Genomic DNA, 56335 nt, shown 5'->3' on the forward strand with positions numbered 1-56335 from the left:
CGACGGCCGCGGCGAACCCGCTGGCCACCATTCCGCCGGGCCTGCCCTCGGAGCTGCTGCAGCGCCGGCCCGACATCCTGCAGGCCGAGCGCGACCTCAGGGCGGCCAACGCCTACATCGGCGCGGCGCGCGCGGCCTTCTATCCGCGCATCAGCCTCACCGCGTCGGCGGGCACATCGAGCAACGAACTCTCGGGACTCTTCAAGAGCGGCTCGGGTGCGTGGAGCTTCGCGCCGCAGATCTCGCTGCCGATCTTCGACGGCGGCGCCAACCGCGCCAACCTGAAGATCGCCACCGTGAGCCGCGACATCTCGGTGGCGCAGTACGAGAAGGCGATACAGACGGCCTTCCGCGAAGTCTCGGACGCCCTGGCCCAGCGCGGCACGCTCGGGCGCCAGCTCGACGCTCAGCAGTCGCTGGTGAACGCCACGGCCGAGAGCTACCGGCTGTCGCAAGCGCGATTCCGGCGCGGCGTGGACAGCTACCTCAGCGTGCTCGACTCGCAGCGCTCGCTCTACACCGCGCAGCAGGACCTGATCGGCACGCGGCTGTCGCGCTTCACCAACCTCGTGACCTTCTACAAGACGCTGGGCGGCGGGTGGAACGAGAACACCGAGAAGCCGGTGGCGGGCGTTGCGCCGGACAGCTCGCAAGGCACTTGAGCAGCGACATGCAGGCATCCGTCGAATGCAAGCAGGCGCCCGGCATGAAGGTGGCCTGCACACCGAACGCCGATGCCTGCCGGGCCTGCGGCCTGTGCGTGCAGGCCAGCCCCGAGCACGCGATCAAGCTCGCCAGGCGCTGACCCCCGCGAATGGCAAGGCAGACGAAGCTCGAGGCGCAACTCACGCGCGCGCGGATCGTCGAAGCGGCGCTGACCGCGTTCGCCGGGCGCGGCGTGCGTGCGACCACGCTGGAGGACGTGGCCGCCTGCGCCGGCGTGACGCGCGGCGCCGTGTACTGGCACTTCGCGGACAAGCCGGCGCTGGTCTCGGAAGTGATCGCCGGGCTCGAATGGCCGCTGGACATCGGCGCTGACATCGAGAGCTATCGCGAGCATCCGCAGCCGCTTCGACTGCTGCGCCTGCAGCTGTGGCGGCAGATGGAGCGATGCGTGGGCGCGACCCGGCAATGGCAGCAGGTGCAGCTGGTGCTGGGCCACGGCGTGCGATCGGAACTCGGCGCGGCCTCCCTGGCGCAGCTGGAGCAGACGATGGCACGGACGGTGCAGCGCCTCGGCCGCGTGATGACGATCGCCCATCGGCGCGGCCAGCTGCGCGCGGGCCTGGCGCCGATGGCCGTTGCGCGCGGGCTGCATGCCGTGGGCAGGGCCATGCTGTCCGAGCATGCGAGCGAGCCGGGGCGGCCACCCCGGCTGGCTTCGCCGCTTTGCCTGGAGCTCTTCATGGCGGGAGCGGCGACAGCAGCTTCCTAGGCCACGTCGTCGGATGGGATTTTTCTTTGGGGGGATTGCTTCGATTCGATAATTCAAATATTCTCGAATCATGGAAGAATCAAAAGCCATCCAGTCGCTCGCCGCGCTTGCCCAGCCACTGCGCCTTCGCGTCTTTCGCGCCCTCGTCGTGGCCGGCCCCGAGGGCCTGACGCCCGGGGCTCTGGTCGAAGCGATGGGCGTGCCGGCCACCAGCCTGTCGTTCCACCTGAAGGAGCTGACCAACTCCGGCCTCATCACGCAGGAGCGCAGCGGCCGCAACCTGGTCTACCGCGCCGCCTTCGAGCAGATGGATGCACTGCTGGGCTTCCTCACCGAGAACTGCTGCGCGGGCGCCCCCTGCGCGGTGGAAGACAAAACCAGGTCCTGCAACAGCCAAGGAGCCACCCCATGAAGCGATTCCACGTTCACCTGCACGTCGACGACCTGCACAAGAGCATTGCGTTCTATTCCCGCCTGTTCGCCGCGGAGCCCGCGCGCGTCGAGGCCGACTACGCCAAGTGGATGCTCGAAGACCCGCGCGTGAACTTCGCCATCTCGACCTTCGGCAGCGGCAAGGGCATCGACCACCTGGGCATCCAGGCCGAAGACGAAGGCGAGCTGCTGGAGCTGCGCTCGCGCGCCGAGCTGGCCGATCGATCCTTGCTCGACGAAGGCGAGACCAGCTGCTGCTACGCCCGCAGCGACAAGCACTGGGTGACCGACCCGCAGGGCATCGCCTGGGAGCACTACCGCACGCTCGACACGGTGCCCGTGCACGGCATTCCGCGCGAGCAGGCCTCCGCCTGCTGCGTCACCCCCGGCAAGTCCAGCGCCTGCTGCTGAGCCACCAAGACCCCCCTCATGTCCGACACCACCACCGCCCCGCTCAACGTGCTCTTTCTCTGCACGCACAACTCCGCGCGCAGCATCCTCGCCGAAGCGGTGCTCAACGACATCGGCGCCGGGCGCTTCAGGGCCTACTCGGCCGGCAGCAGCCCGCGCGCCAACCAGCAGCCCAACCCGATGGCCATCGAGGTGCTGCAGAAGGCCGGCATCGATACATCGGGCCTGCGCAGCAAGAGCTGGGATGAGTTCGGAAAGCCGGATGCACCCCGCATGGACCTCGTCGTCACCGTGTGCGACAACGCAGCCGGCGAGACCTGTCCCTACTGGCCCGGCCAACCGGCGACTGCACATTGGGGCTATGCCGATCCGTCGGAGACGGTGGGCGACGACGACCGCAAGCGCGAAGCCTTCCGCCAGACCCTGCACGCCATCCGCCGTCGCCTCGAGCTGCTGGTGAACCTGCCGGCGGCCAGCCTCGACAGGATGGCGCTGCAGGCCACCGCGCGCGACCTGGCCAGGTCCTGAAGCGCGATGTCGTCCTCCATCGCACCGGCCCGCGCGGACCAGCCCGCCGCGCAGCCTTCTATCGGCGGCTTCGAGCGCTACCTCACCGTATGGGTAGCGCTGTGTATCGTCGCCGGCGTGGCATTGGGCCAGTGGTTTCCGGCCGCATTCCAGGCGGTGGCGCGCCTCGAAGTCGCCAAGGTCAACCTGCCGGTGGGCCTGCTCATCTGGGTGATGATCGTGCCGATGCTGCTGAAGATCGACTTCGCAGCGCTCGGGCAGGTCAAGGCGCATTGGCGCGGCATCGGCGTGACGCTGGCGATCAACTGGATCGTCAAGCCCTTTTCGATGGCGCTGCTGGGCTGGCTCTTCGTGCGCCATGCGTTCGCGACGCTGCTGCCGGCGGACCAGCTCGACAGCTACGTGGCCGGCCTGATCCTGCTCGCGGCGGCGCCCTGCACCGCGATGGTCTTCGTGTGGAGCCAGCTCTGCCGGGGCGATCCGTACTTCACGCTGTCACAGGTCGCGCTCAACGACGCCCTGATGGTCGTCGGCTTCGCGCCGCTGGTGGCGCTGCTGCTGGGGCTGTCGTCGATCACGGTGCCGTGGGCCACGCTGCTGATCTCGGTGGGCCTTTACATCGTGGTGCCGGTCGTCATCGCGCAGATGCTGCGCCGCCATCTCCTGAAGAAGGGCCAGGCACACCTGCAGGCCGTGGGCGCCCGCCTCGGCCGCTGGTCCATCGGCGCGCTGCTGCTGACGCTGGTGCTGCTCTTCGCGTTCCAGGGCGAGGCGATCATCGCGCAGCCGCTGGTGATCGCGCTACTGGCCGTTCCGATCCTCTGCCAGGTCGTGCTGAACTCGGGGCTGGCCTACCTGCTGAACCGGAAGCTCGGCGTGGCGCACTGCGTCGCGGGGCCATCGGCGCTCATCGGCGCAAGCAACTTCTTCGAGCTCGCCGTGGCGACAGCCATCAGCCTCTTCGGCTTCCAGTCGGGCGCGGCGCTGGCCACGGTCGTCGGGGTGCTGATCGAAGTGCCCGTCATGCTGGCCGTCGTGTCCATCGTGACCCGGTCCCGGGATTGGTACGAGCGGGGGCTGCCGCGCTGACGAACGCCTGTGGCACCATGCCCTGCCCCGGGGGCCATCGGCCTACAGGGGAAAGCGACAACCGGATACAAAACCGGACGCCCGAAAATCGGATGAGTCGATTCATCGCTGATAAAAATCGGCGCAATCAACCCCCTTTGGAGAATCACTTGCGCATACCACCTGTAATGTGCACTCAGTGATTTCTGGCTTTCTTTGAACTCCTTCGAGCAAGGCCAAAAAGCAAAAAATACCTTATAAAACAACAACTTATAAACATCTTGCAGCACAGTGCATCTTGGTGCACTTCCTTGGTAGCCAGCTTTTTTTTGGGTATGCTGACGGGTACAAAACCAGCCCCAGGTACCCAGTGGCCAGCGCCCCTCCAACTCATAAAAGCCTCCGGCAGCTCACCGAGACCCAGGTTAAGAACGCGAAGGCAGCCTTGGCTCCTTACAAGCTCACAGAACCCGGCGGCCTGTTTTTGCTTGTGCAGCCAAGCGGCACCAAACTCTGGCGCTACCGCTTCACACTGAATGGGGTCGAGGGCATGCTGGCCTTGGGCCACTACCCGGACATCACGCTGAAACGGGTACGCGAACTACACCAAGATGCTCGCAAGCTTGTCGCAAGCGGCATCAATCCTGTCCACCATCGCCGACAGGCAAAGCTCCAGGTCAATCTCTCGACGTTTGGCGCCCTCACCGCTTCCTGGCGCGCGGTAACTGACGGCCGACTACGGCCTGCGACGGTGACGCAACGCGAGCGCGAGCTGAAGAACGACTTGCTTCCGAAATTTCAGAATCGGCCAGTCGCCAGCATCACACGCGTGGAGCTGGCAACCCACCTAACCGCTGTAGAAAAGCGAGCTCCCGAAACAGCGAGGAACCTACGCACCCATCTGAACGCTATCTTTGAGCATGCCATCGACGTGGGCCTACTTACCGCGAACCCCACGCCACCTCGGCGAGTACTTCGATCGAGGCGCCCAAAGCACCATCTGTCGCTCCCTTCTGATCGCATGGGAAACTTCTTGCGCGCTCTCGATGCCTCCCGCACGAACTTTGAAACCCGGGCTGCAATGCTGCTGGTCCTATTGACCGCCTGCAGAAAGAACGAAGTCATTTCGGCCGAATGGAAGGAGTTCGACTTGGCAGGAAGGTCCTGGACCATTCCAGCTACGCGCATGAAAGCAAAACATGAGCATTGGGTTCCACTCTCGGACCAAGCGGTCAAATTGCTCAAGGAACTGCGCCAAAAAGCGAGCGACGATCGCGTGCATCTTTTCCCCAATCGCATGGACCCCAGCAGGCCCATGGCAAATCGGTCGCTCAACGCTTTGCTGGAGCGCCTTGGGTATGGCGGGGAAAGCACGCCACATGGCATGCGAGCTGCATTCAGCACGCACTTCAACAAACTAGGGGCCAATATCGATGTTATCGAACACTGCCTTGCTCATGTCCCACTGAATCGAGTTCGAGCCGCTTACAACCGACACGCCTACCATGACGAGCGCCGCGAAATGTTGCAGGCGTGGGCCGACCATTTGGATGAAGAACGAGCACGACAATAGCGCAACCGCCGCGTAGCCGGTTCACAGGCCCACGAAGCCAGTCGCTCTTCGGCTGCGGTCGGCCAGAACCGGACATTGACTAGATGGAATTCCTACAACGTTTCATGCCCCAAAATGACGAACCTTTTCGGGGAGTTCAAGAGCCTCTACTGACCTTTGACGAATCTAGGTATTGGCGCGTTTACACGCTGACTGGGGCACTCGAAGCCGACCCGAGGCAAATGGAACTTGCTCAGGCGCTCACGTTGAATCCGAGCAAGCCTCGGATGGGCCTCAAAGGAACCTTCGGCCTGTTTGGCTCGCCCCAGTGGTGGGATAGCATCAATCGGCGAAAGATGCCGCTACGCTTCATCTCCGGGACTATTGTCGAGGCCTATGAGGCAGGGCAAGACAGCAAGACCGGTTTAAACAACAGCATTCTGCTTGAGTTCGGGACCGGGAGTAGAGAGCACTTCGGAATCTATACGAACAACAAGAAGCAGGCAAAGCTATTTGTCCCCGGTGCCACTGTCTTGATGGTCGATGCGCTCGACGAGTACAAGCGACCTGAACATAACGGGCCTGAATCCGGGATCACGCTTGAAGTCGTCATAAGCAAGCCTGATTCGCAACGTCTCGGCTGATCTTCCGCTTCGGGCCGAGGCTGTGTGAAAACGCTTCTCCAAACGCCGACCCAAAAATAAAATAAGGCACCCGTTCCCAGTGAGGTAGCCCATGAAGCGATTCATCGAAGGCGCAGACCGACATCAGGTCACGTTGTTGCCGGACTGCCTTGACGACTACATCGGCGAAGACAACCCGGTGCGCATCGTCGATGCGTTCGTCAACGAACTGAATCTGGGTGTTCTCGGCTTCGAAGGCGCCGATCCTGCAATAACTGGTCGCCCTGGGTACCATCCGTCGGTTCTGCTCAAGCTCTACATCTATGGCTACCTCAATCGCATCCAGTCGAGTCGCCGACTGGAACGCGAGGGCCAACGCAACGTTGAACTCATGTGGCTTACCGGCCGCTTGACCCCCGACTTCAAGACCATTGCTGACTTCCGCCGCGACAACGGCAAGGGCATCCGCAACGCGTGCCGCAGCTTCATTGCGCTGTGCCGGCACATGAAGCTCTTCTCGCAAGCCGTCGTGGCCGTCGACGGCAGCAAGTTCAAGGCCGTCAACAGCCGCGACCGCAACTTCTCGCCGGGCAAGATCGATGCACGCAAGGAGCAGATCGAGCAGAGCATCCAGCGTTACCTCGATGCATTGGAGACAGCTGATCGTATCCAGTCGGCCGACTTCGAAGCCAAGACGGATCGCCTGCAGGAGAAGCTCGCCAAGCTACGCGAACAGATGCGGCAGCTCGACGAGACAAAGGAACAACTCAAGAGCGAGCCAGGGCAGCAGCGCTCATTGACGGATCCCGACGCACGCTCGATGCTTCAGTCCGGCAAGAGCACAGGCATCGTTGGCTACAACGTCCAGACGGCGGTCGATACCAAGCATCACCTGATCGTCGCCCACGAGGTCACAAACATCGGCAATGACCGAACTCAGTTGACCAAAATGGCAGTGGCCGCACGCGAGGCGATGGGCAAGTCCAAGCTACAGGCCTTTGCCGACCGCGGCTACTTCAACAGCCTGGAGATCAAGGCTTGCGAGGATGCGGGAATCACGGCCTTCGTACCCAAGCCGATGACTTCCAACGCGAAGGCGCACGGGCGCTTCGGCAAGGCTGACTTCGTCTACATCGCGAAAGACGATGAATACCGCTGCCCCGCCGGTCAGCGAGCCATCTTCCGGTTCAGCAGGTTGGAGGACAATCTGGAATTGCGTCTCTACTGGAGTAGTTCCTGTCCAAACTGTGCCCTGAGAGATCAGTGCACCACCTCATCTGTTCGACGCATCCGGCGCTGGGAGCACGAAGCCGTAATCGACCGAATGCAGCAGCGCTTGGACCGCAAGCCCGATGCGATGACATTGAGACGATCGACCATCGAACATGTGTTCGGAACGCTGAAACACTGGATGGGATCGACGCACTTCCTGATGAAGACGATGGCCCACGTTGGGACGGAGATGAGTCTTCACGTGCTTGCGTACAACCTCAAGCGGGTGATGAGCGTGTTGGGGATCGCGAAAATGATGAAGGGGATGCGGCTGGCGGGGGCGTAAGTCTCCTCAGACTCTCGTTCACGCTTCGATGAGGCGCCGTGAGAGCTTCATAGTCGGTCTCGGACGCATATCGGCACCGATGAAGTCCGCTGATCTCAGCACGTCTTCGTTCACATGACGGCGTCGCGCGTTTCTACACAGCCTCGGCCCGATGCTGCAGCACAATCAACCGAACCGTGAGGCCGGACCCGGCCAGAACCGGCCGGTCAACCCCGACGCGAAATTCGCTTGATAGCGGACGCTCGCGGCGTGCACATGCCGGTGAGTGCAGCCTCGTGCAGAATTCAACCCCGAATGAGATGGAGTGGGCATGACGGTATCCCCCGAACAACTAAGCGCACTGGTCACTTACTGCACCGGCTTCGCTCGAACCATGCTGGAGGACGCCGGCGACTTCTATCCGTTCGGCGCGACGCTCGCGAAGGACGGAACGCTCGGTGCCGTCGGCGGCCATAACGGACAAGAGCGGCCAAATCCGCAGGAGATTTATGCGCTACTTGGCAGCAGCTTCGCTGCCGGCGCAGCCGCCAGGGAACTGTCTGCGGCGGCGCTGGCAGCGAACGTCAACATTCCGGCCGAGTATTCACCAATGTTCCCCGACGGACTACGTGTGCACCTGGAGGCAGAAGGGTTCTCGCGCTTCGTCTATCTGCCATACCGAATCACTTCGCAGGGCTTTCTGAAGAAGAAAAAGATCGTGGAGTTCGGCGAATTGTTCGAGGTCGAAATCACGCCGCAGTTCTTTCGGGCCAGTCCAGGCTAGACCGTTGCAGACATTCATGCAGAGAGTTTTACAGGGATACTGGCCATGTCGATGTTCTGGGAGGAGCTGAAGCGATCCACCGAGAGGGCGTGGGAGCACGCAAAAGTAAATCCAAACAGCTGGGGCTACCAGATCGTTGCTGGGACCAGGTGGAATCCTCGGCTGAGCGGGGATGAAATTGCGCAACTTCAGCACCGATTCGGTTTCGCATTTCCATCGGACTACATTCAGATGCTGCGGACTTTCAATGGTTTCGACAGGGACTGTATCGACGTCCAAGGTGGGGAGGGGCCAAGTCGCCATCGACGCTCCTTTTACAAATACCCGGACGACCTGTTGAGTCAAACGCGGCTGCTTGAAGACCTGGAGACGCATCGCAAGGTCGTAAATGCGGTCCTTGAAGAGGAAGGGTTCGATTCGGCCGATGTGGTCGGCTTTGTTCCGATCTACGGGCATCGCGCCTTGGTTGCGTTTACTGATCCCACGCTCTCACCTGTTCTATCCGTCGTCGGTTCCGATGTCATCATCTATGGGCACGACCTTCAGAGCTACTTGCGGCACGAGTTCGACAAGGAGCTTCGCCCCACAGAATCAGTCGACGCAAGAGGTGACAAACGCCGCTGACGGCCAGAACCGGCCACTCGTCGCATTGACGTAAGTGCAGCCAGCACCGGTCGTTCAGCACATTAAAAGGATCGGCCACGAGACGACTCTAAACTTGCACGCATGAAGCTAACCTTCTCGTGGATCGATGCCCCTGTGGGCCGAAGCTATCCAGTTTGCATGACGGATCGAGAAAACTCCGAGGGAGAAGATTTGGTCGCTCGCGTACTCGACGACGATGGAGGCTTAGGGGTCGAGATGGCGATCCAATGGATCGAAGAGGGGAAGCGACTCGCGAACGAGGCACTGGCCGGGGCATCTGGTCCCTTGTATTGGACCCGCGAGTACTTTGGAGTAGAGATTCTTGGCAACCAGACTATCGCGTCTGATCATCATGATCCCGTCAACAAAGTTTGCTTGCCGACCGAAGCGTTCGCTTCGGCGCTGCAGCGCTGGCAGGAGTTCCTTATCGCCGGGCCTTCAGCCGAATCTCACACGGTTGAGATCAATGTTTGCTGAGGCGCATTCAGTTCGCGGTCACAACCCATCGGTCGCACCGCGGGCAAGGTTCGGCCAGGACCGGACTTTCGCGGGCTCTCCGCAGCTTCTCCCCAAAGCGGCTTGCAGCATGCAATCACCACACATTGAACAACTTTCACGGTCCCTTGTTGCTCTGGGCGAAAGGAGCAAGGCCTCGTTCTGCATCTGGATCGCAGGTCAAGTGCGAGATGCGCTCACGCCTGAAGAAGCCCAGCGAGTTGGGATCAGCCATGTTGTCGCGACGCTTCAGGCTTGGGAGGCAGGCAGTCAAGCTACGGGCGATCAGCTGAACGAACTGCTCATGAATGCCAGTGATGAAGGGCTGTACGCTTATCTTCGTCGCGGGCCGAATGAAACTGACACTGCGATCGAGGCCGTCGGCGGCTCGGTTTGCTACATTGCTTGGATAGCCTATACAAGAGCCGGGGAGCACCTCCCGGATGGCATCGATCAGGTAAATGACGATTTCATCACATGGATAGTTCAGCAGGCTGTTGAATGTCGGGCTGTTACGCACGAGGCCTGCTTGGCAGTCGTACACGAATTGGCATCTTCTAAATGAAGGTCGAGGCTTGAGGCATTCGAGTGACGGGCAGAATCCGGCCAGTTCCAGACATTCATCTCTGCGTCCCAATTGCCCTCAACGCCTGATGCAGAACGCCCTACAGCTTCTTGTCTACGCGGTTTTCGCGTTGGGGGCGACCGTGTGCGCTGGAACGGTCATCATGGCGACCATCCTTCGCAGAAGATTTCCGGAAGTCTGGGCCAGCTGGGGGCAGCCCGAAGCTTGGATATGGCTTGCCAGAACGCCCCCAAGCAGAAGCTTCTTCGAGTTCTTGGACCGACGCGCATACCTCATGACGCATGACCGAACGTTCATCGCCTATTGCTCGGTCCTCCGGGCAGGCTGGTACTCATTCTTTGGGCTGTTTGTGGTGGCACTCATCGTGCTTGTCGCCGCACTGATTTGGCAAAGCAGAACCTGAAGCCGGGGAAGGCAGAATGCGGCCAGATGCAGTCTTTCGCGAGCGTCCCCTTTCGGCCAGCCAGCCGGCTGCCCGCGCGTCCTAAGTTGCGTTCATGTCCTACTATTCCGTCACTGTGCTCACGCCCTCGCCATTCCTCGCTCCCGACCGAGCGCGGGTCGCCGATCTAATTGGTCATTGGGCATTCCAACTCGACGAACACAAGTTCTCGATGGGCGGTCAGCCCTTCGATTTCGAGTTTCCGGATCTGGAAGAGGATGAGCGCCGTGTGTCACTCATGGGCTGGTCGCCCTTGGGAGCGCTACGCCTCACCACTTACACCGGCGCCAAAGTCAGCCACATTCTCTTGGGCGCACTTGCCTGCAAGCTGGCACAGACGTATGAGGGATGGATCGCGCTTGACGGCCACCTTGAGTCAGTCACCAGCGTCCCCGCGGTACTGACCTTCGAGGGCGTCGAGGGTCGAATCCGAACCTCTTACGGAGTGGATGTCATCAGCCCGAGCGTCATGACTTACTGGCTCGGCTATGAGGATTTCCGCCTGGTCTGATTGCTGAGGAGCGGTGGCACGCGGGGCGGTTCTGCTCGGAGGTCGGCTTTGGAGCTACAGGTCTTCAGGCGTCGATGACCGCAAGGGGTCGATGGCGTTACGATCGGTACGACGGCTTCCCCGCCGCATGCGGCCAGAACCAGACGTTCATGGTCGCCCGCCATTTCTCTCAGTGACGCAAGAACATGAGCACAGAAGCTGACCTGAACATCGCCGAGATCCCCTATGACTCCGGGGCCATCAAGTTTCGCTATGCAAGGGTGATGTCGCCGGATGGAACTCGGTGGGTGCTTCATGGTTTCTTTTTGGCGTATCACGTGAACGGTAACGTGGCCTCCGAAGGTCATTTCACTGATGGCAAGGAGGAGGGTTTGTGGCGCGACTTTCACTCAAACGGGGTGCTTGCATCGGAAGGACAGTACCGCTCGGGAAAAGAGGTTAGGGTTTGGCGCTTCTGGATGTCTGACGGGGTGGAAGACCCAGTAAGAGACTACGGCGACTAGCGGTGGCGGATTCAACCGGTCAGTCACCACAATCAAGACAAGTCGACTCTCTATGGAACGCTCAAAAATTGACACTGCTTGGCCAAACGCGCTTCGTTGGTTCCTTTCTCTCGATCTGACTCACTTCACGCCGTGGCATTTCATTCAAGATGCGGATGAGATGGCATTCGCTGCCAATGCATTTCGCCGCGAAGACGTCCAACGTGGCGAAGTTTTTGTGTTCGCGCGACGTCAAGATCGCGAGGATTTTGCGGGATTGGAGCTTGAGAACGGGCTGCCTACCGACAAGGTTGTGTACTTTCACCCTGTGTTTGGCAACGGCTCAACGGACTCCCCGAGAACGTGGAACATCGTTGTCGCGACGTATCCTGATGTGTTCGACTTTGTGGCCCAGTGCGTTGTCCCGGACATGAAGGACTGGGCGGTCGAAGAGGATGCAGGAGACTTGTAATCGCGCTGGCCGGCTACCGTCAGCTACAAGCGGACTTTGCCCCTTTGCCTTTTTCACCTTCGACCATGGCATTCAATCTGACTCACCGTTACGGCAGCATGGACCCAGGCGGCCCCAACTCGGACTTCCTGGCGCTGCTGCGCGAGCTCGAAGATCGGCCGGAAGATACCGAGCATGGTTCAGTGGCGGTCACCCATGAATCCGAATGGAGCTTGGCTGTATCGCGGAGCGGCTACATCACCTTCGAGAATCTCGAAGCCGAGGGCAGGGGCGAACGGCACATGGATGAGGTGCCCGTAAGCAAGATTGTCGAGCTGTTCCGACATCTTGCTGAGGGAAATCTTGCGGCTATCGAACAGGAGCCTTGGCTACCCGGCTACTAGCCAGCACAGACAGAAACCGGCCAGAACCAGACCTTCGCCATGACGCCAGAAAATTGCCCATTACCTTCGACAGTGGACTACGTCAAAGTCGAGCGTGAGTCGCACGAACTAGAGCTTCGCCACGGGCGGGATGCACACAGGTATGCACTGCGCCTGTTTGAGCGAGCCAGGGACGCGGGCGATGCCGAGGCAGCCGCTTTCTGGCATGAAGTCCATATGGCGCTGGTGCCGAGGGCATAGGGGACGCTTGCAAGACACGCTCTCGGGCCCTTCCGGACGGCAGTGCGACCAACTACAGTCGGCCAAGAGCGGAAGTCCGCCACAATCCTTCGGCGTGTTCTGCGGTACCGATTCGAAGCGTGTGGGCACTACCGTCTAGCCCAGCAAAGATCAGCAGATATTCAAGGGAAGTAGCGTGCTCGCCATGAAGACCAAGATTCCAAGCTCATTCCTTGCGTTGATTTCTCTGTTGGTTCTAGCTACTCTGGTTCGCGGGGCATTGGGCTCCATCGGAGCAGCCCTTCTCATCGCTTTGGTTGTGGTGGGAACGGCCTTCGCGGCACTTTCGAAGTCAAGAAAGTTCATGAATGGCTTCGCTATCGGCCTCGGAATCTACGGTGCAGCGTTCTTCCTTCAAGCACTACTCCTTCCCAGCTACGTGGGATCGAAGACTGTCGATGCAGTTTGGGGGGCAATTGTTGTTGTTGTCGGCGTCCTGCTGTTCCTGAGCAAGGGCTTGGACCGCTACTACGCGATACAAAATGCCGCCCCGAAGAACTCAGTTGAGCTGACAACTGGTGATTCCTAGAATTCGGCAGTTGACGGCCAGAACCGGACCTTCAGTCTCACCTGCCATTGGCGCTTTGACGGAGCATGAACTAAGAGTTTGACGACCATGCCGACAGCAGATTTCGTTCAATTTAGTGTGCTCCCATTCGGAAGCTTTTTGATTCCGGTCACTGCTGCCGTACTTTGGTGGCTCCGAAAGAACCTGACATGGAAGGTAATGTTGTTCGTCTGCATGATGGGAGTTCTAGGTGGAGCGCTGGTGGTTGCGGCACTTCGAGCGTTTCTTCTCCTTCCTCTACATATAGGCTGCCTCGACTGCGGCCTCTTAAACAAATGGTGGTATTGGGACATACTCACCTTTGTCCAGGGCTTTGGCATCACGTCAGCCTTGGCGTTGCTGGCGTATCGGCTAGCACTCAGGTTTCGACACTGATTTCTGTCCGCTTCGAAGCGTGACGTACGAAAACTTGGAGTCCTGCGGAGCCTGCCTCGATCCGGCTACAGTCGGCCAGTACGGGACATTCAGCAAATGACCTCAATACCTTTCTATCTTGAGTCTGATGTTGAGGCGCTTTTACTGAACATCCCTTACACGCGATTCATGAAATCAAGTGGCGCGTTGCGCTATTGGTCTTCGCTCTGCACGGATGCAAAAGAACTCGCTTCCATCCTGCGAGACTATCCCCGCGTGAGATACGCGCCGCTCGAACCCCTCTATTTGTGCGCAAGAGCTGCAGCGTCACTCGATGAGCACTTGGTGGCAGACCTTTCGACTCATTGGACGTGGAAGGGAGTCGTTTATGCGGCGTTTCTTTGTTCACTCAGGCCCAAAATCGAGTACCGAAAACACCTTTGGGATGCGCGTGAACGTGCGCCGCACAACCAGTGGTTGGTTGACTTGGCGATATGCGAGATCGACAAGTCACCCATTGGTTCTTATGTGCAGCATCAAGAATGCCTTCGCGAGTTGCGAGCTGTCGTTGAACGTATTCCCGCGCAACGCGCGCTTCTCCGACCTGGGCCGCAACAAGAAGAACTGTTACTGCTCCGGTCATCAGCGGAATCAATTGCGAAAGCCTACAGACTCGGTGGGGTGTCGGCGGCTCGTGCGGCAATTGATGCGTCTCCCTGGAAGCCATTCTTGCGTCGGCCAGGCCTGCTCTAGCAGACGTTAGGTCATCCATATGGACTAGATTTCTGAGTGCTGCGAGGCATGACACCGCGCGGCCACAAGCAGTCACTCACTAGTAATCTCCAGTCGAAGCCAGGGGCCATGGACAAAATGAACGAGACCGACATTGAAGCATTCATTCGCGCGACCGACGAAGCACCATTGATCGCTCTCTTATCGTCAACGCTGGGTGGTCTGGTTCCGGATATCAATAACAGTCTAGACGTAAGAATCTACACATCTGAGAACGCTACGCTCGTGCTTATGCCCAGCGAGAACGAGTTCCTCAGCGTATGGCTTCGCGGTGCCACCCCATGGCGCTCCCATGTCGATTTCGCACGATTCCTCTCCGGTGCACTGGATTGCCAAGCTCGCTGTGATCCTGGTTCGGAGCACCCCGAGATTTCCCCATACTCGGACGTCTTCTTGGACGTGCATCGAGGTGTAGAGAAGCTCGTTACATGGGGCTGAGCCCCTGCTTTCAGTCACCGATTTAAAGGCGATGCGTTCGGCCACCTTGGACGGAGAATGCGGCTGCAGGAGATCGCTGGAAACTGCGGCACTCGGCCAGAAGCGGCCGCTCAGCACTGCACACAGATTTGACGAAGTGAATCCTTCGATCTTTGTGATTCGTACGACAAAAAGGGGAAATTCACGATGGGTTTGAGCCTAAATTTCGTCGACAACGGCACTGAGCACAACGATATCGTATTGGAGTGGGCAGGACAGACTTGGGTTTGCGATTCCTATTACCTAGCGCTTGATGACTACCTGCAGCCAGAAGTCGAAGACGCAGCGAAGACTCGAGCCGTCCTGTGGCGAGTGTTGAAGCAATGGCTGGAAGTGCTTAACGAGCTGCGCGTCGATGAGAGCGCCTTCCTGCCATATGACTTCTCGGACCAATACACTGGTTGGCTGCGCTGCACTCGTCGCCAAGATGGATTCCTAGTTGCGCGAGGTTGGTCCAACGTCGAAGGGTGGTCTTTCGCTCCATCAAGAGTCGGTGGTCTGCTGCGCAACCTTGACGGATTCCGCACCGATGGTCCGTCTGTCGAACTGCCTACAGAAGAACTCTTGGAATCGATTCGTAAGTCTATGTCCCGTGTTGCGAGCTAAGAGGACGCCAGAAGTGGTTGGCCTTGTGAGTTGTCGGTAATGACTGCATGTGCCAAGAACGGACAGCTGCGTTGGGGAGGTTTGAAGGACCGCTCTCGGCTCGCAACGATGGCGGCTTAGGGCCCGAAGCTCAGATGACCGCAACAGGCTACAGTCGGCCACAAACGGTCGCTCAATTAGCTCGTCTACTCCGCTAATCGCCAAACCAGAAAATCACCCAGAAACCGACGCTGGCATATGCAACGAGCATGGTCAGTGTTTCGATTTGGAGAACAAGGCGCGCGCGCTGCAAAGCAATGCGAACCATCGTCTCAACCCTCTCTGACAGGCACTCCCCTCGCCGGAGGTTGCGCGTGGTCCGTGTGTTCGTCAAGCCGACGATAGTTCGCATCAGGCTACAGTCGGCCAGGACCGGACCTTCGAACATGTCGCGCAATCGCCAAAAAGGGAACCTTGAGTGAGCAATTCAGATGACTACCTGTTCAGCGGAGGCCGGCCGAATCCCACAATGGCGGGCATTCCCTTGCGATTTGCAAGCTCAGGCTCAGAGCCCGATGCTCAGCGAGTTGAAGATGCATCTCGCGCCCTTAGACGACCTGTCAAATATGTGGATGCAGATGGGTGGGAGCAGGAAATCATCGCTGCCACCACTTTCAATTCTGCTGGCGAACTAGCCTACGTTTCCTGTGCATCGACAGACCAGGGCAACCTTGTTGCCGTGTCGTTCGAGTTCCGTGTGCGCGATGCGAATGGTCGGGAAATCAGCTCCGAAATAGAAACCTACAACCCCTACTTCGGTTGCGACGTGCACTTAATGGAGTGGCGCGAGAGGTCGGCGGTGCTTATCTACCGTGAAAAACATGACACATATGTGGCAACCTGCACGTCCGAAGGGCCGGCCCGCTATGTCGAGATTGCCGACTACTGGGTGGTCAACGGTGACGTGCTTGGATACTGGCGCTACAAGGATACCGACGTGCGACGTCTGCGTCTCCCCGACCTAGTCGAATGTCCAAGCGTCTCTGAATCGGAGGCGAAAAGTTTGGGTGTGTGCCCGTCGAAGCATTGGTGAACAGGCGCATCGCGCGGTGGGCAATCGGCACAGAGGACAGCCGCGAAATCAGGGCACGGCCCCTTCGTAGGCGTTCGGCGAACGTCAGCTTCGGAGCGCGGCATACAGCCGCTTTGGGCCGAGGCTGTGTGAAAACGCTTCTCCAAACGCCGACCCAAAAATAAAATAAGGCACCCGTTCCCAGTGAGGTAGCCCATGAAGCGATTCATCGAAGGCGCAGACCGACATCAGGTCACGTTGTTGCCGGACTGCCTTGACGACTACATCGGCGAAGACAACCCGGTGCGCATCGTCGATGCGTTCGTCAACGAACTGAATCTGGGTGTTCTCGGCTTCGAAGGCGCCGATCCTGCAATAACTGGTCGCCCTGGGTACCATCCGTCGGTTCTGCTCAAGCTCTACATCTATGGCTACCTCAATCGCATCCAGTCGAGTCGCCGACTGGAACGCGAGGGCCAACGCAACGTTGAACTCATGTGGCTTACCGGCCGCTTGACCCCCGACTTCAAGACCATTGCTGACTTCCGCCGCGACAACGGCAAGGGCATCCGCAACGCGTGCCGCAGCTTCATTGCGCTGTGCCGGCACATGAAGCTCTTCTCGCAAGCCGTCGTGGCCGTCGACGGCAGCAAGTTCAAGGCCGTCAACAGCCGCGACCGCAACTTCTCGCCGGGCAAGATCGATGCACGCAAGGAGCAGATCGAGCAGAGCATCCAGCGTTACCTCGATGCATTGGAGACAGCTGATCGTATCCAGTCGGCCGACTTCGAAGCCAAGACGGATCGCCTGCAGGAGAAGCTCGCCAAGCTACGCGAACAGATGCGGCAGCTCGACGAGACAAAGGAACAACTCAAGAGCGAGCCAGGGCAGCAGCGCTCATTGACGGATCCCGACGCACGCTCGATGCTTCAGTCCGGCAAGAGCACAGGCATCGTTGGCTACAACGTCCAGACGGCGGTCGATACCAAGCATCACCTGATCGTCGCCCACGAGGTCACAAACATCGGCAATGACCGAACTCAGTTGACCAAAATGGCAGTGGCCGCACGCGAGGCGATGGGCAAGTCCAAGCTACAGGCCTTTGCCGACCGCGGCTACTTCAACAGCCTGGAGATCAAGGCTTGCGAGGATGCGGGAATCACGGCCTTCGTACCCAAGCCGATGACTTCCAACGCGAAGGCGCACGGGCGCTTCGGCAAGGCTGACTTCGTCTACATCGCGAAAGACGATGAATACCGCTGCCCCGCCGGTCAGCGAGCCATCTTCCGGTTCAGCAGGTTGGAGGACAATCTGGAATTGCGTCTCTACTGGAGTAGTTCCTGTCCAAACTGTGCCCTGAGAGATCAGTGCACCACCTCATCTGTTCGACGCATCCGGCGCTGGGAGCACGAAGCCGTAATCGACCGAATGCAGCAGCGCTTGGACCGCAAGCCCGATGCGATGACATTGAGACGATCGACCATCGAACATGTGTTCGGAACGCTGAAACACTGGATGGGATCGACGCACTTCCTGATGAAGACGATGGCCCACGTTGGGACGGAGATGAGTCTTCACGTGCTTGCGTACAACCTCAAGCGGGTGATGAGCGTGTTGGGGATCGCGAAAATGATGAAGGGGATGCGGCTGGCGGGGGCGTAAGTCTCCTCAGACTCTCGTTCACGCTTCGATGAGGCGCCGTGAGAGCTTCATAGTCGGTCTCGGACGCATATCGGCACCGATGAAGTCCGCTGATCTCAGCACGTCTTCGTTCACATGACGGCGTCGCGCGTTTCTACACAGCCTCGGCCCATACCAGCTGTACGCCCTGCTCCAAAGCGGCCAGTGGCCCTCGGCTGTTTCAGTGGGGCACAGCAGCTTGCGCTGCGGCAATTCGTGCTTTAGCTAGCTCGAAGCTATCGCCTTCCCATACATCCACGCGGCTGCCGTCGGCCACAAATTGCTGGTGAAAGTCCCTCGCGAAGTTCCACGGATGGTAGAGCCAACCTTCTGCATCGGCCTCTGCGCTCTTGACGAACCAAAGGTCAAGAACCGCTGTGTCGATGGTCTCGGATAACTGAAGTGCCTGCCTGGTACCAGTCCGCCAGTCGCCATGCGTGGCTGCGAAGAAGACCGGATGCTTGGCTATGAGCGCGTCGATTGATTTCTGCGTCGCAGCCGGCAACTGGCCAATTACGTCGAGAACAAGGAACTCGAAGAACAGGTCCATCCAACGTTTTTCACGATGGTAGGGAGCCATCGTTGCATACAGGGCGTCCAGCGAAAGAGGAAGGCTCGGTTCCAATGGATTTGCTGAAGCAACGGTGTCGGTCTGCTCGGAAAGTCGAGCAGCAGGACGAAACAGGTTTAAGGCGCGCTTGAACATGTCGATTGGATGCTCCAGGTAGGTCCTGCCTCAATTCTGGCTTGGGCTCTAAAGACTGCTTGTGGCCGACTGTAGCCAAGCACGTCGCCCGTGCAAAGGGCCCTAAGCAGAAGTCAAGCCTTACGGGAAAAGGCATAGGCCCCAGCAATGCTGCCGAGCACTGGAACTCCCAACGAAATGGCTCTGAACAATAGTGGCATAGCGCCGTCGGCCGGACTGAGGAGCATGATGACGGTGAACGAGACTGTCAGAAGACCCGCCACAACGCCTTGAGCGATTGGTGCGCCACGACCGTAAGCAGCCGATACCCAGCCACACGCCAATGAAAAGAAAACTTCGGCGACAAGGTGAACGACCACGGGTAGCGACAGGTTGTACTGAAAAACGAACGCGTAGGCCTCTTGCAACGAGTGCCCTCTGCTAAGCAGCACCCGCAGCATCACGTTGCCCACAAGGGTGCCGACGTAAGACGGGCCGGCAATACCGACCGCGGCCCCCAGCAAGGCGGCGTTCCAGCTAAAGCTGCCAATAGGTCGACGGAGCGGGACGGTTGAAGACATGCTCAAACTCTTGGGAGATTTGGTGTTGATCGACAAATGCTCTTACACGCGCCAAGGTGCGCCGCGAGGATACCGAGTTGATCCGCAGCCAGGGCCAAAGCATCGTAGCCGGACGCAATGAATGTCTGCTGCTGGCCGTTTCCTGCAACACCATTGGCGCTCCAGAGCCGACGTGGACTGCACTTAGTCAAAGACGATTCGACGCACGAAGGCAGGATCCCAATAGTATTGAATTCGAGGAGCTGGGCGAATCTGAAGCAGGTCCCTGGACAACGTCCAAGCGTTAGGCGGCGGATCGTCACTTTCCGGACGATCGCGATACCAGCAAATCAAGGTGTCCGGCTTGAGGCTTTCGACCGTGCGCTTGAAGGATGCCGTTGAAATGGTAGATCCATTCATTTCGACTCTTCCGTCGTCGAATACCCCAACCCGGTATCCCACCGGCGGAGGTGGACAAGGATCTTCCACCAGCTTCACTGAGGTCTCTGACGTTGCGGTGGTTGACCAGCACGCCGTACTCAGAACCGCAATAAGTATCCGATGCTTAGGTTTTAGCGACTTTCTCATGTAAAGCCCAATGTCGACGATCGGCCGATTGTTGATTATGGGGCGTGGATGTGCACGCGCTTCCAGATTGCGCTCGCTTGATGCTCACTGAACGCTAGCGTTCGCTGAACATGAACGCCTTCTTGGCCTCATCGTCGACGAATACATAGGCCGTACCGCCTCCGAAATTCGCCCACTCGAAGAACCATTCACCGGTCTCTTGCACCAAAACTTGCGACGGTCTTCCGGGAAGGTCCACCTGACCTCTTGACCATGCGCCGTAGTGGCGTCTCTCGTTCGGCGGTGCCTCTACCCTCATGTGGTCCTGACCGAACTCCCCACCCCAGTAGTGCAGATGCTCTGCCCCTGTTTCGACGGGGGATGGAGGAGGTCCCTCGGGCGCCACCGTTCCGACCAACTGAACCAAGAATCGACCAGGTGGTTCCGAACCTTCTTGGTGATTCGGCCCATACGAAGGCAGAGCGCCCAGGTAAGAGTCCCACGGCGAGGGCTCAGTAGCATCCCACCCAACAATGATTGCTTCGGGCTCCACTTCTGCGCCCTCCGGCGATGGCGTGCTGACGCCGGTCTGCTCATCCCTATTCAGGATCACGGCCGCGTTCGCGCCAGAAAGATAGTCCCAATCCCCGCACAAAGCCCCGTCCGGACATTGGAATAGGTAGAGCGCGCGCCCCTCCTGACCCATATTGAGAACAGCCGAGTGGTGAAATTGGCCTATGAAGTTTTGCGGACGACCGCATACGAAACATGTGGGCCAACGCTCGGCAGGGAAACCGAAAGCCAGTCCGTCGAGCTTGTCCTCGCGGCCATTTCGAACCTTGTAGAACAGGCCGAGCTGGAATTTGGGCTTGAGATTCATAGGCCAGGTTTCCCCTCGCGACATGATGATTTAAAAGCCAGACGAAGGGCCTCGCCGCCCTCGACCGAAAGCAGCTTCTGCACGATTGTTGAGGGACCCTCCGTTAGTACGCGCGCGCTCACAAGGAATACAGATTGCGACCGTTGTGCGGCAGCGACGAAGTTCCGGTTTTGGCCGGATGCTGCCTGACAAGCAGTGGTTGTGCCGCGCCATAAAAACCGATGCTATTGAGCCGTTTCGCCAACAACTTGAATGTTCAAGACCCGCCCCCTCCGAAAGACTCTCAAATCGATTGGTACACCAGGCTTCTTTTTGGCAAGCTCTCGGACGAAGGCAGTTGGGGTTGTTACTTCCGCTTGGTCCAAAGCCAGGACAACATCTCCTGCCTCAACCCCGGCTCTTTGAGCTGGACCACCATCGAGGGCTCCACGTATCAAAATTCCCTTATTGGACGGAAGCCCAAGAATCTTCGCAAGGTCTTCAGTTAGTTGGTCGATTTGCACTCGAATTGCGGCTCTATCGACCCGCCCGTTTTTCAGAAGCTCGTCCGCGATTGGCAGGTACTCGTCAAGAGGAGTGGCGAAAGTGATAGGGCTGCCGACGCGAGGAACGTACTGTTGGCTTATGACGCCGATGAATTCGCCAGTTTTTTGCCGAACCAGTGGCCCACCGCCCATTCCCGGCAAGATGGAGACGGTGGATTGAATGAACGGCGCAACATCCATGCTTGAGTCATAGGTCAAACTGACAACTCCGTCGGTAATCATTGCCGGCGCACGGCTATCTAGCCGCGAACGCCCGAGTGCTAGGACTCGCTCGCCCAGCGCGAGAGAGCCGGCTGAGGAGGCACTTAGGAACGGGAGATTGTGCGCATCAATTCTCAGGAGCGCGAGACCCGTGCGTCGGTCTCGCCCGACCAAAACGCCCTTGAACTTCGCGCCGCCATCGAGAGTTACCGTCACGTCCCCCGATGAATCAAATAGGGACGCTATGGTCAGGATGAGGCCGTCGGAAGCGACCAGCGTTCCGGCACCGACAACGCCCCCATCGGTCATGACCGCTTGAGCGGAGGCCACCCCTGCCGAAGGGCGGTCCGTGTTGGACGCCTTCGCAGCAGGCGCTACGGCTATGCCAACAATGGCCCCTTGTAGGCGCGAGGCAAGCGCTTCCGTCGACATCTCTTGCGCGGGTGCTGGTCCGTGCCAAATCAAAATCGCCAAGAGAGCAAAAAAGCAGCGCAGCATGGATTTCATGTCTCGACGATGGGATGCATTGTTGGTCGGTAGCAGGCATTTTCTTATGGACGGCCAGCGCGCACGCGCGGGCGGCGTCTGCGTTGTGCGGTCGGGACGACTGTCCGGTTTTGGCCGAAGGGAGCCTAGCTCCACAGGGCCCGAAGCCGAAGTTGGCCGCGCTCCAAAGCCGCCGTTCCAGCAATGCGCCAGCGCCATCACACTGCTTCGCTGGCGTTCTGAAAACGAGTCCCTCAGACCTTAGCCTCCAGCCATCGCCAGCTCTGGTCAATCATTGATTGGCAGTGTTGCCCTAGCGCCGGGAAGGTCGACTTCACCCTGAGCAGATGGTCGATACGGTTCCTGTGGTCGATAAACGGGAATGTATCTTGATGCAATGCGACCCAGACTTTGCTCTCGTCAGAGCACTCGCTGACCCAGCCCTCTAGGGTGCGCATGATTTGCGTACCATTGTCATTTGTTCGCCACGCCCACAGGGTCAACAGGTCAGCAGCGTCTTCGCGACGATAGGTGGTAGGCAGATCAGCCCAAAGCAGTTCGGCCACATCGGATGTCTCTCCATATTCGCCGAGCAAGCGCAATACTGTTTCATCATCGCCATGAAACTTGTTGGACCGTGATGCTGCGACCTCATTAAGGGCCGCCTGCACAAGTTCAATTCGATCGGTAGTCAGCAAAGCGGTGCTCCGTTTATGAACGTCGGGTTCTGGCCGAGAATGAACGTCGGGTTCTGGCCGAGAGCCGTTATGGACGAGCATTCTTCAGGCGTTGATTGATCCCAATGAGTTGCGACACATCCCGTACAAGCAACGCGCAGGCCGATTCCAGTTCGGACTGTGAAGCGCGGTTTAAAACGGAGTCAAAGCGTGCCAACTCGTCATTTGGCGGCCCGTTCCTTTCAAGAGATTCCAACATCGCGTAAAACTGCTTGCCGCGCTCCTTCAGAGCCGCATCCACGTTAGGTCTCTCGAATTGAGCGGCTGCGAGGTCACGCATATTGCCCACAAATTGCGCCTTGGCACTGTCCAATGCGGCCTTCCGCGCTCCATCATCGGCAGGGCATCGGCGGTCAAGCGCTGCATAGAAAAAATAGCCGCCAGTTGCCGGGTCTCCTGGAGCGATTGGCTGAGCCTGCGCTACGGTCGCACCCAAGCAGATCGAGGCAAACAATAGTCTCTTCAAAATGGGATCCCCAAAAATCAGATTTTGGCCGCATTGTGCCGGCTCGGCGAACGACCGGTTCTGGCCGAATTGTGCCGGTGTTATGGGCCGTCTATTGGACGACGACAGAAACACGGCTGCACTTCATCTATGGGACCGAGTCTGCCTCCGTAGGTTTGAAGGACGTGCTTTTCCAAGCTCTCCGGGCCCGAGATGTCCCACCTTGTCGAGTCCACCGCCTCCAAGCGGCACCACTCTCTGCCATCTCGCAATCCGACAAACCAGCCATTGATCGTTTGGTAGATGCCAGCGTACAGCTCCCTAAGCTCATGCGCAGCGAACGTGATGGGGTTGGGAAAGCTCATGCACTCAATCTCCTGTGCGCGTTCACCCAAGCACTCTTGAATGCAGATGGTCCATCGCTCGACGGAGAGAAGCTCGTCCGAGAACGCGACTATCGTATTGAAGTCGCGTAGTTGACCAGATGGACCGTGCTGCTCGATGATGACCATGAATTTCTGTCTTGATGACCGCTTTGCGGCGATGGAGATACAAGGCGTCTATGCCGGCTCTTGGCCGTCTCCAGCCGGAGGCAAACGGCTCAACTTACACCAACCCTTAGCGCTTGGAGCCCGCGGCCTTGAGCACCTCGATCTTCCTTGCGAATTCCATCGCCTTTGGCCGGAGAACGCTCGCCAATGCCAAGCGCGATTCCTTTTGTAGCTCCCCACTTCTCTCTTGGTACATCTGGAAGATCGGGTTTTTGGCAAGGGCCAATATGCCATCCAACTCGTCTTCGGTGAAGACCCGGGCATACGCCGAAGCCTTGGCCGCTCGGTACTCTGGAGATTTAGCGACGTCCGAAAGGAATTCTTCGTATTGCACACGGAACTGATAGTCCCCACTTTGACGTATGAGGTCTTCGGCCACGACCTTCACGATCTGCCGGGCATCCATCGCCTGGAACACGTCGACTATCGCCTCGGCTTTGGCAATCCGCGCTTCTTGACTGATGGCGGCGGTGCAGATCAGCAGCGCAGCAATCGAAATCGATACACGATGGAGCAATGTCATTTTTTTTCTGATGGGCTTCTACGTTTGGTGGATTTTGACGAACAGCCTGAGTGACCGGTTCTGGCCGCAAGCGCGCTGCGAGACAGGGTTCACGAATGAGCTGCCCAGCGTGCCAGCAACTAGCGTCTGGGTTCACTCGAAACAGCGAATGTCCGGCTCTGATTAACTGTAGCCGCTTGGGCCACCTGTGCAAGAGCACGCTAAACGGGCTATCGCAGTCGAGCGCGTAGATGCTAGGTCGCAAGGCGCCTGTCACTTGCGAAGCGCGATGGCATCGATGGTTCGCTCAGCAATAGCAAGGACTTCAAGCGTTGTGTAGGCACCGACCTGATAGCCAAACAGCACCGCTTCGAATCGAGCAAGCAGGGCCTCTCGCATGGAAACAGGGACGGGCTCTAGTCCGGTGTTCTGAAAGTCGACCGGATTGCGCACTTCGACGGCGTGCTCCCCCGTCCCCATTGAGGCAAGCGCATCAAATTCGAAGCCCATGAACGTTCCGCCTGGGTAAACAGTAACCAAGAGACCATCGCCGTGTGCGTGTATTCGATCAAGCTTGTGGGTGACTTGTAGAGTGAGCATCTGAGCGTAAGTCTGTTTCTGGCCGAAGTCGACCGTTTAGCTCGCACGGACTTCTACCAGACCATCGGCACGCCGCACTACTCCACCAATCCAGAGAGGCTCGGTGTCTCCCTCGTAGTTTTCCACGATGAATTCCTCTGCATACCCATCAGTGGCCTGAGGGTCAGCGGACCAGCACGCCACCTCGTAAAGATAGTCGCCTCGCTCGTGCTCGTAGCAGATACTGACTGGTTCAAATGTCTCGATGGCAAGCCCGTGCAACCACCGAAGAAATGGCAGATTCCACTCGCCGATGTATCCGACCTTCTCGGCGTCGTCGAGGTCCAACTCGTGCAACACCGAACAACTCTCCGCGCCTCTCCAGAGTGCAAGGTCCGATGAGTGCTGCGTGGATTCATTGCCGTAAATGTCCTTTAGCAAGAGAACATGCCGAACTTCTATTTTGAGATGGCCGTCGGAAACATAGGCGTGTTCAAGCGCCTCATGCAATCCCTCGCAGCGCCCTAGGCGGGCTGCGATCTGGCCCGATTGGAGCACCGAGAGATTCACTTCAATGGGCATGGCAAGATTATTGATGGCTTCATCAACCGCAGAGACAGCGGCGCTTGAATGCGGATTCAGCCGCACCGCCGAACGATAGCTCTTGGCCGCATTGTGCCGGCTCGGTGAACGGCCGGTTCTGGCCGACGGCGGCCCCTTAACGCTTTGCACCCATAAGTCGGCTTGCCAACATCTCGGCCTCGTCCAGCTTGCCACTTGAAAGTCGCAAAGCCACCTTGCCTCCGAGCGTGCCCTGGACACTCGCAACTGTGATTGGTCTGCCATCAACGAGCACTGCCAAGAGCGTTCCCCTATTCGCGTCCGACCAACTCGCAAGCCTTGCGGTGGCATCCTTGTTGAAAGTGAGAAGCACTGCCGGCGTATCGCAGTCCAGTACGGCTTCCGCGGATTCGACATCCGCAGCACTCGCAAGGCCGTCTTGGGCAAGCCAGAACTCTTGCATGCCGCTCACGTCCTGACTCGGGTGAACTCGGCGGTAGTTTGGGCGGCCGGAACTGCTGGCAGGCATCAATTCAACCGTCGCCTGCGGTGGGCCGACCCTGTGTGGCGAGCCGCCTGGAACTCTCACAATGCCGCACGTTGACTCGGCGCTCGCCCCGTCGCTGATGAGAAGGCTCAGGCACAGTAGCCCGATTGCTCTTGCTGGTCTGGTCGACGAAATCATGACGTTCGCGAGTGTTTGCTCTTGGCCGAATTTTGTCTTACGGAGTGACCGACTTTCTCTAGCCGATAGCGGCCGAGGAGCGTTTCAATCGTGCACAGAAAAAGCACTCGTCGCCTTATTTAGTTTAGTTCAGCGCTGTGCCAGGTCTTTACGCCGGTATGGGCATCGTAGGCCGCGCGTTCAGCCTCAGGCAAGCGTGCGCGGGCCACACGCATCGTGTACCCACCGAAGAGATGGCCATCATCGTTCACGAACCAATCAAAGATGTCTTCGCCGGCGAAGCGCAATGTTTGATCAACCCGATGCCACTGGGTCAGCTCATGAGGAACTTCAAAAAATGAGCCCGAGAACTGATCGCTGCTGCTGTCGTACTCGACCCCTGCCAGCCAGAGGAATAGGAAGCGGTCTTCGCCCAAACGCTCAGAAAGGGCGGGGTCCCGAAATCGCAGCTTTGCCGCGCAGATGTGATCCCCGGGTCGCTCTAGGTGTGCACGGAATTCATAAATTGACCCCGCGGCCAATCCATATGCACGCTGCATCTCTTCATCACCGCTTCGTACCGCAGTAAAGAGCGGCTCCGTCGGCGTCTCCTCTGTCAGTCTCCGCTTGCGTCTCCAGAACATGGTGATCTCTTTCTGTGATTTCTGGTGGCCCGACTGCATGGCGCGGCGATCATCCGCTGCTTGCCGGCTCGAATCGATTCTGCCTTGGCACCGGACGGCTGCTTCTGGCCGCATTCTGCCCGTCGCGGTGCCGGCGTCTCAGTGCTCTGCTCTGAGCTGCTTGCGCATCGGCTGACCCTCGATGCCGAATGCCAAAATCGGGGAGCCCTCCGGGGTAAATCCGTTGCGGAGATAGAACGCTCGCGCCGTGCGTGTGCTCTCCAAGTGCAGTGCATCGACCCCGGCCCGAGCCACGTGGTCCTCGACAACGCCAAGCAGGGCCTTGCCTACATCTTTGAAGCGCGCGGAAGGCGTGACGTAGCAGAGTGTCACCTCGCCAGTTCGGGATACAGACGCGAAACCGACCACTTCCTCGCCAACGAGGGCGACAACCGAAAACGCGTTCGGGGCAAGGATGACCCGACGTATGAACTCGGGCGTCTTGTTGCGCAGCCACCCGGCGAGCAAGTTCACGTCGCCGCGGTGGTCGTCGTGACAGCACTCGGCAATGGACCTTCGAACTACTTGGCACGCATCCGCTGCGTCGTCTTGCGTGGCGGGTCGGACTTGGATATTCATCGGTGCCTCAAATGGCTGCTCGTGGCCGAAGGCACGCATACAGAAGGAAGTCTACGGTCCCTGCCACAGCTCGCGAAGGAATGTAGTCTGGCGGTCCAGCAGTCCATCTCGGGCTTCCCTGTCAAGTACGTGTCCCTGTCCTTCGAGCGCTACGAGTTCGCAACGGCTGCCTAGCTCTTGCGCTCGCGCGCAAAATGCCTTGCTTCGCTCGATGGGGGTGGTCCGATCGGCATCTCCCTGGATGATGAGCGTCGGAACTATGCTCCGCGTCAACGTGTGGGCGGGAGACAAAGACGAAGGCTTCGCGTGCCCCTTCATCAGATCCCGGAACAATCCATCAGAGACGGCGTCCACTACAGGCGAAGCCAGCAGCAATGCGTCGGGGCCATCGTTACCCGCACCGCCATGTGCAGCGCTGCAGCCAGCCGTCGCTGCAGCTGCCGCGAGTTGACCGCTCGACGAGATGCCCCAGATTGCGATGCGCGACGGTGCAATGCCTAATCTCTCCGCATCCATTCTCATGAATGCAAGCGCGTGGCACACATCCGAGAAAGACTCGACCGGCGAGTTCGTCGCATCCGCCAATCTGTACTCGAGCACCATGGATATAAATCCTTTCTCAGAGAAAAATCGCGCTGCTCTGAAAAGTTGCTCTGGGCTGCCGCGTGACCAGGCGCCGCCTTGCACCATCAGGATGGCTGGCCTCGCGGTGCCGCCGAGATCGGAAGGCGAAAACTTGAATACTCGGAGGTCGCGGCCGCCGATGCTCCGATATATGGAAGTGCTCGGTGCTGTGATCTGCTTCACCGTGTCTTCTGCAGCCTGGAGGGATGTCAGTGGAGTGATTCCGACCAGAAGCCCGAGCACTGCGACACAGGAGCGCCACGATTTGCGCAAAGTCGCCAATGCTTCACCTCCTACCATCGAATGTCTCCTTCTGAGCAGATTCAGCCCGGGCTTCGACCGACCGGTGTTGGCCGACTTCAGTCTACCTCTTACACGACAGGGGTGAAATCGACCACTGGGTGGGAAGAAGCAGTTGGGGCCGCAGTCGGTCGGGATGACCTTCTATGGGTGCTGGTGCTACCCCCACGCGCTGCGCGCCGTAGGCAAGATAGAACTGTTCCGCATATGGCTCCGAATCGATGGCGATGGTCGTCGCGCCTTGCTGAATCGCCAGACTTCTTGCATGCGTCAGAAGAGCAGTCCCGATACCTTGACGCATAAAGTTCGGTAGTACCCAAAGGTGTTCGAGGCACCACGTGCCTTCCAAGTCACACAGCACATAGAAGCCGGCGACTTCACTGTTGACTTCCGCGACGTAGGCGAAGGAATTGCCAAGCAAGGTCGGCGCAATTGTGAGGCTCTCGCTCCAGGCATCGATTTGGTCAGCGGTGTAGGGCCAACTGGCCTTGGCGCTGTGGGCGATAGCCGTGAGGACATCTGCCTCGTTCTCAAGACACCGTCGAATGTTCATCGGCTTGCGACTCCGAATGACCGTCTACATTTGGGCCACACGCGCCTTCAACTTCGGTCGTCTAACGTACCGCAAGGACGCGGCGAGTGTCCGCTGTGCGGCGAACGGGAGGTCGGCGGCGAATGACGGGTTCTGGCCGCGTCCCGACCTATTCGCTTTGCGACCAGTCCAACGGCTCATCATCAACGTCAGTTGTGATCTGAGCGCCGAGTGCCCTTGAAATCGAGGCGATCCGTAGCCGAAGCTCATTGTCCGGATTCGCAAACCCGGGCTGATACTCCATGACCAACTTGCCTCGAGCAAAGCGGAGAAACGGATGCCATTGCATTCCGCTGTGCATCTCTGAGTCTGCATCGCCAACCGGAAGAAGAACCTGTTCACCGGTCTTAGGGTTGATGGCGGCATACGGCTCGGTGCGAAGCCGCAGGTCCGACTCGTCCGCGACGAGCTTCCGCCATTCCTCCAAGGAAATGGCGTTAGCGCGGCCGGGCCGCTCGACAAATAGGCTGACTCCCAAGATTCCTCCTCGTTAGACGCATGCAGCGGGTGTCCGCTTTGGACACGATTGTGCTGCACAGTTGAACGATCGCAGTTGGCCGACTGTAGCTGGTCGCAGGCCTGACGCAATGGACCCTGAGCAGTCCTTGAAGGCGCCGGATAGCAGTCGCCGGATTCAGGCCGTCTGAGGTCGAAGCCCAGATTCGAGCGCACCGTCGAGAGTTGCCCATATCGATTCTGTCCGCCTCTATTCGGGGACCTTGTCGAATTCGATCTGAATTCCTGTCGCCGTCGATTCGCTTGTGAGGCGTTCGACCTCGAAGTCGGGGAACAGCCCCAAATCCCACTCGAGAGCCCCACTAAGAAACTGCTTCTCAAGCCTGCTCGGGTCGAAGCGTTCGCAACCGTTGAGAAGACGCTTTAGCTTCAGATAGCTTTTGGCGGCGTTGGCCCTCCCCCCAACAAGAAATTTCCCGGCGAACCAATCTTGCTTGGGAAAGCCGGAAATGTCAGGTAGGTAGTGGCAGTGGACCGCCATTTCGGAGCCGCAGCCTTTACATATCCAGATCTCCAGCGCACCGAGCTCAGCGGGCGTTTCAAATCGACACCGCCACATTGCGAACATTTCATAGTTGGTTTTCTATTCGAGGCCCATCTGGGGTGTGGACTCTTGGCCGCATTGCGTCGTTGCAGCGAACGACTGGTTGTGGCCGATCTCAGTCGCCTCGCCATTTCAACTGACCCCCGACTCTTACCAAGTCGCTTGCTCGCACCTCGATGGCCTCTCCCGCTGCTTCGAGATCGGCTAATTCGAAATGATCTGAGTACTCGAGCCAGACTTCGGCAAATTCAGGCTGCAATTCTCGGTAGCAAATCATCATTTGCCGTCCTGTGGACAGTTCAAACATCCAACAAAGGCTCAATCCGAGACCCGGCTCTTCGAAAGTCTGAGCGTCATCTCTGCGAAGGCGAAGATTTCTCCTCGGCATTTCGCAATAAGCGGCGCAGATCAGGCCAGTTGGTTTGACCAAGTGCACGTTGGCAGCCATGTGTTCCTGCTTCTATGGTCTGATACGGGTATAGCAAGCCTGCTTTCGGTTGGGAAGACTGGTCTTGGCCGAACTTCGCCTATCAACGAAGGAAGGAAGCAGGCCCGCGGCGAACGCAATCGTAAGGGAGGGTTAGAAGGTGCTGAATCGCATCGGCGATGGTCCACTGCTCAAAGCCAGGTGTGGCGATGGAGCCATCGGGCGCGACCTCTGAAACGTTGAACCCACCTTCAACATCTTCGTAGTAGATGGCCACTTGTTCAAGCTGCGCCACGATAAATACCGATTCGCTCACACCGTTGCGCGTGATCGACGCGGTCCGAAACGGAATGCGAAGACGAGCGAACTGTTGGGCATGTTCTGGTGAACACTCGGAGAGCTGAGCGGACACCAGTTCCTTCAGTTCCTCATGAGAAATCGGAGTCCAGTGATCCATAGGTTTTTTAATGAGGGCTCATGGAGAATTCTGATGGGCTGGTGAGCGGCCGGTCGTGGCCGACTGTAGCCGGTATTTCTGCATTTGCGATGGGCGCGAAGCAGAAGCAGCGATTCGCCGCAAGCAGTCATCCGCTAGACGGCAAGAAGTAAGATTTCATTCGAGACGTATCAATACACGGGCCCTATGGAGGACCAGCCGGTCAGGGAGAGCAGGTGCATCCCAAAGTCGCGGATCGCGCCAGAGCCAGGGGACTGGCGATTCAAGACGCGATAGCCTGTTCGGTCGCGTATTTCGAGCACCCATCGTGCACCGTCAGTTCCCAGCATTGCAGAGCGTTCGACGCTGGGGGTTTGGCGTAAATTCGAATCTCCAACTACTTGCTCCAGCGTGTGCACTTCTCTTGTCGATAAAGAGCGATTCACTTGGCGAAGCACCTGCCCTGGTTCGTAGCCCCCCTTGCCGTCTAACTCAACAGCGTGCAACGTGGCTCGATGGTCGGAAATAGTTGCCCTTATGACGACCGGATGATGGAAAGTGCGCAGCCAGAGAAAACGGTACTCCGTTACCGCGTCATTGCACATGATCGGGGACTCACCCATAGCCGTCAAATGAGCGCTGAACCACTCGCGATCGAACTGATCCGCCCGTCCATCGGAAGGGTCAAGTGCTCCAACAGGGTAATAGTCGGAGGTTGGCAGGAGTGCTGCGCACTCCGGGGCCTTTACTAGCTTGTCACTATGCGCGCAAGCCGCGAGCAGCAGCACCCCAAGTAGCAACGCGAGCCGAGATCGCTTTGTCACCTCCAAAAGAGGTTTTTGGCTGGTCATTGAAGACGCCCCTGCATCACAAATTAGCTTCGGCTTTTGACCGTGATTGGCAGGCTGTAGCCGATATTTGTCGGCCGTACTCTGCGCACCTATCTGTGTGCTGCACCATGCGCTCGCAGCACCTCGTCTTTTTCCTGCAATGGAAGAAAGAAAATGCCTGGCTTGATAGTGGAAAAATCCGTGCCTTTCAAAAGCAGCAATCGCAGGGTTGCATCATTCTGATGAGCGGATCGGATCTGCCCAAGGCTGTAGTGCATGAGCGGATCGAGTGGTACGCGCAATCTCTTTGGAATTCGTTCGACGGTCGTAGTCAGAGTCTCGTCGACGGCCACGTGGAGACGAATGACATTGTTCAAACCCGGTCCCGTACGCGCTTGATCATCCAAGACGGGAAGGCCATTTCCGTCGACCATGTCGACGCCGACGACGTGTCCGACGAGCACATGATCGGCTTCCTCAGCCATCTCGGCTGGGGACATTTGCAGCGGCAAACTCGCGAATGAAGCCAACGGGATCGTTGCTGCCATCGACAAAAGAAGGCGTCCTATTAAGCGTCCAACCACTTTATGACCTCCATGAACTTCTAGTTCCTCCGGGGGCGGCCACGGCGATGACTGCTGCTGGCCGTCTCCAGCCGGAGGCAAACGGCTCAACTTACACCAACCCTTAGCGCTTGGAGCCCGCGGCCTTGAGCACCTCGATCTTCCTTGCGAATTCCATCGCCTTTGGCCGGAGAACGCTCGCCAATGCCAAGCGCGATTCCTTTTGTAGCTCCCCACTTCTCTCTTGGTACATCTGGAAGATCGGGTTTTTGGCAAGGGCCAATATGCCATCCAACTCGTCTTCGGTGAAGACCCGGGCATACGCCGAAGCCTTGGCCGCTCGGTACTCTGGAGATTTAGCGACGTCCGAAAGGAATTCTTCGTATTGCACACGGAACTGATAGTCCCCACTTTGACGTATGAGGTCTTCGGCCACGACCTTCACGATCTGCCGGGCATCCATCGCCTGGAACACGTCGACTATCGCCTCGGCTTTGGCAATCCGCGCTTCTTGACTGATGGCGGCGGTGCAGATCAGCAGCGCAGCAATCGAGATCGATACACGATGGAGCAATGTCATTTTTTTCTGATGGGCTTCTACGTTTGGTGGATTTTGACGAACAGCCTGAGTCACCGGTTCCTGCCACACCTATATCGGCGCGCCACCCGGCACAATTCGCCGCGACATCGCTAGTCGGCTTTGCCACTTGGCAGCATGCAGATTGTGGCGAGATGCGCTTGCTGTTCGACATACCACGCCGACGGATAGTCCTCTCGATCCCATGGTTCGTCGCTCTCGTACGTTCCTCTGCCAAGAAATCCGTAGTAGAAGTTCATCGCGTCGAGGTGACATCTCGCCCAGAACACCCATACACACGTGCTCTTTCCGAGCAGGCGTCTAGCTGCATCGCCGGCAGGTCCGAGCGCGATACAAGTCTCAAGGCCTTCTTCATCGATCCAAACCTCGTGGAGATATTCCCTACGCAGTCGGAGCTGGTCATGCGGTGACATCGTCATCTGGAAGGTCTGGTTACCGAAAGCCTGCCGCCCTCGACAAAGGGGAGCTCGGCCGCGACAGGGAGCGTGAACTGCAGGAACGGGATCATCTGCCTGTCGCACTGGGTGCAACACGGCAGACCTTGACCCTCTGGAGCCAGATAGGCCCCACCCACGGAGTCTTGAGAGGTCTGCCGGTCAAAGCACAAGTTGAAGAATTTTCTTGGCACGTGTCGTCTCCCTGACTTGTCATGACTCTTCGCGTTGGGCGAAATCCGGGGCGTGGTCAGCGTCCGAGGCCGGCCGCTTCCGGCCGAATTTTGCCCAATGTCGCGAGCGGCTGGTTGTGGCCGATCTCAGACGGCGAGGTTCCGGGACCACTCATATGCAAACGTCAGGTCGAGGGTCGGGACAACGATGGAGTCACAACGAACAACAAAGCTTGCTGCCTCGTCGGCGACCTCGTACAAGAGCCCGCTGTTCGGATCGTCAAGTGACCGGCATCGAAGCTGAGCGTTGCTCCAGAAGGTCGGGCCGGCGAGATAGAAGCAGGTGACAAAGGAGAGGCGGCTCCGCTGTGAAGCCTGCACTAGTGACCATTGAACGGGGTGCCTGCGCTAGAAGGGTCGCTTTCGGAAATGCGAAGCGAACCCGAGTCGCTCAGGCGCTTTGTCGCTACGAGCGCATCGACCACATCCATGACTCGTCGCTCGGCGTCTGCTGGCGTGCGAACCATACCTATCAGGCGACATACCGCCCGAGCGGTGTCGGCCCGAGAAGGCCGGCCCGCTTCGCCAACAACATGCAATACCAGGGCCGCTACTTCTTCGGCGCAGACTTCGCTAATGTGCCGTTTGGACACTTCGCTCGCGTCAGCGATGCGGAATCCATTCCAGCTTTTCGGCTCTGCATTGGCCGGCCAATAGAAGGTCTCATGGCCCTCCTCCGTTCGCGGCAAATTGGCCGGGATCAATGACCTGAGCCTCTCGACAATCCTGGCGCCCGTGCGCTCAAGGCCCCACGCCCTGGCAATCCGCTTGAGCAAGGTCGACTCGAGAATTGGTCCTTCGGCCTCGACCACCAACTGAAGCTGGTCCGAAAGCCGGCGGCTCGAATGCGGCTCATAGAACGCGAGCGGGTCGCCAGGCGCGACAGTGGCCAGCGCGTAAACCTTCACGGCGCGCCCCTGCGAACCAGCCGTGGTCACCTGCGCTGCAAGCGCACTTCTCAGGGGCGTTGCTGTCGTACTTCCTGGCTCGAGACTGGCATCGGTCAATCCCGTGTCGATCGGTGGCTCAGGCGGGGATTCGTCCGGCACCTCTCCGGCGTTCTCGTCCTCCTCTTGCGCCACCAACGACTGAAGCAACGCCGAGATCTTCTGCACCTCTCCCTCGGGGTTGACCCACCAGTCCGTGGACCAGATACGGTGAATTCTCCAGCCGAGGCCCTCGAGCACCAACTGGCGCAGGCGGTCGCGATCGCGAGCCGTGGCTCCTGAATGGTATGCGCGGCCATCGCATTCGATCCCGACAAGGTAGCGGCCCGGGGCACGCGGGTCCACAACGGCCATGTCGATGCGATAGCCCGAGCAGCCGACTTGAGGATGCACGGTCCAGCCCATGTCGCGCAGGACCTTGATGACCGCAAGCTCGAACGGGCTCTCGGGCTCCAAGCCGGTGGGTGAGCTCTGCTCGACGAGAGCCCGCGCGCCGCGAATGGCGAACTCGAGATAGTGCTTCAGATCGCGCACGCCCGCGGCACGCACCCTCGCGAGGTCAATCTGCTCGGGCATGAGCGAGCTGTAAATGACCACCGCCTCACGCGCCCGCGAGATAGCGACATTCAGCCGACGATGTCCCCCTTCGCCATTCAGCGGCCCGAAGTTCATGGTGGTCTTGCCCGCGGCGTCGGGGCCGTAGGTGATGGAGAAGAAGATGACATCGCGCTCGTCGCCCTGGACGTTCTCGAGGTTCTTGACGAACAGCTTCTCCCGGGTCTGCGCCGCGATGGCACGGTCTAGGTCCGAATTAGCTCGGCGCCGTGCATCGAGCAAGGTGTCGATGAGCGATTGCTGTGTCTGGTTGAAGGTGACGACACCGAGGGTGAGGTCACGTTTTTTCGGATTCAGGAAGTGCTCCTCAATGCCCGCGACGACAGCCTCCGCCTCTGCGCGGTTCGTCCTGCTGCCCCCACGGTCGTAGACACCCCCGACCCGCAGGAACTTGACGGCCAGGTCGTCGGTCACCGGCGATGGGAAAGTCACCAGGGAGTCGTCGTAGTAACGGTGATTGCTGAAAGTGATGAGGCTTTCGTGGCGGCTGCGGTAGTGCCACTGGAGGCTGAGCTTGTTCATTCCAGCGCCCAGGCATTCGTCCAGAATGCTCTCGAGATCCTCGACCCGCTCGTCGTCACCGAAACCTCCGTCGTCGCTGTCGGAAGACTTGTTGAAAAAGTTGGTGGGAGGCAACTGCTTCGGGTCGCCAACCACCACCAGTTGCTTGCCGCGGGCAATCACGCCCACCGCGTCCCACACGGGAATTTGCGACGCTTCGTCGAAAATGACCAAGTCAAACTGCGAGAAGCCTGCGTCCAGGTACTGCGACACCGAGAGCGGCGACATCAGAAGGCACGGCTTAAGCTTGGGAAGAAGCGTAGGCATAGCCTGAACGAGCTGGCGCACGGGCATATGGGCGCGCTGCTTCTGGCGCTCGCGCAGGAGCCGCCCCATCTCCGGGTTTGCCTTCGCTGCTACGCCCGTCGCGGAAGGAATCCGCCCCGCCAACGTTGCGGCAAGATAGCGTTCCGTCAGCTTCTGGAAGCTCGCATCGGCGGCCCGAAACTCCCGGATCTTGCGTTCATGCTCGGCGCTCGCGAAGTTCCGCAGAATGGGATCCACATCGATCGCTTTCTTTGCCCACCAACTGCGATAGCTGAACTCGAAGTGTTCACCGACCTCGCTCAAACCGATGACACCCTCTTCCAGGTCCGACACAAGCCCCTGAAGCCCTTGCGCAACAGCCTGGTCCCGCACATTCCGCCACAGACACCAGGCTTGCAACCGCTGCTTGGACGCTTGCCAGCCAGCAATGACGCCTTGAAGACGCTCCAATGCTCCATCAGCGTTGCTCGGCCCGGCAATCGGCGCAATCGGTTTGGCAGCATTGTTTAGCGCTTCGAGCTTCTGGCGCATATCGCGCCAAGCGCTGCGGAACTCGATGAGCGCCTGCCCCACTTTGCCATTCGACTCAAGCGCGACGCGGTTCTCCGCAACCAGCGGCTGCAAAGCACTCCGCAGCGCCTGCGTGTGTGCATCGTCCCCCGCGGCGACTTGAGCCACCGCCCGCGAAAACCGCTTTGCCCAGTCATCGTGAGCTGCCACTGCGCTCCAGTCCGTTTTCAGGCCGTCGTAGGCGTCGTCGAGCAACGCCTGTGCATCAGTGTGCATCGACCGCAGCATCAGGTCTTCCTCGTTGAGCTCCATCAGGGGGCGGAGCATTACGTCGACCTGGCCCGCGGACGGACGCTTTCCGTCTTCGCGGAAGCCGGCCAGTTTTGCCGTGATGGCGCGCCTGCCCCAGATCGCCTTCAGCCACCAGGAGGCATTCGCCTGGGACCAGCTCGAAAGCAGCTCCGCGCCATTGAGCTTGGCCAGCTGCGGCGTCCATCCGGCGCCGACGCTTTCCCAGTGCGCGGCCCGCGCGGTACCGTGCTTCACCAGTGCCTGGAGGCGTGCATGCGTCGCGGGGTCATGCGCCTGCCGCGCGACCGCAACGGGTACCTTGGGCGCCGCGAGCAAGATGTCGGCGAGCGTGTCCGCGTTCCCAAAGGCGTCCATGCTCGACCCCGCCAGGTTCAGCCCCAAGAGTGCCTCGAGGGTTTGCGCCTTGGCCTGGAAGACCGTGGTTACGCGGGCGAGGTCCTGGCAGGCGACAAGAAGGTCGTCTCCCCAGGAGTTGCTCCACAGCGTCATGCCAATGAGGCCGAGCGGGTGGCCATTCAATCCGCCGATGGCGCCCGCCAAGGTGGCCATGCTGCGCGAGGTTTCCCTGAGCCTGTCGAGCTCGTCGCGCTTGTGCGTCATAGCGTCGGCCCACGGCATCGGGGACGGCGCCTTGCCGCTGTTGCCGATGCAGGTGCCAATGGCATCGAAGACGGTAAGACCATTGGGGTAGGCCTGATGCAACGAACCGACGAGCCCATTCAGCTCCTGGCGCAATTGCGCAAGACGCTCGGCCTCGCGAGACCAATCTTCGGCCGTGCGCTGGCCGGCCATGTCCAGCGCGCTGCCCAATTGCTGCAAGACCTCCGATTTCTTCGACTTCGAGGAGTGAAGCTCGAGGCAGAAAGGCCCCAGCCCGATGGCTTCGAGCCGCCGATGCACGACCGACAGGGCTGCCATCTTCTCTGACACGAACAGGACGGTTTTGCCGCGCCCAAGCGCGTGGGCAACCATGTTGGTGATGGTCTGGCTCTTGCCTGTCCCCGGCGGCCCCTCGAGCACCAGATCGCGGCCCGTGTCAACGGAGCAGATGGCTTTCAGCTGCGACGAGTCGGACAGAAGCGGCGCGAGAATGTCCTGTGGCTTGTGGCTAAGGTCCAGTTGCGCAAACTCGCCGACCTCGCCATCACGCTCAAAAGCCTGCCCCGGGTGGTCAATCAGGTGTTTCACCACGCGGTTGGCCTTCAGTTGGTCGGTGCGGTCCTGCAGGTCCTTCCACATCAGGTACTTTGTGAAAGAGAAAAGGCCCAGGTGGGCCTCCTCACGAACTTCCCAGTGCTTGATCTCAGCGACAGCGAGGCGAAACGCCTGCAGCACGCGGCCCACGTCGATACCCTTCTCGTCGCTGGGCAAGATCTCCAGCCCGGGAACGCGGAGTTCGAAGCTGGCCTTGAGGAACTGCAGGAGCGTCGGATTGACGATGGCCTCGTCGTCGTGCCTCGCGAGCCTGAAACCGGAACGCACCGACTGCCGTTGAAGCGTGACAGGCACCAGAAGAATCGGAGCCAGGTTCCTGCGCTCAGACTTCTCGTCTTCCGTCCACCTCAGCAGGCCGATGGCCAGATACAGCGTGTTGGCGCCGCCTTCTTCGAGGCCCGTGCGCGCAGCGGTATGGATGGCGAGCAGGCGCCCGTCCAGTTCATCCGCTTTCACCTCGGCAAGCAAATCTCTGTTCGCCAGTGCCTCAAGCGCCATGTCATCCAGCGGCGAGTTGCCACTGCGCCCGACGTGCACCTCAGCCATGCGCGGGTCCGTCCCCTCCATGATGCCGGGTAGCGGCCGGACCTTGAAGTCTTTGCCGTCGGACAAAACGTCTTCGAGGCGTGCCAGGTCAGGCGCAACGAGCTTCAGGGTCGTCTTCGTGGCCTTGAAGTTCAGGAGCTTGTTGCGCAGCGTCAAGTCCAGAAGGCGGGCTTTCCACTTCGACAGGCGCCCCTCCGGCGTCTCGTCAAAGGACAGGTCCAGCGGGGTGATCGCGGTCACGTCCAGGTCGGGTAGCTGCGGGGTCGGCTCAATGCCAACCGGCGGCGGCTGCTCTTCACTTTCTACTCGCCGGACTTGGCCCGCCCTGGAAGGCAGAGGTTTGATTTGGACTTCGCGGGCGCGGTGAATATCCACCGCATACCTGAAGGCCTCCTCGTCAAGCAGGTGCCTACTGCCCTCCTCCATTGCGATCCGCAAGGTGGGACGATGGCTGTGATGCAGCGCAATGCCGGTGGTTTCGAAGACCAGGAGTTCCCCGCTGTCGACGCGCTTGCGCACGGCCTGCACGTCATCGGTCAGAGGGTCAGGAAAGCTCGCCTGGTGCAGCCACACACCCACCCACGCATGCCCCTCTTTGACCAAGACCACAGGTCGTAGGCCCGCCTGCTCAAAGCAGGATGCAAAAAGCATGGCCAGATCGAGGCAGGTGGCAACGCCGGTGTCAAGGACGCGGTCTGGCGTGCGAATCTTCTGGCCGTCGGTTCCAAACGACGCGGGCGGTTCCGAGTAGTGCAGCCCAGCGGCAGCGACAGTGCTGTAAACGGCAGATATCTGCTTCCAGACCACATCCCGACTCTTGGACTGGTAGCCGTTCATCGACAGCTCGTTGTGGGCCTCCCGCAGAAGCCCCGACGCCTTTTGTATCAGCACATCGATGGCCGGATTGTTCGGCATGCAGAAGGCCGCGAGCAGCTCCGGCAGCGCCCGGGTACCCGCCCATTGGTCATAGGCGAGAACCTGCACAGCCTGGGTCTTGCGGGTCAGCTCCGTGTTGCCAGCCGTCACCGCTACGGTAATCGTTGCCCGTACGGCTTCCGAAAGCTCGGCCAAGAAGGTGTGGTCCGGGCGCAGGTCGATTGGCGAAATCCGGCGCGACTCGCCCGGCGCCAGCCGGTCGAACCGCAGCCTGGCCCCCTCGGCAAACCGCGGATTGCAGCCCACCAGTACCTCCAAGCCTTCGAGTGCCTCCGGCCCGTTGTTGGTCACTCGCAGGGACCGCATGACCGGCACCGCGTTCTGAATCGACGCATACCCCAGCGTCCCATCCGCTTCGATGTCCACGAGGACCACTTCCGGCGGCACACTGGGCTCCGCCCCCTCCTTGGCCCCAGTCGGCAAGGCTTCATCGTTTTCCAGGACTTCCAACTCTCACTCCTCCAGAGGAAAAGCCATTTTGCGCCGGCGCAACGAGTCCTGGCTCACACGTTCGGGTGAATCACCTACTTTTCCAGCGGAAGAACGTACCGCGCGTCAGGTCGACCGCGCCCCGCCGGTGCCGCGCCGCGCCGCGCCGCGGGCAAAACAACCAGCCCCAGCCCGGCCTGCACTCCGACAAGCGCAGCGGGTGACGGGGGTAACGCGAGCCTTGCCGGCAGTTTGCCTAACCCGGTGGCGCTGGCGCGGGCCGTCAACCCACGATAAGTGGGCATTTACGAAGGTGGAGCGATTGCACCCAAGGAATGAGAGCCCGCTGCGCCCTCAGCGGGCGGCTTATATAGAAAAACAACGCCCTTTTCCATCCACCGTATTGGGGATGTACGTCGACAAAGATACGACGATGATGTCTTCTCCACCGAAGTGTCCACCCGAACAGTGGTTGGAAGGAGGGCTCGAGAATTATGCGATCCTCGATTTGGGCCGACAAGACACTTACGCAAGAACGGTACGCTGTATCGCTTCTCGCGGCCAGATTCGCCACGCCCGAACGGCACCTTCGAGTCTGGCGTCGATATGACCAGAATGCTAATGCCCAGCGGATAAATTCGCTCAGAGTGCATCAATGTGAAATGGTGCCGCCGCTGCAAGCTCGACTCTATTCGTTCTTCAGAATACCCTCGATCATGGAGCAGCGGCGCGCGGTCGTGGGGGTGCTCGTCGCAACGTCAGCGTGCATCATAAGTCCCGAGGGGAGAGCACAGTCCACGCCAACGGATGGAATGAATGCGTATGTTCTCCGTGCGGTCGAGCAGCTTTACAAAGAGTCGCCGAACAAGGGATACAACATCGCGAGAGCGTACTCCAAAGAAATCCCCTACGGAAGCGGCGTCATCCGCCCGTCGGAGCCGCCCTTGACCATGTGCGTCGCGGCCGTTGCGGAAGTCATGATCACCGCGATCAACTTATACGTCGCAGAAACAGGCGACAACTCACCATATTCGTTCTTGCCGCCAGCTGGATGGAATCGGATGCGACCGCGAGACATACGCAGCCACATCTGGGTCGCACCACAACTCGATTCCTACGGTACGGCTGACGCGTTTGTGACATATGGGATCGGGCGCCGAGTGAAGTTCAGCGAACTCAGTCCGGGCTCATTCGTCAACTTAAATCGAACAAACAAGTCCGGGCATGCCGTCGTCTTTCTTGCGTATGTCGATAAATCTGGCAACAACTTGGCGACGTACTCAAACGCCGTCGCAGGCTTTAGATACTTCTCCGCCCAAGGCGTAGGTCGAAACCCAAACGCCGGCTTCGGTTACCGAATTGCGTTCTTCACGCATTCCGATGGGACTCGTGTGTGCCCAGATCGAACAGCAGATGGAACCAAGCGCGATTGCGATGTGATCTACAAGCTCGATCAGAAATACCTGAACACAGGGTACCTTCAAACTCCCAAATACTGGAATGCGGCCCAACGGGACAAGAACCTCCAAGCATTGGCTGCAGGTCTCTATAAGCAATCAAGATCCCGCGGGCCGGAGTTCCTGGGCCTCCCTTCATCGCTTTCTGAGACGGAATTCTATTCCCGGCTGGACGAGCAAGACACCCTCGAGCTTAACCCGAACCTCCAGAACGCAAACCGGACCACAGACGATGATTGATACCACGCGAACACAGTCGGTGGTTTCACATCGAACCGTGGCGCAGAGCATTCTGCTTTGTGCCTTCTGTGCGTTGAGCTCACTTGCGCATGGCGCGTGCCAAGCACCTCATAGCAAGACGAATCCGCCCCCGCAACAAAAGCAACTCGTGGTTCAGGACGTAGCAGGTAGGGACGTAGAACTTTATTCGCGCAGCATTGCCTTGGTGATCGGAGAATCCAACTATCTGGGCGGGAAAACCGGGTTGAGGCCACTGGCGAGTGTTCCGCGAGAGATCACAAATCTTCAGAACGCCCTAGAGAGTCAGGGCTTTGAAGTCTGGACATATCTCGATCTAAGCTCAGCTCAGTTGCAGTCGACCATTGAATGCTTTATCCGAGAGGAGTTGCCAACCGATTCCGACATGCGCTTCCTTCTCTGGTTCGCTGGTCACGGTGCCACATTGCGAGACGGTGAAAACAAACGCGACGGATTCGTTCTTCCCATCGACATCCAGCGCCCGGAAGGCAAGGATCCAGAGCCTTCCGAGATTCGCCGCAAGGGCTTGCGATTGAGCCAGTTCATCGAGTGGAGCGCGAACTGGATTCAAGCCAGGCACGCGCTCTTTGTCTTCGATAGTTGCTTCTCAGGAGCAGTACTGCGACCTCCGACACGAAGTGCAAGCCCGACGTCGATCAACAAGAACGAGAAGCCGAAACCCCCAGGTTATGCGCTCTCTGGTGAGGCGCGTCGGCCGCTGCGCGAATTTCTTTCATCGGGTACTGACGACGAAGAAGTCCCAGCGTCCAGCATCTTTGCCGAGTACTTCGTAAAGGCGCTGTTTGGAGAGCGTCGAGAGGCAGACGTCGACGGGGACGGCCTGCTGACTGGCACTGAACTCGTAACTTTCCTCAAGGGGAGTGTGGTTCAGGACAGCTTCAAACAGACCCCCACATCGGGCCGCCTAAGCAACGAGTCGTTAAATCGCGGCGAGATCGTTTTCGCCCTGCCCAAGCGATCTAAGAGGATCGAATCCGTCACAACATCGTCTGCATTGAATTCGCCTCCCGCCGGCGGCCTACGCCCTGTTTTTCGCGGGGCGATAGATTCACCGTCCAGTGTCGCGCCAAGCATCGTTCAATTCTTCGAGGCGGAAAGTTACCTAACGACCAATATCACTGACTGCAGCACAGACTGTTCTGCCGAAGGCAAGAGTCTGCGCTACGACTTCAAACTAGCCATTCCAGGTGACGCACCTGCCGGGGCGCTACTCGACGCTCCCGAACTGCGCTGCCTCAGCGGGCCCTGTTCAGCTGGTGCAACGATCCTGTCCGGCCCCACACTCAGCGCAGACAGGCGTTCTGCTTCGGTGGGGCTCGTCGGCTGGGGGGCGCCGTCGACATGGCGACTGGCTGCGAGGCTTGTTGTTCCCGATACAGGAGCCAAGGCGGTTGTGGTTGACCGAAAAAGCGGGACCACGAAGGAGGTCGACGCAAAAGTCATCACCGTCGCAGGACAGGCCCCACAATTGGACGATGGAACGGCGAAATCGTTAGCCGCGGTTGTTTTAGCGATGCAATCGGACGACACCCCAAAGCGCCGGTCTGCCCGGGAAGAGTTAACGAAATTAATAGATAGTGGAAAACCGGAGCTAGTGTCCCAGCTCATCCGACAAATGCCTGTGAGCACTTATCGCTACCAATTGGGCGTCACCGAGGCACTCGGCAATGCGAGGCAAGGTTGGCTCACTGGAGAGGCCTCCTCACGAACGGTTCTTGAGAGAATTCGTGATCGCCGCTGCGACGGGATGGTCTGCGAGCCGACCTTGCACGCTTCGGTCGTCGCTGCACTAGCAAACCAGCGCCTTTTCGCGTACTACGAAGTTGGATCCGACGGTTGGCTGACACGCGCGGGGCAGTTGCGCAAGACCACACAATCGAAGCCGCCGATGACACCGTTCGAGGCTGTGACTGTTGGTGACATACTGCTCGCCGATTCGGGAGTCAACCTGCGCGCAGGCATCGGTAGTGCTGCGGGCATAGTCACGACGGCGGCAGCTGGCACTTGTTTGTCGGTCGTTCAACCTGATCGCGGGTACATGGATGCAGGCGCACGCGGTGGCTGGTTGCAAGTCAAGCTTCTCAAAAGCTGCCCGTCCACTCGGATAGGTTAATTGCTTCCCGTTGCCACTGTTCATGGTTGCGCCACTACTCGAATCAACTGCCGCCAAGGAGGCGAGCCTGCAACCGGCGGCAGAGCCCCGTCAGCGGCGACGCCTGCGCAAGTGGTTGGAGTGGAGTGCCTTAGCGCGCAACGCGCTGGGAGCGACAAAGGACTTCGGCATCATCGCCGTTTTTGTTGCGCTGCTTTTCTTCAACCAGGAGGTGCTCGACTACCTCGACGAACGCGGTGCGTCCTTCATGCCACCGCAGCCCACTGTCGACGTGCCAAGTGCCTTAGTCAGATTGAACCGGGGTGCAGATTCGTTGCCTGTAACCGCTGAGGCGACTCTGGGGCCGTCCGCCCCGATCAGCGGAAAAGCCGGACGCAAGGCTTCGCGCGCCGAGCAGCGTTTACTTCGAGCCGATGAAGCGGACTACATCAACGACTGGGCTCTGGTGATCTCAGCAACGATCGATGTCGAATCAGCAAGGCGTCTTGCCGCCTCGGCACGTCCCGACCTTGCCTTGCAGATGCGGGTGTACCGCAAGGGCACAGTCCGGCTGGTGGTGCCGCTCGGTCGTGCAGACGAAGCAAGGGTCGCGGTTCCCGCCGTACGGCTAACCTACCCGGGGGCAGCCCTCATCAGTCTGTCGTCGTGGTGTCTATCGCCAACCCGTGAAGACGATATCGTCGTCTGCAAATGAACAGACCCGATAGCCATCGCCCCGACTTGCTATGAACAGCAGCACCATTGGCGTTTTCTGCCATCTTGATGGCCAGGACCTGTGGCGCATGATGCCCGGTCCACTAGCGACAACGAATCAGTCTCAGCTATCGGCGCGAGGACCAGACATGGATCAGCCCCCCGGATCAGAGTCATTACACCTGATGGGGTCCGACGAAGGATGAGCCGCTCCCCGAGCTGCGAACATGGAGTCGTGCATGATTCGTGGCCCGATAAACGGGGTTTACGACGCCGACGATAACGTGCGGCGCGGCCATCAGGAGGCGACTGCCGCTGCCGCCGCAGGCAAGAGCCTAGGCTTGCTTGACGAGCAGGTCGTCGGCGGACTTGCCAGACTCGAGGGCTGCCTTGAACCATGCCGGACGGGGGCCACGGCCGCTCCACACGTTGCCCTGGTCGTCCTGGAACTTCGGCACCGCTGCCGCGGATGCTGCTGCGGCCCTTTTTCCCTTCCTTGTCTTATTGGCGGCGACGCCAGACTTGGAAGCAGGACGCCCAACAGCCTTGCCAAAGCCAAGCTCGGCCGCCGTGAAGCCATATACCGCGATCGCTTCCTTGATGCGGCTGAGCACGCCGTCGGCCTCTTTCTTGCGCAGTTGTTCAGCCTCGCGTTGAAGTTCTTCGATCTGCTTCTGTACCTGCAGGAAAGTCTTTGCCATCAATTAGTCCTTGAATTAGAGAGGGGTGCGAGTTTAAGCCCGATAGAAATCGGCTTGATGTTGGCGCATATTGCTAATGCGCCCAGAGATGCAATCCTATGACACAGGACGCTTCGCCGCGCGCCGAAGAGACCTAACGCATGCTAGCCTTGTTGACGCCCCTCAAGGCCCAGCATGCCATCCTGACGCAAAAACTGAACGCGGACGCGCTGCCTTCGGCTTGTGGCCAAAGGCAGCCGGCCGGAGGATGCTACGGCGATGCCTTCGGGGGAAGGTTCATTGACTGCGATCTGCTTGGCTCAACAATTCTGAGCAAGGCGCGCTAACTGCGGCTCCGTTCGTGTTTAGTCTCGGGTGGATTCCGGGTCCCAGATCAGCTTGCGGTCGAAGATTTCATTCAACGTTTGGTTGTTGTAGTCTTCTACGATCTCCCAATCGATGCGGCGAATCGCCATCACCAATCGGAGACGCTGCAGACTGATCGCGCCCCCCGTCATGCAACCCCGCATGTGGATCGCCAGGCCGATCTCACATGTTTCGGTATATTTTCCCATCGAAACCAAGTGCCAGGGTCCAGCTCTCATCTTCACGGTAGCGCCGGGCATCAGATTGCCGACAGCTTCTCGTTTCTCGCGATGAAAGTTTTCGTACAACATTTTGAATTGGTCAGTAGTAATTTCAAGCATTTTTTTCTGAACATTGGCCTCGCAAGGCATCTTTTTCGGGAAAAGGAACGCAGCAAAGTAATCGTCGTGGGCTCATCGACAACATGCGGCTCGCAGATGGAAAGTCCCATCTATAACAAGCCGCCGTTGCCAATAGCAGCCAGGTTGATGGAGTGCGCTCACGAGAGCGATAGCGGTACCGGGAAGGCTGCTGCGGTTCTATACAGGGAATTCGCTGGTTTCGAGGGATCGACTTATTCGCGAGGCACTCCTTGGTTGTGTGCTTCGGCCCGCTTTTTGAGGCGCTCCCACAGCTTCGGATGGGCCTTGAATCCGACACCGTGGTGCAGAACGTCGCGGACCGTCAGAACGGCCAAACGCTGGGTCTTAGCATCGGTCGGATTGGTGATATCGATCCCGGTGATGGCCAAGACTTGGCGGCGATTCGAGACGAACGTCGTCGGCGAGTCAGTGAACGCAGACGTATCACCCAAAACCCATGCACGAAGCTTCGCTTGGCACGCGCGCGACAGATTCGATGCCAATGCAAGATCTGGAATGACCCCGTCGGCACGGGTCATGAAGTCGAACTGACGCTGGATGAGACCGCGACCGACTTGGGAAGTCATCGCGTGCGGATCGGAGAGTTCCAAGCGCTTGAGTTCATCTGCGCGGAGGACGAACTCGAAGCGCAACAGATTCTGCGCCTTCGACGTCAACTGCGTCCGCTTCAGAACACCGGAGGGGATGGGACGCACGTTTAGTTCCGAGCCCTTGTTGTAGATCTTCAAAGTCTTGCGACGGGAGTGCTGACCGATGTAAATCGTGTCAACGCCGTAGAAGCTGACGTCACGCGCAGTACTGATAGCCAGGTGACGCAGCGCCAGCATGACGAGGCGTACACGCTCGGGGGAGCCGCAGTCACAGTGCGCCGCGAAGTCGACACGGAGTAGTTCATATGCGCCCTCCTCCACTCGCGTAGCAAGCGAACGGCTGACGGTGATCCCGGCACGCTTCAACGTCGTGAGGATCATCTCCGAGGTGAGTTGGTGGGCGTTCTCGATCCCGACGACGTTCTGACCGGTAAGGAATTTGGGACCTGCTTCGATGTATGCGATCTCTTCACCGGGTCGGGAGAAAATCGTGGCAACGCAACCAGGGAACGGACCTGGAACCTTGAAGCTGTAGCCGTCGTGCTTGAGTGGCGAGGCGTGCAGCTCCTTGACAGCCTTGGCGGACAGTTCGATCTTCACCTTCATGGTGTCGAACAACGACGATTTGAAGAGCGGTACGATGTGATCAGGGTCAGTATTGAAGTGCGTTTCGAAGTCAGAAATCAGACTAAAAGGCATGAGTTCTCCTCGCCCGGCGGTTCGGCCAGGCTAGTAAATGAAATAAAGGTTTGTGGGGTATTACCCCGGCGTAGGTCAGGGCCAAAAGGCGACCCAGCGCTCGTGCGCGCTGTTGTTGCGCTGTTACGCCGTAACAGCGCAACAGATGGGTTAGCCGTCGCCCTGAATGCGCGTGCTGATCGCGTAGAACCGCTTGGGTTTCTCGCCTGGGTTCAGGCGAACCGACAGCGTCTTCTCGCCCTTGTTCGTTTTGAGCAGGCTCGCGCCCTCGAGCGCCCGCAAAGCGTCCCGATCACCGAAACCCTTGCTGAGCTCACCGAGCATCCGTGGTAACAGCAAATAGTAGCGCTCACCTTCGAATTCACGGGTGTACCCCCACATGCCGTTGAAGACATTCGATCGGTCTGCCCAAGGCACGAAAAACTTCGGGTTCCGATCTAGTGCATGGCGCACCGAGCCCAAAATCTCCTCCTGCTGGCGTGTCTGACCGGCACCGCGCCGCCTTTGCTGTTCAACCAGGACACTGACGAAGGCCCGACGCACTTCCTTCTTTGTGAGCGGGATCAGGTCGTAGTCGATCGCAACCGAAAGCGCGAACATCCAGCCGGCGTAACCGCTGATCATCCGTTTCAGCACAGGGTCTTTCGCCTCGACAGCGGTCTCCAGAATCTGGCGCATGCGCGGGAGCTCTCGGTCACGCTGCTGACGGATCTCTTGCAAGTTGTGTGCGACCACGCCGACCCACTCCGGCCAGAGCGCTCCGAAATAATTGCGCGATCGGCTAGCGAGCTTTTCGGCGAATTCCGCCGGCTCCTGGTCTTGGGCAAACGCGTCGAAAGCACCATGCTCGGCTTCGATGACCAACTCGAAAACGCGTGCACTCATTCCGGCATCGATCTGCACGCCGGCCGACCCTCTTGCCCCTTCAGCAATCGTTCGCTCGTTCGATACCACGAGCGTACAGTGGGCTGGCTCCCCTACGATGGCTTTCTGTCCAGCGGAGCCAACAGCACGCGCGGCGCCGTTGCCCACATCGAAGATGAGCCTGGGGAAATCCGCTGAGCTACCGACCTGTCGGGCATCCTCCAGGTGAACCGCTTCGTCAGGTCGCTCAGACATACGCATCAGCAGGCCCAGGATGGTCCCGGTGGCGCTTTCGAGATCGTCGCCCGAGCGGCTTGCAGACAAGCACGCCCGCTGCAGCGCACTCTTACCCATCGAGCTCTCACCTATGATGAACAAAGAAAGCTTGTGCAGGTCCAGTGCGCGCACGAGCAATGCGCAGAGAGTCGCCCCCAGTGCGACGGTCATGTAACGCTGGCCTTTGAACAAAACGCCGACCTTGCGCTTCCAACGCTCCAAGGAGCACGAAGCGGGAATCACATCTCGGTCGGTCATGCAGACCACCTTACCGGGCTTCCCTTGCTCATTCGCCCAGTAGATGTGATTGGCATACACGAAACCCTCCACCTCGTGCGCAGCGGCCAAAACCCGGAAATAGCCAGGTCGCTGCAGCAGCACAACGCGCTTTTTTGCTGCAACGCGCAACTGACCACAGAGGAGCTTCAGATCCGCCTCTTCCATGTCGCTTGTGTCGATGTCATGAGCAACGGCAAAGTCGATGAGACACCCCGTCTTCTTCTGCACAAGATCGTGCTCAGGCAGGCAGGCCCAGCACTCGCCACCAGGCATAGTCAACTTCACCGCGATCTTCGGAAGACGGTGACCGCTGGCGTCAGTCGCGCGGCGGACTTTCAAGATGGCGGCGCGCAGTGCACCGCCACCTTCGAGCAGCGGACCATTGCGTTTACGAACGGGCATCTCGTCCTCCCTTCGCGTCGCGCTCGAGCAACCGCTCGGCGATCCACTTGCGGACCTCAGACTCCGGGAAGCGGATGGAACGGGGACCGATCTTCACGCGGCCGACGAAGCCGCCGTCGCGCAGGCGGTTGTAGACAGAGCTCCGGCACATGCCGGTAAGCACCACAACCTCGCTGATCTTGAGTAGGCGGTCGACAGGCTCGCGGTAGTACTTATGCACGGAGGCAAATGCAACTGCTTCGGCGCTGGGCCCGGCCTCAGATACTTTCGGGGGGCCGGCGATCGCTGCTTGTGCGAGCCCGTGATCGAGTTGGCCTTTGGGGATCTTTTTCATTGATTTTCATGTGGATCTCAGAGCTGAATGAGCGAGACTCCGGGCGGGCCGATTCAGCTTGATTAGTGATGCAGATTTTTAAGGGAGTTTTGGCGCCAACGGCGGCATTAGCTGTTCATGTATTCGGTTGAATCTCCTTGCGCTTCGAAGACTCAATTGCACCAGTTTGCGATGGCAGAATGTCGGAAAACAGTGGCCTAGGGGAACGTTTTCCGAATGGAATTGCGGCTCACGTGAGGAGCCTTCGTTCAGCACACAATCTCAGAGCGGGGCTTATTCGCAGCCAACGCTGACTACCGTCCTACACATGCCTAAGAACAATAGAGACTTCATATCGGCGATGAACAATGCGCAGTTGGCCTGGGAGTTTTTGCGCCGCAATGCCGAGTACATCAAAGCCTATGAGAACTTCACAGCGCGATGCCTTGGCCCCCGAGAGCTGACACACGAAGAGGAGGCCTCGATACTCGAGGCTCTCGATGCCCTTGGGGCATGGCGCCCTAGATACGAGCCGTGGATCAGAGCGGCTTTCCTTACTGGCAAGGATTTCATCAAGCACGTCGACGTCGATGAAGACTACTTTCGGGGGTCGTACTTTGAATCTGAGACCAACCTGGACCCCATGCGATTTTTGTTGCGCGAATGGATCGATCCCAAAACGTCTCCACTCCCTATTGATCGACAGATCTTCGACCGCGCGGGCGCGTTAGATCTCAAGATTCTCAGAAAGGGCACACCCGAGTTTTCCGGCGCGTTCAGATTGGGCCTGATCGATGGTGCAGATGACGGCACCTTCTTTGAGGAGACTCCTGATCCCGAAAGTGTTCCCGAAGCGATGCTCGAAGGTATGCTGCCGCCGAACTATGAGTTCGATCGCAGTGTCTTGATACTCCATGGATTTCCACTACGGCCTCTTCTCTGGGAAACCCTGGCAGACCAAATAGATCAGGTTCCCCGCGAGACCGTAATGGCGATACTGCGCGCCCAAAGAGACTTTCTAAGTGAAGCTCGTACACCAACAGTCGACACGCACAACATCCTGCGGGTGTATGGCGACGGCGGGGTTCAAAGCTTTGACCTTCACGCCAATTTGCAGTTCAACCTCACACTTCCTCTTCGCGATCAGGTTGAGGCGGCGCTTGTCCATCTGAGGGAGCAACAAGCACGTTTGATGCAAGTTGCGGACAAGACCTTCGAACCCGCTCACGGCGACATTCACATCTCGAATGCCAACGGCGTGTACAAAAAATACCTCGATCTACTAGACGCGTACGACCACGCCATGGATGGACGCGGTCGCCTACAGGAGGCGATTCGAGTAGTGTCAGGGGAAGCAGACCTGCAACCGGGCGAGCCAATGTACACAACGCTTGCCAAGGCATTCGCTAGAGCTACGGCCATTCGCCGTGGTGAGTATCGATCGCTGGCGTTCGTCTAAAAGTGCAGTGGCTCCTTTTCTAATCGGATGCACAGGACGCGAGACGCTGAGCCGAGAACAACCGCCGCGCCGAGAACCCTGGTCCATCTATTGCATCAGAAAATTCAAGGCATTGTTTGTTCTCCAAACATGGAGATGGGAAAGCTGGAGAGTTTGGCTTAATTAATTCACGAGGCCCCGCTGAACGCAGGCCGCATACACAAAGCGACGATAACCACAGACACGTAAACACCTGGTTATCGGCGCCTGGCATCTGCCACCAATCTAGGTGCTTGTTGCTGCCAAGCTCTGGGCCAAGGCGTCTTCAGTCCTCCCGGAGCCCATCACTAACTCGTCATATCCCTTCAGCCCCGCAGCAAGGCTAAAGTTGCACGCAAAGTCTCGCGCGTTGCGCCCCGTCTGCCGCGCTCTCGCGGGATTTGCAAGCTTGTCGAGCACAGCCTCTGCAATTCGCTCGACATCGAAAAAGCCGTAATAGTCCGACGAAGGCCACCCTTGCCTGATGCACAGGCTGCGGGAAGCATCTGACCCGAATCGCAGACCCGCTTGGAGGTGTGCGCTAACGGATGCGGATGGAGTGAACCCCTGCGCCCTCAGCGCCTGCACCACCGGCCTCATGCGCAGCAGGTGCCCCCAATTCGAGCCCAGCTCCATCACCACCAACACCCGCTTGCCCGTGCCCCGTCCCATCACGTCATCCTCGCTCGCCCTCGTCCCCCCGCTCATACCCTGCCCAGCACCACATCCGCCAGCGACCTCCCGTTGACGTCCCGGTGCGCCGACAGCGCCGCATGCGCCACCTCCAGGAACTTCGTCCGGTCTCCCGTCTGCCCGCCCAGGATCGCCTGCGCAAACTGCGCCGACAGACTCGCCGCGTCCAGCCCCTGCGCCCGCCGCACCGACGCCTGTGCCTGCTCCGCCTCCCCCTGCAGCGCCTGCGCCACCGCCAGCGCACCGTGTGTGTCCGCGAAGTTGCGGTCCAGCGCCAGGGCCGCATTGAACGCCTCCATCGCCGCGCCCACATCGTTCTGGAACAGCGCCGTCCACCCCAGTCCGTGCCAGCTGCCGATGTGCCGCGGTATGAACCTCACCGCCCGCTCGAACGCATCGCGCGCGCTCGCGAAGTCCCCCGACAGCAGCAGCGCCATGCCCGCCGCCGACCAAGTACGTCCGTCCTGCGGATGCCGCTGCAGCGCCGAGCGCAGCAATTGCAGCGCCCCCTGGGCATCGCGCTCGCCCAACCTCACCGAGGCCGCGGCCACCTGCGCCTCGTGCTGCGAAGGCTCCAACGTCAGCGCGCTCGCCGACCAGCGCCGGGCATCTTCCATGCGCTCCTCGTCCGCCGCCATCAGGCTGGCCACGCCAAAGGCCTGGGCCGACCGGCACTGACCTTCGTGCTTCTCGAAGAGCGCCAATCCCTCCTCCAGTTCGCCTCGCCGATGCAGCTGCCGCAGGCTCAGCGTCAGCGCTTCGGGCACCACCGCCAGATGCTGCTCCACCAAGGGCCCGAGCAGCGCCAGCGCCTCCTCGCTGCGCTCCTGGCCCGCCAGCGCGCTGGCCAGGTTGAACCGCAGCACCGCATCGTCGAACCCCTCGCCGATCAGCCCCTGCAGCAGTTGCGCAGCCTCTTCCCACTGGCCCTGCGCCATGTCCAGCAGCGCCAGCCGGTGGCGCCAGCCCGCATCGCTCGCATGGCGCTGCAGCACCCAGTGCGCCTGCTCCTGCGCCCGCCCGAAGTCCCCAACTCCCAGCGCCCGCTCGAAGATCTCCCCGCGCAGCGACATGTTCTCAGGATCCGACGACAGGTACCCCAGCAACCGCCCAAGCTGTTCATCCTGAACTCGCTCAACCGATACGGATGGTTTGGAAGGAGCAGACATGGGAATCAATGGAAAGCGTTGGAAAACCCGCAGGCAAGTGCCACGCGGCCTTTACCGACTCAAGAGCACGTCCGCGGCCCTGTCCATATCGACCACCAATTCGGGGTCTGTTTCCATGGCCAGTTGGACCCGATCGATCAGCCCTTGAAATGCGGGGTCCGCGGGAGCCTCGTCGCCCAGAAGGTCAGACAGAGTTCCCTCGAGGAAGATCCGAAAAGCCTTGCGGCGGCGCTGTGGATCATCGGGAGAAATTTCTCTGAGGCGCAACGCCGCTTGCGCCCTGAAATCCGACGACCGCTGCTGCTCCTGCACGACCTTGCCGGCCGAGGGTGCATGCGCGTCTGGCGGCTTGCTCTGGGCCGTCGCGCCGTGAAGACGGATCGCTTGGGCAAGCCTTCCGATCCCGGAAATGTCCGTCATCCGTACTTGCCCCAGGGCACCACGCCGTCAATGCTGACCATAGCTCGAGACCAGGAAGTGTGTCGTGCTTTCTGCGGAAGCTTGTGCGGGTGCCTCCTGGGCCCCTCTGCCAGGCTCCTGGCCGAGGTGCTCGAGGCGCGCCAGAACGCCAAGCATGTCCTTGTTGAGCGCCGGATTCTCCGAATTGAGTGCGATCCCTTGCTCGATGAGCGCCTGCGCACCTGCCTTGTTGCCCCGCAAGATGGCCACGAATCCGCGAGTGAAGCACTCCAGCACGCCGCTCTCCGGTGACGCGAGAAGCGGCTCCCACGTCGCCTGAGCCGCCGCGGCTCTCCCATTGGTCAATTGCAAAAGCCCGAGCTGGAAGCGGGCAATCGACAATCCTGGCGCCCGTGCCAGGCATGCGATGAACGACGCCTCTGCCAGATCGTTTTGCTGGATCTGTGCGAAGTTCGCGGCCAAGAGGAAGTGCGGTATAGCCGACCCGGGATCCAACTGCGAGGCATTCACGAGGAACTGCTCGGCATCATCGAAACGCCCCTCCTGCGTGGCGGCCGTCGCGCTCCGGATCAATTCTTCAAATTCGGTGCTCATTGAATCTCTCCTTCCATTTCACGTCGTCTGGCAGTCCGTGCCACTCAATCCTGCAAGGCCTCGCGCAACTCTCGCTCCACTTGGCGAACATCGCGCACAGTGCGCATCGCCTGAATCCGGGCTTGTAGCCTGTCTTTGTGCAGTTCCGTGACCCAAAGCTTTTTTTCCGCATCCTCGACCGTACTCCATATCAAGCGAGCGGCATCGAGGATGCCGAGGCTGCGCGCCTGAGCAAAACCCTCTAGCAACGAAAAATCGACGTCTGGGGCCTTCACCCCGCCCGCATCGATCAGTTGCCGCGCAAGCCGCGCCTTGTGCCTCATCAGGATGTCCTCGCCCACGTAGCCAAGGCGAGCAGGATGGCGTGCGTCGTTGATCCGATCACGCAGTTGTGCATTCAGCCTGGCGATCTCATGTGCTCGATGCACCTCGGACATCGGTGCCTCGAGTTCCTCCGGCCTCATGGGTGTCGCTGGGTACGGGTAATGCGTGGAGGCCTGCGGCACAGTCTCCTCCAGCAGAATCCTGCGCAGTTCGATCAATTCGCCCTGCGTGGTGGCAGCCTCGATGCGCAGCGTCATGCGCTCGCGCAGCGCCTCGCCCCGCGCAAGCCGCTGGTAGAACGCGGCTTCGCCGTCGAGGACCAGCCCGGCTGCGTCGGCCATCGTCAGCCCGCGCGCGTCGGCCGCGCCCTGCAGCAAGAGAAACTCTTGCGGCGCAATCGCATCGTCGTCCCCCATGGCCAGGAACCGGCGGGCCTCCTCGACCTTGAGACGACGGGCCTCCAGATCCAGCCAGGAACTCGCCGGCCCATCCGGGTGCATCCGCTGGACCTTCTCGGCCAACAATGCAAGCAGCGCCCGGCGGTTGGCACTCAACAGGTTTTCCGTGGGCGTCGGCGCCTGTTTTTCACGCGCATCGGCAAATACGGTACCGCTGAAGCGCCATCCCCAGCAGTTACGCAATGTCATGCCGGCCGGCAGGTCGCCCAAATAGTGGCTGACGAAATACCAGTCGCCGTCCTGCGGCGGCTCATAGGCCGGATCGTCGGTGAAGTACACCACGCGATGCGTCTTGACCTGGGATACGACAAACCAGGTGGATAGCGGGCGATCGAAACTGCTGGACATGGGGCTTCAATGGCGACGCTGCGCCGTGTAATACGAATCGACGGAGAACAGCTGCAACCCGGCAGTATGGCTAGCGCAAGCCAGCACCTGGAACTCGCCGATGCGGCCGACTGCAGGTTGCTGAAGGTAGTCTCCTGCAATGCGCCCTTCCCAGGGTTTGTCCCCCGAAGCCGTATCGACCACTGCGAGATGCCCGTTTTCGGAGAGCACCACGGCGTATCGGCCCCAAAAAACCGGCGCCCAGACCCCGGGACTTCGCAGCCGGTGAATCCAGCGCACCCGGAAGTCCCATGCATCCAATCCCACCAGATGGCCGCTCCCGTCGAACACATGAACGGTGTCTCCGTCCACGGAAAGATACTGATGCTTGGACCCGCGCCCATAGGGACGCTCCAGACATGGTGCTCCTTGCTCCAGATCGAAGCTCTGCAAAATGCCATCCTCGGTCGCAACGATCACCTGCTTCCCGAAAATCGCCGGCTGGCCTCTCACCAGGCCCCGTGTTTCGGCGCGCCAGCGCAGTTGCCCATCGGATGCCCCCACGCCCACAAGCGACTGATCATTGGCGGTGGCAACCACGAGGTCCGCGCCGGCATCGTAGACCGGCGTGCCAGGCGCCCAAAAACCCAAGCGGTGCCGCCACCTGACGCGGCCAGTGGACCAATCCAGGCAGAAGAGGTGCCCGAACGGCTCACCATCCCCACCCTGCTCCGTGCTGATGAAAACGCGCTGATTCGCCAGGTCGACGACGGGCGTCGCGTGCACATGCGCATCCAGCCGCCAACGCCAAAGCAGCTTGCCAGTTCGCGCGTCGAGCCGCGTCGCCGTGCCGTCGTAGCAGCCGAAAACAAGACTGTCGTCCACCCATTGCAGACGCTGGACAATGCCCTTGAGCGGCTGCTCGAGGGCACTGTAGCGCCAGACCACCTCTCCGCTGTCGCCCGCCACGCGCCAGACCCTGGAGCGGCCATCCGCGTAGAACACGGCGCCGTCGGCGACAAGCGGCGAGGACTTGGCAGGCCGCTCCGCATGGCCCTCGATATCGAAGCGCCACCAAAGCGTCGATCGAATCAGCGGCGGGGCCTCCTGAGCAGCCGCTGGCCCCAACGGCCCCGTGCAGTCGCGCGTCAAGCCAAGATCGTGCCTGCGAAAGAGAGACAGCACCGGAAAGCGGCTGACGGCCATGCGCAACGCCCCCTCAGGGTGCTGATAGTCCAACAAGACGGCAGCGCCCACCAAACAAACACGGCGCGTATCGGCCTGGAGCGCCTCATCGACCAGATCAATCGCGGAGCCTTTGCCGAGGAAGTCGTCGACGATCACGGCTCGAGCCTCGGGCGCGCATTCGGGACCCTCGACCCAGCGTCGGGTCCGGTGCGGTTTGCGCTCACCTCGCACCATCCAGAGCTTCAAGTCCACGCCATCCGTCTCCAGCGCAGCGAAGGCGATGGCGTAGAGCAACGGCGCACCGCCGAAGCCCGGCCCGATCAGGACGTCGGGACTTAGCGGTCGGATCAGCGCCCACAGCTGCCGTCCGGCACTGCGCGCCAGCGCACTGCGGGTCAGCAGGTTCTTGAAATCGAACGACGGCTTGTCCGCCAGCAG

General features: G+C 59.5%; 60 protein-coding genes (2 of these 60 only partly in view). 29 read left to right on the forward strand and 31 right to left on the reverse strand.

What is annotated here, in order from left to right; genetic code table 11:
• The 24 genes from adeC to AC1VNX_RS23380 all read left to right on the forward strand — a co-directional run.
• Window positions 1-662, forward strand: the 3' portion of a protein-coding gene (adeC, locus tag AC1VNX_RS23265; protein WP_483159883.1) for an AdeC/AdeK/OprM family multidrug efflux complex outer membrane factor. Its footprint begins 808 nt before the window's first position; the window shows 662 of its 1470 coding nt (coding positions 809-1470); its start codon lies off the left edge, out of view; the stop codon is at window positions 660-662.
• An 8-nt stretch (window positions 663-670) separates the two neighbouring features.
• Window positions 671-805 carry a hypothetical protein gene (locus AC1VNX_RS23270; protein WP_483159885.1) on the forward strand — a complete coding sequence of 45 codons (135 nt, stop codon included), beginning with the start codon at window positions 671-673 and terminating at the stop codon, window positions 803-805.
• Between the two features lie 9 nt (window positions 806-814).
• Entirely contained in the window at window positions 815-1435 is a 621-nt protein-coding gene (locus AC1VNX_RS23275) for a TetR family transcriptional regulator (RefSeq protein ID WP_483159887.1), read from the forward strand.
• 70 nt (window positions 1436-1505) lie between these two features.
• Window positions 1506-1847: an ArsR/SmtB family transcription factor gene (locus AC1VNX_RS23280; protein ID WP_483159889.1), complete on the forward strand. Its 342-nt coding sequence runs from the start codon at window positions 1506-1508 to the stop codon at window positions 1845-1847.
• The gene (locus AC1VNX_RS23285) at window positions 1844-2278 is read left to right on the forward strand and encodes an ArsI/CadI family heavy metal resistance metalloenzyme (RefSeq protein ID WP_483159891.1); all 435 of its coding nucleotides are present in this window, start codon (window positions 1844-1846) and stop codon (window positions 2276-2278) included. Before AC1VNX_RS23280 ends, AC1VNX_RS23285 begins: the two co-directional genes overlap by 4 nt.
• An 18-nt stretch (window positions 2279-2296) precedes the next feature.
• Window positions 2297-2806 carry an arsenate reductase ArsC gene (locus AC1VNX_RS23290; RefSeq protein WP_483159893.1) on the forward strand — a complete coding sequence of 170 codons (510 nt, stop codon included), beginning with the start codon at window positions 2297-2299 and terminating at the stop codon, window positions 2804-2806.
• A gap of 6 nt (window positions 2807-2812) precedes the next feature.
• Window positions 2813-3895 carry an ACR3 family arsenite efflux transporter gene (gene arsB, locus AC1VNX_RS23295; RefSeq protein ID WP_483159895.1) on the forward strand — a complete coding sequence of 361 codons (1083 nt, stop codon included), beginning with the start codon at window positions 2813-2815 and terminating at the stop codon, window positions 3893-3895.
• 349 nt (window positions 3896-4244) lie between these two features.
• Window positions 4245-5447 carry a tyrosine-type recombinase/integrase gene (locus tag AC1VNX_RS23300; protein ID WP_483159897.1) on the forward strand — a complete coding sequence of 401 codons (1203 nt, stop codon included), beginning with the start codon at window positions 4245-4247 and terminating at the stop codon, window positions 5445-5447.
• Between the two features lie 83 nt (window positions 5448-5530).
• Window positions 5531-6070, forward strand: a complete 540-nt coding sequence (locus tag AC1VNX_RS23305) for a hypothetical protein (RefSeq protein ID WP_483159899.1) — start codon at window positions 5531-5533, stop codon at window positions 6068-6070.
• A gap of 91 nt (window positions 6071-6161) precedes the next feature.
• A complete protein-coding gene (locus AC1VNX_RS23310) occupies window positions 6162-7607 on the forward strand; it encodes an IS1182 family transposase (RefSeq protein ID WP_483156576.1) in 1446 nt (481 codons plus the stop codon).
• Between the two features lie 310 nt (window positions 7608-7917).
• Window positions 7918-8370: a hypothetical protein gene (locus AC1VNX_RS23315; protein ID WP_483159901.1), complete on the forward strand. Its 453-nt coding sequence runs from the start codon at window positions 7918-7920 to the stop codon at window positions 8368-8370.
• A gap of 45 nt (window positions 8371-8415) precedes the next feature.
• Window positions 8416-8994 carry an SMI1/KNR4 family protein gene (locus AC1VNX_RS23320; protein WP_483159903.1) on the forward strand — a complete coding sequence of 193 codons (579 nt, stop codon included), beginning with the start codon at window positions 8416-8418 and terminating at the stop codon, window positions 8992-8994.
• A gap of 102 nt (window positions 8995-9096) precedes the next feature.
• A complete protein-coding gene (locus tag AC1VNX_RS23325) occupies window positions 9097-9492 on the forward strand; it encodes a hypothetical protein (protein ID WP_483159905.1) in 396 nt (131 codons plus the stop codon).
• Window positions 9493-9601: 109 nt separating this feature from the next.
• Window positions 9602-10075: an Imm6 family immunity protein gene (locus AC1VNX_RS23330; protein ID WP_483159907.1), complete on the forward strand. Its 474-nt coding sequence runs from the start codon at window positions 9602-9604 to the stop codon at window positions 10073-10075.
• A 518-nt stretch (window positions 10076-10593) separates the two neighbouring features.
• Window positions 10594-11049: a DUF6368 family protein gene (locus tag AC1VNX_RS23335; RefSeq protein ID WP_483159909.1), complete on the forward strand. Its 456-nt coding sequence runs from the start codon at window positions 10594-10596 to the stop codon at window positions 11047-11049.
• Window positions 11050-11234: 185 nt separating this feature from the next.
• A complete protein-coding gene (locus AC1VNX_RS23340; RefSeq protein WP_483159911.1) occupies window positions 11235-11552 on the forward strand; it encodes a toxin-antitoxin system YwqK family antitoxin in 318 nt (105 codons plus the stop codon).
• A 52-nt stretch (window positions 11553-11604) separates the two neighbouring features.
• Window positions 11605-12003 (forward strand): hypothetical protein, encoded by a 399-nt coding sequence (locus tag AC1VNX_RS23345; RefSeq protein WP_042672893.1) that lies wholly within the window; start codon window positions 11605-11607, stop codon window positions 12001-12003.
• Between the two features lie 65 nt (window positions 12004-12068).
• Window positions 12069-12386: a hypothetical protein gene (locus tag AC1VNX_RS23350; protein ID WP_483159914.1), complete on the forward strand. Its 318-nt coding sequence runs from the start codon at window positions 12069-12071 to the stop codon at window positions 12384-12386.
• Window positions 12387-12810: 424 nt separating this feature from the next.
• Window positions 12811-13194, forward strand: a complete 384-nt coding sequence (locus AC1VNX_RS23355) for a hypothetical protein (RefSeq protein ID WP_483159916.1) — start codon at window positions 12811-12813, stop codon at window positions 13192-13194.
• Window positions 13195-13704: 510 nt separating this feature from the next.
• Entirely contained in the window at window positions 13705-14340 is a 636-nt protein-coding gene (locus tag AC1VNX_RS23360) for a hypothetical protein (protein WP_483159918.1), read from the forward strand.
• 117 nt (window positions 14341-14457) lie between these two features.
• Window positions 14458-14817 carry a hypothetical protein gene (locus AC1VNX_RS23365; protein ID WP_483159920.1) on the forward strand — a complete coding sequence of 120 codons (360 nt, stop codon included), beginning with the start codon at window positions 14458-14460 and terminating at the stop codon, window positions 14815-14817.
• 186 nt (window positions 14818-15003) lie between these two features.
• Window positions 15004-15462 carry a hypothetical protein gene (locus tag AC1VNX_RS23370; RefSeq protein WP_483159922.1) on the forward strand — a complete coding sequence of 153 codons (459 nt, stop codon included), beginning with the start codon at window positions 15004-15006 and terminating at the stop codon, window positions 15460-15462.
• Window positions 15463-15919: 457 nt separating this feature from the next.
• Window positions 15920-16534, forward strand: a complete 615-nt coding sequence (locus tag AC1VNX_RS23375) for a hypothetical protein (protein ID WP_483159924.1) — start codon at window positions 15920-15922, stop codon at window positions 16532-16534.
• A 195-nt stretch (window positions 16535-16729) separates the two neighbouring features.
• Window positions 16730-18175: an IS1182 family transposase gene (locus AC1VNX_RS23380; protein WP_483156576.1), complete on the forward strand. Its 1446-nt coding sequence runs from the start codon at window positions 16730-16732 to the stop codon at window positions 18173-18175.
• A 199-nt stretch (window positions 18176-18374) separates the two neighbouring features.
• Here the strand turns inward: AC1VNX_RS23380 and AC1VNX_RS23385 are convergent, their stop codons facing one another.
• The 19 genes from AC1VNX_RS23385 to AC1VNX_RS23475 form a co-directional block, all read right to left on the reverse strand.
• Complete coding sequence (locus AC1VNX_RS23385) at window positions 18375-18899, reverse strand: hypothetical protein (RefSeq protein WP_483159926.1); 525 nt, start codon at window positions 18897-18899, stop codon at window positions 18375-18377.
• Window positions 18900-19012: 113 nt separating this feature from the next.
• Complete coding sequence (locus AC1VNX_RS23390; RefSeq protein WP_157632142.1) at window positions 19013-19459, reverse strand: hypothetical protein; 447 nt, start codon at window positions 19457-19459, stop codon at window positions 19013-19015.
• Between the two features lie 661 nt (window positions 19460-20120).
• The gene (locus tag AC1VNX_RS23395) at window positions 20121-20885 is read right to left on the reverse strand and encodes a hypothetical protein (protein ID WP_483159929.1); all 765 of its coding nucleotides are present in this window, start codon (window positions 20883-20885) and stop codon (window positions 20121-20123) included.
• 224 nt (window positions 20886-21109) lie between these two features.
• Window positions 21110-22138, reverse strand: a complete 1029-nt coding sequence (locus tag AC1VNX_RS23400) for a S1C family serine protease (protein ID WP_483159931.1) — start codon at window positions 22136-22138, stop codon at window positions 21110-21112.
• 233 nt (window positions 22139-22371) lie between these two features.
• Entirely contained in the window at window positions 22372-22815 is a 444-nt protein-coding gene (locus AC1VNX_RS23405; RefSeq protein WP_483159933.1) for a hypothetical protein, read from the reverse strand.
• A gap of 67 nt (window positions 22816-22882) precedes the next feature.
• Entirely contained in the window at window positions 22883-23434 is a 552-nt protein-coding gene (locus AC1VNX_RS23410; protein ID WP_483159935.1) for an outer membrane protein assembly factor BamD, read from the reverse strand.
• A gap of 483 nt (window positions 23435-23917) precedes the next feature.
• On the reverse strand, window positions 23918-24373 hold the full coding sequence (locus AC1VNX_RS23415) for a DUF2059 domain-containing protein (protein ID WP_483159937.1): 456 nt from the start codon (window positions 24371-24373) through the stop codon (window positions 23918-23920).
• A gap of 252 nt (window positions 24374-24625) precedes the next feature.
• Window positions 24626-24862 carry a hypothetical protein gene (locus AC1VNX_RS23420; protein WP_483159939.1) on the reverse strand — a complete coding sequence of 79 codons (237 nt, stop codon included), beginning with the start codon at window positions 24860-24862 and terminating at the stop codon, window positions 24626-24628.
• Between the two features lie 126 nt (window positions 24863-24988).
• The gene (locus AC1VNX_RS23425; RefSeq protein ID WP_483159941.1) at window positions 24989-25663 is read right to left on the reverse strand and encodes a hypothetical protein; all 675 of its coding nucleotides are present in this window, start codon (window positions 25661-25663) and stop codon (window positions 24989-24991) included.
• Window positions 25650-25955, reverse strand: a complete 306-nt coding sequence (locus AC1VNX_RS23430; RefSeq protein WP_483159943.1) for a SecDF P1 head subdomain-containing protein — start codon at window positions 25953-25955, stop codon at window positions 25650-25652. The genes AC1VNX_RS23425 and AC1VNX_RS23430 overlap by 14 nt, the downstream gene beginning before the upstream one ends.
• A gap of 341 nt (window positions 25956-26296) precedes the next feature.
• On the reverse strand, window positions 26297-26839 hold the full coding sequence (locus AC1VNX_RS23435; protein WP_483159945.1) for a DUF2314 domain-containing protein: 543 nt from the start codon (window positions 26837-26839) through the stop codon (window positions 26297-26299).
• A 99-nt stretch (window positions 26840-26938) separates the two neighbouring features.
• On the reverse strand, window positions 26939-27313 hold the full coding sequence (locus tag AC1VNX_RS23440; RefSeq protein WP_483159947.1) for a GNAT family N-acetyltransferase: 375 nt from the start codon (window positions 27311-27313) through the stop codon (window positions 26939-26941).
• A gap of 156 nt (window positions 27314-27469) precedes the next feature.
• On the reverse strand, window positions 27470-28225 hold the full coding sequence (locus AC1VNX_RS23445) for an alpha/beta hydrolase (protein ID WP_483159949.1): 756 nt from the start codon (window positions 28223-28225) through the stop codon (window positions 27470-27472).
• Between the two features lie 181 nt (window positions 28226-28406).
• A complete protein-coding gene (locus tag AC1VNX_RS23450) occupies window positions 28407-28895 on the reverse strand; it encodes a GNAT family N-acetyltransferase (RefSeq protein WP_483159951.1) in 489 nt (162 codons plus the stop codon).
• Between the two features lie 148 nt (window positions 28896-29043).
• Window positions 29044-29412 (reverse strand): hypothetical protein, encoded by a 369-nt coding sequence (locus AC1VNX_RS23455; RefSeq protein WP_483159953.1) that lies wholly within the window; start codon window positions 29410-29412, stop codon window positions 29044-29046.
• Between the two features lie 228 nt (window positions 29413-29640).
• Window positions 29641-30018 carry a hypothetical protein gene (locus AC1VNX_RS23460; protein ID WP_483159955.1) on the reverse strand — a complete coding sequence of 126 codons (378 nt, stop codon included), beginning with the start codon at window positions 30016-30018 and terminating at the stop codon, window positions 29641-29643.
• Window positions 30019-30109: 91 nt separating this feature from the next.
• The gene (locus AC1VNX_RS23465) at window positions 30110-30442 is read right to left on the reverse strand and encodes a hypothetical protein (RefSeq protein WP_483159957.1); all 333 of its coding nucleotides are present in this window, start codon (window positions 30440-30442) and stop codon (window positions 30110-30112) included.
• Window positions 30443-30524: 82 nt separating this feature from the next.
• Entirely contained in the window at window positions 30525-30878 is a 354-nt protein-coding gene (locus tag AC1VNX_RS23470; protein ID WP_483159959.1) for a hypothetical protein, read from the reverse strand.
• A 170-nt stretch (window positions 30879-31048) separates the two neighbouring features.
• The gene (locus AC1VNX_RS23475) at window positions 31049-31708 is read right to left on the reverse strand and encodes a hypothetical protein (protein ID WP_483159961.1); all 660 of its coding nucleotides are present in this window, start codon (window positions 31706-31708) and stop codon (window positions 31049-31051) included.
• Here AC1VNX_RS23475 and AC1VNX_RS23480 point away from each other — a divergent pair.
• On the forward strand, window positions 31708-32211 hold the full coding sequence (locus AC1VNX_RS23480; RefSeq protein ID WP_483159963.1) for a hypothetical protein: 504 nt from the start codon (window positions 31708-31710) through the stop codon (window positions 32209-32211). The two genes, AC1VNX_RS23475 and AC1VNX_RS23480, sit on opposite strands and share 1 nt — an antisense overlap.
• A gap of 163 nt (window positions 32212-32374) precedes the next feature.
• On the opposite strand, the gene AC1VNX_RS23485 is transcribed toward AC1VNX_RS23480, so the two are convergent.
• Together AC1VNX_RS23485 and AC1VNX_RS23490 are read right to left on the reverse strand one after the other, a co-directional pair.
• The gene (locus tag AC1VNX_RS23485) at window positions 32375-32830 is read right to left on the reverse strand and encodes a DUF2059 domain-containing protein (RefSeq protein ID WP_483159937.1); all 456 of its coding nucleotides are present in this window, start codon (window positions 32828-32830) and stop codon (window positions 32375-32377) included.
• Between the two features lie 1005 nt (window positions 32831-33835).
• A complete protein-coding gene (locus tag AC1VNX_RS23490) occupies window positions 33836-39874 on the reverse strand; it encodes a DUF3320 domain-containing protein (protein ID WP_483159965.1) in 6039 nt (2012 codons plus the stop codon).
• A gap of 641 nt (window positions 39875-40515) precedes the next feature.
• Here AC1VNX_RS23490 and AC1VNX_RS23495 point away from each other — a divergent pair.
• The 3 genes from AC1VNX_RS23495 to AC1VNX_RS23505 are packed head-to-tail and all read left to right on the forward strand — an operon-like array spanning window position 40516 to window position 44396.
• Window positions 40516-41550 carry a hypothetical protein gene (locus AC1VNX_RS23495; RefSeq protein ID WP_483159967.1) on the forward strand — a complete coding sequence of 345 codons (1035 nt, stop codon included), beginning with the start codon at window positions 40516-40518 and terminating at the stop codon, window positions 41548-41550.
• On the forward strand, window positions 41543-43702 hold the full coding sequence (locus tag AC1VNX_RS23500) for a caspase family protein (RefSeq protein ID WP_483159969.1): 2160 nt from the start codon (window positions 41543-41545) through the stop codon (window positions 43700-43702). The genes AC1VNX_RS23495 and AC1VNX_RS23500 overlap by 8 nt, the downstream gene beginning before the upstream one ends.
• A gap of 10 nt (window positions 43703-43712) precedes the next feature.
• Window positions 43713-44396 carry a hypothetical protein gene (locus tag AC1VNX_RS23505; protein WP_483159971.1) on the forward strand — a complete coding sequence of 228 codons (684 nt, stop codon included), beginning with the start codon at window positions 43713-43715 and terminating at the stop codon, window positions 44394-44396.
• Window positions 44397-44730: 334 nt separating this feature from the next.
• Here the strand turns inward: AC1VNX_RS23505 and AC1VNX_RS23510 are convergent, their stop codons facing one another.
• The 5 genes from AC1VNX_RS23510 to AC1VNX_RS23530 form a co-directional block, all read right to left on the reverse strand.
• Window positions 44731-45096 (reverse strand): H-NS histone family protein, encoded by a 366-nt coding sequence (locus tag AC1VNX_RS23510; protein ID WP_483159973.1) that lies wholly within the window; start codon window positions 45094-45096, stop codon window positions 44731-44733.
• 344 nt (window positions 45097-45440) lie between these two features.
• The gene (locus tag AC1VNX_RS23515) at window positions 45441-45752 is read right to left on the reverse strand and encodes a hypothetical protein (RefSeq protein ID WP_483159975.1); all 312 of its coding nucleotides are present in this window, start codon (window positions 45750-45752) and stop codon (window positions 45441-45443) included.
• Window positions 45753-46015: 263 nt separating this feature from the next.
• Entirely contained in the window at window positions 46016-47113 is a 1098-nt protein-coding gene (locus AC1VNX_RS23520) for a phage/plasmid replication protein, II/X family (RefSeq protein ID WP_483159977.1), read from the reverse strand.
• A gap of 150 nt (window positions 47114-47263) precedes the next feature.
• Window positions 47264-48934: a DUF927 domain-containing protein gene (locus AC1VNX_RS23525; protein WP_483159979.1), complete on the reverse strand. Its 1671-nt coding sequence runs from the start codon at window positions 48932-48934 to the stop codon at window positions 47264-47266.
• Window positions 48921-49268, reverse strand: a complete 348-nt coding sequence (locus AC1VNX_RS23530; RefSeq protein WP_483159981.1) for a helix-turn-helix transcriptional regulator — start codon at window positions 49266-49268, stop codon at window positions 48921-48923. Before AC1VNX_RS23530 ends, AC1VNX_RS23525 begins: the two co-directional genes overlap by 14 nt.
• Window positions 49269-49575: 307 nt before the next feature.
• Between AC1VNX_RS23530 and AC1VNX_RS23535 the strand changes: the two genes are divergently transcribed.
• The gene (locus AC1VNX_RS23535; protein WP_483159983.1) at window positions 49576-50706 is read left to right on the forward strand and encodes a transcriptional regulator domain-containing protein; all 1131 of its coding nucleotides are present in this window, start codon (window positions 49576-49578) and stop codon (window positions 50704-50706) included.
• Window positions 50707-51428: 722 nt separating this feature from the next.
• Here AC1VNX_RS23535 and AC1VNX_RS23540 read toward each other — a convergent pair.
• The 5 genes in view from AC1VNX_RS23540 to AC1VNX_RS23560 are tightly spaced (at most 51 nt apart) and all read right to left on the reverse strand, a layout consistent with a single transcriptional unit that may run on beyond the window.
• Window positions 51429-52586 (reverse strand): tetratricopeptide repeat protein, encoded by a 1158-nt coding sequence (locus tag AC1VNX_RS23540; protein WP_483159985.1) that lies wholly within the window; start codon window positions 52584-52586, stop codon window positions 51429-51431.
• Between the two features lie 51 nt (window positions 52587-52637).
• Window positions 52638-53006: a hypothetical protein gene (locus tag AC1VNX_RS23545; protein ID WP_483159987.1), complete on the reverse strand. Its 369-nt coding sequence runs from the start codon at window positions 53004-53006 to the stop codon at window positions 52638-52640.
• 27 nt (window positions 53007-53033) lie between these two features.
• Window positions 53034-53600: a hypothetical protein gene (locus AC1VNX_RS23550; protein ID WP_483159989.1), complete on the reverse strand. Its 567-nt coding sequence runs from the start codon at window positions 53598-53600 to the stop codon at window positions 53034-53036.
• Window positions 53601-53644: 44 nt separating this feature from the next.
• Entirely contained in the window at window positions 53645-54730 is a 1086-nt protein-coding gene (locus AC1VNX_RS23555; RefSeq protein ID WP_483159991.1) for a hypothetical protein, read from the reverse strand.
• 6 nt (window positions 54731-54736) lie between these two features.
• Window positions 54737-56335: the 3' portion of an outer membrane protein assembly factor BamB family protein gene (locus tag AC1VNX_RS23560; RefSeq protein ID WP_483159993.1), read on the reverse strand. 48 nt of this gene lie beyond the right edge of the window; 1599 of the gene's 1647 nt are visible here — the last part of the coding sequence; the start codon falls outside the window, past its right edge; the stop codon is at window positions 54737-54739.

The sequence above is a fragment of the Variovorax sp. TLI9-5A genome (genome assembly GCF_056867935.1).

Coding starts and splice junctions, on each gene's coding strand:
- AC1VNX_RS23270 (WP_483159885.1), top strand. CDS start 671: ATGCAGGCATCCGTCGAATGCAAGCAGGCGCCCGGCATGAAGGTGGCC.
- AC1VNX_RS23275 (WP_483159887.1), top strand. CDS start 815: ATGGCAAGGCAGACGAAGCTCGAGGCGCAACTCACGCGCGCGCGGATC.
- AC1VNX_RS23280 (WP_483159889.1), top strand. CDS start 1,506: ATGGAAGAATCAAAAGCCATCCAGTCGCTCGCCGCGCTTGCCCAGCCA.
- AC1VNX_RS23285 (WP_483159891.1), top strand. CDS start 1,844: ATGAAGCGATTCCACGTTCACCTGCACGTCGACGACCTGCACAAGAGC.
- AC1VNX_RS23290 (WP_483159893.1), top strand. CDS start 2,297: ATGTCCGACACCACCACCGCCCCGCTCAACGTGCTCTTTCTCTGCACG.
- arsB (WP_483159895.1), top strand. CDS start 2,813: ATGTCGTCCTCCATCGCACCGGCCCGCGCGGACCAGCCCGCCGCGCAG.
- AC1VNX_RS23305 (WP_483159899.1), top strand. CDS start 5,531: ATGGAATTCCTACAACGTTTCATGCCCCAAAATGACGAACCTTTTCGG.
- AC1VNX_RS23310 (WP_483156576.1), top strand. CDS start 6,162: ATGAAGCGATTCATCGAAGGCGCAGACCGACATCAGGTCACGTTGTTG.
- AC1VNX_RS23315 (WP_483159901.1), top strand. CDS start 7,918: ATGACGGTATCCCCCGAACAACTAAGCGCACTGGTCACTTACTGCACC.
- AC1VNX_RS23320 (WP_483159903.1), top strand. CDS start 8,416: ATGTCGATGTTCTGGGAGGAGCTGAAGCGATCCACCGAGAGGGCGTGG.
- AC1VNX_RS23325 (WP_483159905.1), top strand. CDS start 9,097: ATGAAGCTAACCTTCTCGTGGATCGATGCCCCTGTGGGCCGAAGCTAT.
- AC1VNX_RS23330 (WP_483159907.1), top strand. CDS start 9,602: ATGCAATCACCACACATTGAACAACTTTCACGGTCCCTTGTTGCTCTG.
- AC1VNX_RS23335 (WP_483159909.1), top strand. CDS start 10,594: ATGTCCTACTATTCCGTCACTGTGCTCACGCCCTCGCCATTCCTCGCT.
- AC1VNX_RS23340 (WP_483159911.1), top strand. CDS start 11,235: ATGAGCACAGAAGCTGACCTGAACATCGCCGAGATCCCCTATGACTCC.
- AC1VNX_RS23345 (WP_042672893.1), top strand. CDS start 11,605: ATGGAACGCTCAAAAATTGACACTGCTTGGCCAAACGCGCTTCGTTGG.
- AC1VNX_RS23350 (WP_483159914.1), top strand. CDS start 12,069: ATGGCATTCAATCTGACTCACCGTTACGGCAGCATGGACCCAGGCGGC.
- AC1VNX_RS23355 (WP_483159916.1), top strand. CDS start 12,811: ATGAAGACCAAGATTCCAAGCTCATTCCTTGCGTTGATTTCTCTGTTG.
- AC1VNX_RS23360 (WP_483159918.1), top strand. CDS start 13,705: ATGACCTCAATACCTTTCTATCTTGAGTCTGATGTTGAGGCGCTTTTA.
- AC1VNX_RS23365 (WP_483159920.1), top strand. CDS start 14,458: ATGAACGAGACCGACATTGAAGCATTCATTCGCGCGACCGACGAAGCA.
- AC1VNX_RS23370 (WP_483159922.1), top strand. CDS start 15,004: ATGGGTTTGAGCCTAAATTTCGTCGACAACGGCACTGAGCACAACGAT.
- AC1VNX_RS23380 (WP_483156576.1), top strand. CDS start 16,730: ATGAAGCGATTCATCGAAGGCGCAGACCGACATCAGGTCACGTTGTTG.
- AC1VNX_RS23385 (WP_483159926.1), bottom strand. CDS start 18,899: ATGTTCAAGCGCGCCTTAAACCTGTTTCGTCCTGCTGCTCGACTTTCC.
- AC1VNX_RS23390 (WP_157632142.1), bottom strand. CDS start 19,459: ATGTCTTCAACCGTCCCGCTCCGTCGACCTATTGGCAGCTTTAGCTGG.
- AC1VNX_RS23395 (WP_483159929.1), bottom strand. CDS start 20,885: ATGAATCTCAAGCCCAAATTCCAGCTCGGCCTGTTCTACAAGGTTCGA.
- AC1VNX_RS23400 (WP_483159931.1), bottom strand. CDS start 22,138: ATGAAATCCATGCTGCGCTGCTTTTTTGCTCTCTTGGCGATTTTGATT.
- AC1VNX_RS23415 (WP_483159937.1), bottom strand. CDS start 24,373: ATGACATTGCTCCATCGTGTATCGATTTCGATTGCTGCGCTGCTGATC.
- AC1VNX_RS23420 (WP_483159939.1), bottom strand. CDS start 24,862: ATGGGCTTCGAATTTGATGCGCTTGCCTCAATGGGGACGGGGGAGCAC.
- AC1VNX_RS23430 (WP_483159943.1), bottom strand. CDS start 25,955: ATGCAAGAGTTCTGGCTTGCCCAAGACGGCCTTGCGAGTGCTGCGGAT.
- AC1VNX_RS23435 (WP_483159945.1), bottom strand. CDS start 26,839: ATGCAGTCGGGCCACCAGAAATCACAGAAAGAGATCACCATGTTCTGG.
- AC1VNX_RS23450 (WP_483159951.1), bottom strand. CDS start 28,895: ATGAACATTCGACGGTGTCTTGAGAACGAGGCAGATGTCCTCACGGCT.
- AC1VNX_RS23460 (WP_483159955.1), bottom strand. CDS start 30,018: ATGTTCGCAATGTGGCGGTGTCGATTTGAAACGCCCGCTGAGCTCGGT.
- AC1VNX_RS23465 (WP_483159957.1), bottom strand. CDS start 30,442: ATGGCTGCCAACGTGCACTTGGTCAAACCAACTGGCCTGATCTGCGCC.
- AC1VNX_RS23470 (WP_483159959.1), bottom strand. CDS start 30,878: ATGGATCACTGGACTCCGATTTCTCATGAGGAACTGAAGGAACTGGTG.
- AC1VNX_RS23475 (WP_483159961.1), bottom strand. CDS start 31,708: ATGACCAGCCAAAAACCTCTTTTGGAGGTGACAAAGCGATCTCGGCTC.
- AC1VNX_RS23485 (WP_483159937.1), bottom strand. CDS start 32,830: ATGACATTGCTCCATCGTGTATCGATCTCGATTGCTGCGCTGCTGATC.
- AC1VNX_RS23495 (WP_483159967.1), top strand. CDS start 40,516: ATGGTGCCGCCGCTGCAAGCTCGACTCTATTCGTTCTTCAGAATACCC.
- AC1VNX_RS23500 (WP_483159969.1), top strand. CDS start 41,543: ATGATTGATACCACGCGAACACAGTCGGTGGTTTCACATCGAACCGTG.
- AC1VNX_RS23510 (WP_483159973.1), bottom strand. CDS start 45,096: ATGGCAAAGACTTTCCTGCAGGTACAGAAGCAGATCGAAGAACTTCAA.
- AC1VNX_RS23515 (WP_483159975.1), bottom strand. CDS start 45,752: ATGTTGTACGAAAACTTTCATCGCGAGAAACGAGAAGCTGTCGGCAAT.
- AC1VNX_RS23520 (WP_483159977.1), bottom strand. CDS start 47,113: ATGCCTTTTAGTCTGATTTCTGACTTCGAAACGCACTTCAATACTGAC.
- AC1VNX_RS23525 (WP_483159979.1), bottom strand. CDS start 48,934: ATGCCCGTTCGTAAACGCAATGGTCCGCTGCTCGAAGGTGGCGGTGCA.
- AC1VNX_RS23530 (WP_483159981.1), bottom strand. CDS start 49,268: ATGAAAAAGATCCCCAAAGGCCAACTCGATCACGGGCTCGCACAAGCA.
- AC1VNX_RS23535 (WP_483159983.1), top strand. CDS start 49,576: ATGCCTAAGAACAATAGAGACTTCATATCGGCGATGAACAATGCGCAG.
- AC1VNX_RS23540 (WP_483159985.1), bottom strand. CDS start 52,586: ATGTCTGCTCCTTCCAAACCATCCGTATCGGTTGAGCGAGTTCAGGAT.
- AC1VNX_RS23545 (WP_483159987.1), bottom strand. CDS start 53,006: ATGACGGACATTTCCGGGATCGGAAGGCTTGCCCAAGCGATCCGTCTT.
- AC1VNX_RS23550 (WP_483159989.1), bottom strand. CDS start 53,600: ATGAGCACCGAATTTGAAGAATTGATCCGGAGCGCGACGGCCGCCACG.
- AC1VNX_RS23555 (WP_483159991.1), bottom strand. CDS start 54,730: ATGTCCAGCAGTTTCGATCGCCCGCTATCCACCTGGTTTGTCGTATCC.